Origin of the sequence: Glycomyces sp. NPDC048151, assembly GCF_043202775.1 — a bacterium.
Lineage (GTDB): Bacteria > Actinomycetota > Actinomycetes > Mycobacteriales > Micromonosporaceae > Glycomyces.
This window is the reverse complement of sequence record NZ_JBIDBB010000012.1, coordinates 1-56,119: the sequence shown is the minus strand read 5'-3', so window position 1 is coordinate 56,119 and position 56,119 is coordinate 1. Positions and strand designations below refer to the sequence as shown.

At 69.7% G+C, this 56,119-nt stretch carries 50 protein-coding genes, 2 tRNA genes and 2 pseudogenes (1 of these 54 cut by a window edge); 28 read left to right on the top strand and 26 right to left on the bottom strand.

The annotated features are described in order from the left end of the window. On the top strand, window positions 1-1,000 hold the 3' portion of the coding sequence (locus ACGGCP_RS25265; protein WP_392970905.1) for a hypothetical protein. Its footprint begins 287 nt before the window's first position; 1,000 of the gene's 1,287 nt are visible here — the last part of the coding sequence; the start codon falls outside the window, past its left edge; the stop codon is at window positions 998-1,000. Window positions 1,001-1,013: 13 nt separating this feature from the next. After that, window positions 1,014-1,778 (top strand): enoyl-CoA hydratase-related protein, encoded by a 765-nt coding sequence (locus tag ACGGCP_RS25260; protein WP_392970903.1) that lies wholly within the window; start codon window positions 1,014-1,016, stop codon window positions 1,776-1,778. 21 nt (window positions 1,779-1,799) lie between these two features. Here the strand turns inward: ACGGCP_RS25260 and idi are convergent, their stop codons facing one another. Further along, window positions 1,800-2,342 (bottom strand): isopentenyl-diphosphate Delta-isomerase, encoded by a 543-nt coding sequence (gene idi, locus ACGGCP_RS25255; RefSeq protein WP_392970900.1) that lies wholly within the window; start codon window positions 2,340-2,342, stop codon window positions 1,800-1,802. A 121-nt stretch (window positions 2,343-2,463) separates the two neighbouring features. Here idi and ACGGCP_RS25250 point away from each other — a divergent pair, with 121 nt between their 5' ends. Together ACGGCP_RS25250 and ACGGCP_RS25245 are read left to right on the top strand one after the other, a co-directional pair. Beyond that, window positions 2,464-2,976, top strand: coding sequence for a DUF4395 domain-containing protein (locus ACGGCP_RS25250; protein ID WP_392970897.1), 513 nt, complete (start codon window positions 2,464-2,466; stop codon window positions 2,974-2,976). Window positions 2,977-3,077: 101 nt separating this feature from the next. Further along, on the top strand, window positions 3,078-3,650 hold the full coding sequence (locus ACGGCP_RS25245) for a class I SAM-dependent methyltransferase (protein ID WP_392970894.1): 573 nt from the start codon (window positions 3,078-3,080) through the stop codon (window positions 3,648-3,650). A gap of 1 nt (window position 3,651) precedes the next feature. Here ACGGCP_RS25245 and ACGGCP_RS25240 read toward each other — a convergent pair whose 3' ends face one another. Both ACGGCP_RS25240 and ACGGCP_RS25235 read right to left on the bottom strand, forming a co-directional pair. Beyond that, window positions 3,652-4,326, bottom strand: a complete 675-nt coding sequence (locus ACGGCP_RS25240; protein ID WP_392970892.1) for a DUF6766 family protein — start codon at window positions 4,324-4,326, stop codon at window positions 3,652-3,654. A 62-nt stretch (window positions 4,327-4,388) separates the two neighbouring features. Beyond that, window positions 4,389-4,823, bottom strand: a complete 435-nt coding sequence (locus tag ACGGCP_RS25235; protein ID WP_392970889.1) for a hypothetical protein — start codon at window positions 4,821-4,823, stop codon at window positions 4,389-4,391. 123 nt (window positions 4,824-4,946) lie between these two features. Here ACGGCP_RS25235 and ACGGCP_RS25230 point away from each other — a divergent pair. The 5 genes and pseudogenes from ACGGCP_RS25230 to ACGGCP_RS25210 all read left to right on the top strand — a co-directional run. Then, a pseudogene (locus tag ACGGCP_RS25230) lies at window positions 4,947-5,345 on the top strand (cellulose binding domain-containing protein); the annotation flags it as partial. Between the two features lie 192 nt (window positions 5,346-5,537). Then, complete coding sequence (locus ACGGCP_RS25225) at window positions 5,538-6,341, top strand: glycoside hydrolase family 5 protein (protein ID WP_392971096.1); 804 nt, start codon at window positions 5,538-5,540, stop codon at window positions 6,339-6,341. A gap of 76 nt (window positions 6,342-6,417) precedes the next feature. Further along, window positions 6,418-9,741 carry a DUF4132 domain-containing protein gene (locus tag ACGGCP_RS25220; protein WP_392970886.1) on the top strand — a complete coding sequence of 1,108 codons (3,324 nt, stop codon included), beginning with the start codon at window positions 6,418-6,420 and terminating at the stop codon, window positions 9,739-9,741. Window positions 9,742-9,937: 196 nt separating this feature from the next. Next, entirely contained in the window at window positions 9,938-11,392 is a 1,455-nt protein-coding gene (locus tag ACGGCP_RS25215) for a hypothetical protein (RefSeq protein WP_392970883.1), read from the top strand. Continuing rightward, a complete protein-coding gene (locus tag ACGGCP_RS25210) occupies window positions 11,380-12,495 on the top strand; it encodes a hypothetical protein (RefSeq protein WP_392970880.1) in 1,116 nt (371 codons plus the stop codon). The genes ACGGCP_RS25215 and ACGGCP_RS25210 overlap by 13 nt, the downstream gene beginning before the upstream one ends. A 3-nt stretch (window positions 12,496-12,498) precedes the next feature. Here ACGGCP_RS25210 and ACGGCP_RS25205 read toward each other — a convergent pair whose 3' ends face one another. Then, on the bottom strand, window positions 12,499-13,575 hold the full coding sequence (locus tag ACGGCP_RS25205; protein ID WP_392970877.1) for an alpha/beta fold hydrolase: 1,077 nt from the start codon (window positions 13,573-13,575) through the stop codon (window positions 12,499-12,501). Window positions 13,576-13,654: 79 nt separating this feature from the next. Here ACGGCP_RS25205 and ACGGCP_RS25200 point away from each other — a divergent pair, with 79 nt between their 5' ends. After that, the gene (locus ACGGCP_RS25200; RefSeq protein ID WP_392970874.1) at window positions 13,655-14,008 is read left to right on the top strand and encodes an ADP-ribosylation/crystallin J1; all 354 of its coding nucleotides are present in this window, start codon (window positions 13,655-13,657) and stop codon (window positions 14,006-14,008) included. 40 nt (window positions 14,009-14,048) lie between these two features. Here the strand turns inward: ACGGCP_RS25200 and ACGGCP_RS25195 are convergent, their stop codons facing one another. Then, window positions 14,049-15,539 carry a non-reducing end alpha-L-arabinofuranosidase family hydrolase gene (locus ACGGCP_RS25195; RefSeq protein ID WP_392970871.1) on the bottom strand — a complete coding sequence of 497 codons (1,491 nt, stop codon included), beginning with the start codon at window positions 15,537-15,539 and terminating at the stop codon, window positions 14,049-14,051. Window positions 15,540-15,858: 319 nt separating this feature from the next. Between ACGGCP_RS25195 and ACGGCP_RS25190 the strand changes: the two genes are divergently transcribed. Beyond that, window positions 15,859-17,280: an endo-1,4-beta-xylanase gene (locus ACGGCP_RS25190; protein WP_392970868.1), complete on the top strand. Its 1,422-nt coding sequence runs from the start codon at window positions 15,859-15,861 to the stop codon at window positions 17,278-17,280. 127 nt (window positions 17,281-17,407) lie between these two features. Here the strand turns inward: ACGGCP_RS25190 and ACGGCP_RS25185 are convergent, their stop codons facing one another. After that, window positions 17,408-17,857, bottom strand: coding sequence for a DUF4383 domain-containing protein (locus ACGGCP_RS25185; RefSeq protein WP_392970865.1), 450 nt, complete (start codon window positions 17,855-17,857; stop codon window positions 17,408-17,410). 177 nt (window positions 17,858-18,034) lie between these two features. On the opposite strand from ACGGCP_RS25185, the gene ACGGCP_RS25180 reads away from it, so the two are divergent. Continuing rightward, the gene (locus ACGGCP_RS25180) at window positions 18,035-19,141 is read left to right on the top strand and encodes an epoxide hydrolase family protein (RefSeq protein WP_392970862.1); all 1,107 of its coding nucleotides are present in this window, start codon (window positions 18,035-18,037) and stop codon (window positions 19,139-19,141) included. A gap of 50 nt (window positions 19,142-19,191) precedes the next feature. Here the strand turns inward: ACGGCP_RS25180 and ACGGCP_RS25175 are convergent, their stop codons facing one another. The 6 genes and pseudogenes from ACGGCP_RS25175 to ACGGCP_RS25150 form a co-directional block, all read right to left on the bottom strand. Further along, window positions 19,192-20,751: an SDR family oxidoreductase gene (locus tag ACGGCP_RS25175; protein ID WP_392970859.1), complete on the bottom strand. Its 1,560-nt coding sequence runs from the start codon at window positions 20,749-20,751 to the stop codon at window positions 19,192-19,194. Window positions 20,752-20,840: 89 nt separating this feature from the next. After that, window positions 20,841-22,169 (bottom strand): hypothetical protein, encoded by a 1,329-nt coding sequence (locus ACGGCP_RS25170; protein WP_392970856.1) that lies wholly within the window; start codon window positions 22,167-22,169, stop codon window positions 20,841-20,843. Window positions 22,170-22,299: 130 nt separating this feature from the next. Then, window positions 22,300-22,372 (bottom strand) — tRNA-Trp (locus tag ACGGCP_RS25165). Between the two features lie 91 nt (window positions 22,373-22,463). Further along, complete coding sequence (locus ACGGCP_RS25160; RefSeq protein WP_392970853.1) at window positions 22,464-23,297, bottom strand: MetQ/NlpA family ABC transporter substrate-binding protein; 834 nt, start codon at window positions 23,295-23,297, stop codon at window positions 22,464-22,466. 33 nt (window positions 23,298-23,330) lie between these two features. Further along, window positions 23,331-23,984 (bottom strand): methionine ABC transporter permease, encoded by a 654-nt coding sequence (locus ACGGCP_RS25155; protein WP_392970850.1) that lies wholly within the window; start codon window positions 23,982-23,984, stop codon window positions 23,331-23,333. A 44-nt stretch (window positions 23,985-24,028) separates the two neighbouring features. Further along, a pseudogene (locus tag ACGGCP_RS25150) lies at window positions 24,029-24,748 on the bottom strand (methionine ABC transporter ATP-binding protein); the annotation flags it as partial. 238 nt (window positions 24,749-24,986) lie between these two features. Between ACGGCP_RS25150 and ACGGCP_RS25145 the strand changes: the two are divergent. The 3 genes from ACGGCP_RS25145 to nudC are packed head-to-tail and all read left to right on the top strand — an operon-like array spanning window position 24,987 to window position 28,509. Next, window positions 24,987-26,288, top strand: a complete 1,302-nt coding sequence (locus tag ACGGCP_RS25145) for a M16 family metallopeptidase (protein WP_392970847.1) — start codon at window positions 24,987-24,989, stop codon at window positions 26,286-26,288. Next, window positions 26,285-27,595 (top strand): M16 family metallopeptidase, encoded by a 1,311-nt coding sequence (locus tag ACGGCP_RS25140; RefSeq protein ID WP_392970844.1) that lies wholly within the window; start codon window positions 26,285-26,287, stop codon window positions 27,593-27,595. The genes ACGGCP_RS25145 and ACGGCP_RS25140 overlap by 4 nt, the downstream gene beginning before the upstream one ends. After that, window positions 27,592-28,509 (top strand): NAD(+) diphosphatase, encoded by a 918-nt coding sequence (nudC, locus tag ACGGCP_RS25135; RefSeq protein ID WP_392970841.1) that lies wholly within the window; start codon window positions 27,592-27,594, stop codon window positions 28,507-28,509. Before ACGGCP_RS25140 ends, nudC begins: the two co-directional genes overlap by 4 nt. A gap of 20 nt (window positions 28,510-28,529) precedes the next feature. Here the strand turns inward: nudC and ACGGCP_RS25130 are convergent, their stop codons facing one another. Together ACGGCP_RS25130 and ACGGCP_RS25125 are read right to left on the bottom strand one after the other, a co-directional pair. Next, the gene (locus ACGGCP_RS25130; protein ID WP_392970839.1) at window positions 28,530-29,489 is read right to left on the bottom strand and encodes a DMT family transporter; all 960 of its coding nucleotides are present in this window, start codon (window positions 29,487-29,489) and stop codon (window positions 28,530-28,532) included. A 176-nt stretch (window positions 29,490-29,665) separates the two neighbouring features. Beyond that, a complete protein-coding gene (locus ACGGCP_RS25125; RefSeq protein ID WP_392970836.1) occupies window positions 29,666-29,899 on the bottom strand; it encodes a mycoredoxin in 234 nt (77 codons plus the stop codon). 267 nt (window positions 29,900-30,166) lie between these two features. Here ACGGCP_RS25125 and ACGGCP_RS25120 point away from each other — a divergent pair, with 267 nt between their 5' ends. The 4 genes from ACGGCP_RS25120 to ACGGCP_RS25105 all read left to right on the top strand — a co-directional run bounded on the left by ACGGCP_RS25120 (window position 30,167) and on the right by ACGGCP_RS25105 (window position 33,584). Continuing rightward, window positions 30,167-32,317, top strand: a complete 2,151-nt coding sequence (locus ACGGCP_RS25120) for an ATP-dependent DNA helicase UvrD2 (protein WP_392970833.1) — start codon at window positions 30,167-30,169, stop codon at window positions 32,315-32,317. Between the two features lie 213 nt (window positions 32,318-32,530). After that, complete coding sequence (locus ACGGCP_RS25115; RefSeq protein WP_392970830.1) at window positions 32,531-32,833, top strand: hypothetical protein; 303 nt, start codon at window positions 32,531-32,533, stop codon at window positions 32,831-32,833. A gap of 197 nt (window positions 32,834-33,030) precedes the next feature. Beyond that, window positions 33,031-33,390: a WhiB family transcriptional regulator gene (locus ACGGCP_RS25110; protein ID WP_208499152.1), complete on the top strand. Its 360-nt coding sequence runs from the start codon at window positions 33,031-33,033 to the stop codon at window positions 33,388-33,390. Further along, window positions 33,387-33,584, top strand: a complete 198-nt coding sequence (locus ACGGCP_RS25105; protein ID WP_392970827.1) for a hypothetical protein — start codon at window positions 33,387-33,389, stop codon at window positions 33,582-33,584. The genes ACGGCP_RS25110 and ACGGCP_RS25105 overlap by 4 nt, the downstream gene beginning before the upstream one ends. Window positions 33,585-33,644: 60 nt before the next feature. Here the strand turns inward: ACGGCP_RS25105 and ACGGCP_RS25100 are convergent, their stop codons facing one another. Next, window positions 33,645-34,946: an ABC1 kinase family protein gene (locus ACGGCP_RS25100; protein ID WP_392971093.1), complete on the bottom strand. Its 1,302-nt coding sequence runs from the start codon at window positions 34,944-34,946 to the stop codon at window positions 33,645-33,647. A 350-nt stretch (window positions 34,947-35,296) separates the two neighbouring features. Here ACGGCP_RS25100 and ACGGCP_RS25095 point away from each other — a divergent pair, with 350 nt between their 5' ends. Together ACGGCP_RS25095 and ACGGCP_RS25090 are read left to right on the top strand one after the other, a co-directional pair. Further along, window positions 35,297-35,461 (top strand): DUF5679 domain-containing protein, encoded by a 165-nt coding sequence (locus tag ACGGCP_RS25095; RefSeq protein WP_205327395.1) that lies wholly within the window; start codon window positions 35,297-35,299, stop codon window positions 35,459-35,461. 145 nt (window positions 35,462-35,606) lie between these two features. Next, window positions 35,607-36,137 carry a YgjP-like metallopeptidase domain-containing protein gene (locus ACGGCP_RS25090; protein WP_392970823.1) on the top strand — a complete coding sequence of 177 codons (531 nt, stop codon included), beginning with the start codon at window positions 35,607-35,609 and terminating at the stop codon, window positions 36,135-36,137. A gap of 52 nt (window positions 36,138-36,189) precedes the next feature. Here the strand turns inward: ACGGCP_RS25090 and ACGGCP_RS25085 are convergent, their stop codons facing one another. Further along, window positions 36,190-37,458: a zinc-dependent metalloprotease gene (locus tag ACGGCP_RS25085; protein ID WP_392970820.1), complete on the bottom strand. Its 1,269-nt coding sequence runs from the start codon at window positions 37,456-37,458 to the stop codon at window positions 36,190-36,192. A 112-nt stretch (window positions 37,459-37,570) separates the two neighbouring features. Between ACGGCP_RS25085 and ACGGCP_RS25080 the strand changes: the two genes are divergently transcribed. Continuing rightward, window positions 37,571-38,542 carry a PDZ domain-containing protein gene (locus tag ACGGCP_RS25080; protein WP_392970817.1) on the top strand — a complete coding sequence of 324 codons (972 nt, stop codon included), beginning with the start codon at window positions 37,571-37,573 and terminating at the stop codon, window positions 38,540-38,542. 131 nt (window positions 38,543-38,673) lie between these two features. Next, the gene (locus ACGGCP_RS25075) at window positions 38,674-41,652 is read left to right on the top strand and encodes a UPF0182 family protein (protein WP_392970814.1); all 2,979 of its coding nucleotides are present in this window, start codon (window positions 38,674-38,676) and stop codon (window positions 41,650-41,652) included. 269 nt (window positions 41,653-41,921) lie between these two features. Here the strand turns inward: ACGGCP_RS25075 and ACGGCP_RS25070 are convergent, their stop codons facing one another. Together ACGGCP_RS25070 and ACGGCP_RS25065 are read right to left on the bottom strand one after the other, a co-directional pair. Further along, the gene (locus tag ACGGCP_RS25070) at window positions 41,922-43,751 is read right to left on the bottom strand and encodes a protein kinase (protein WP_392970811.1); all 1,830 of its coding nucleotides are present in this window, start codon (window positions 43,749-43,751) and stop codon (window positions 41,922-41,924) included. Window positions 43,752-43,952: 201 nt separating this feature from the next. Continuing rightward, window positions 43,953-44,261 carry a hypothetical protein gene (locus tag ACGGCP_RS25065; protein ID WP_392970808.1) on the bottom strand — a complete coding sequence of 103 codons (309 nt, stop codon included), beginning with the start codon at window positions 44,259-44,261 and terminating at the stop codon, window positions 43,953-43,955. Between the two features lie 364 nt (window positions 44,262-44,625). Between ACGGCP_RS25065 and ACGGCP_RS25060 the strand changes: the two genes are divergently transcribed. Then, window positions 44,626-45,567: a helix-turn-helix domain-containing protein gene (locus ACGGCP_RS25060; protein WP_392970805.1), complete on the top strand. Its 942-nt coding sequence runs from the start codon at window positions 44,626-44,628 to the stop codon at window positions 45,565-45,567. 62 nt (window positions 45,568-45,629) lie between these two features. Here ACGGCP_RS25060 and ACGGCP_RS25055 read toward each other — a convergent pair whose 3' ends face one another. Continuing rightward, entirely contained in the window at window positions 45,630-45,803 is a 174-nt protein-coding gene (locus tag ACGGCP_RS25055; RefSeq protein ID WP_392971090.1) for a DUF397 domain-containing protein, read from the bottom strand. Between the two features lie 122 nt (window positions 45,804-45,925). Then, a complete protein-coding gene (locus tag ACGGCP_RS25050) occupies window positions 45,926-46,837 on the bottom strand; it encodes a cation diffusion facilitator family transporter (protein WP_392970802.1) in 912 nt (303 codons plus the stop codon). Window positions 46,838-47,130: 293 nt separating this feature from the next. Between ACGGCP_RS25050 and ACGGCP_RS25045 the strand changes: the two genes are divergently transcribed. Next, the gene (locus ACGGCP_RS25045; protein WP_392970800.1) at window positions 47,131-47,604 is read left to right on the top strand and encodes a hypothetical protein; all 474 of its coding nucleotides are present in this window, start codon (window positions 47,131-47,133) and stop codon (window positions 47,602-47,604) included. Window positions 47,605-47,659: 55 nt separating this feature from the next. Here ACGGCP_RS25045 and ACGGCP_RS25040 read toward each other — a convergent pair whose 3' ends face one another. After that, a complete protein-coding gene (locus ACGGCP_RS25040; RefSeq protein ID WP_392970797.1) occupies window positions 47,660-48,046 on the bottom strand; it encodes a phage holin family protein in 387 nt (128 codons plus the stop codon). Between the two features lie 201 nt (window positions 48,047-48,247). On the opposite strand from ACGGCP_RS25040, the gene pstB reads away from it, so the two are divergent. Continuing rightward, the gene (pstB, locus tag ACGGCP_RS25035; RefSeq protein WP_392970794.1) at window positions 48,248-49,132 is read left to right on the top strand and encodes a phosphate ABC transporter ATP-binding protein PstB; all 885 of its coding nucleotides are present in this window, start codon (window positions 48,248-48,250) and stop codon (window positions 49,130-49,132) included. Between the two features lie 70 nt (window positions 49,133-49,202). On the opposite strand, the gene pstA is transcribed toward pstB, so the two are convergent. From pstA to phoU, 4 genes are all read right to left on the bottom strand, one after another. Then, a complete protein-coding gene (gene pstA / locus ACGGCP_RS25030; RefSeq protein WP_392970791.1) occupies window positions 49,203-50,102 on the bottom strand; it encodes a phosphate ABC transporter permease PstA in 900 nt (299 codons plus the stop codon). After that, complete coding sequence (gene pstC, locus ACGGCP_RS25025; protein WP_392970789.1) at window positions 50,099-51,082, bottom strand: phosphate ABC transporter permease subunit PstC; 984 nt, start codon at window positions 51,080-51,082, stop codon at window positions 50,099-50,101. The genes pstA and pstC overlap by 4 nt, the downstream gene beginning before the upstream one ends. An 85-nt stretch (window positions 51,083-51,167) precedes the next feature. Further along, the gene (gene pstS / locus ACGGCP_RS25020) at window positions 51,168-52,220 is read right to left on the bottom strand and encodes a phosphate ABC transporter substrate-binding protein PstS (RefSeq protein ID WP_392971087.1); all 1,053 of its coding nucleotides are present in this window, start codon (window positions 52,218-52,220) and stop codon (window positions 51,168-51,170) included. 218 nt (window positions 52,221-52,438) lie between these two features. Further along, window positions 52,439-53,068, bottom strand: coding sequence for a phosphate signaling complex protein PhoU (gene phoU, locus ACGGCP_RS25015; protein ID WP_392970787.1), 630 nt, complete (start codon window positions 53,066-53,068; stop codon window positions 52,439-52,441). 177 nt (window positions 53,069-53,245) lie between these two features. Here phoU and ACGGCP_RS25010 point away from each other — a divergent pair, with 177 nt between their 5' ends. Further along, window positions 53,246-53,998: a hypothetical protein gene (locus ACGGCP_RS25010; RefSeq protein ID WP_392970785.1), complete on the top strand. Its 753-nt coding sequence runs from the start codon at window positions 53,246-53,248 to the stop codon at window positions 53,996-53,998. Between the two features lie 94 nt (window positions 53,999-54,092). Here ACGGCP_RS25010 and ACGGCP_RS25005 read toward each other — a convergent pair. Continuing rightward, window positions 54,093-54,168 (bottom strand) — tRNA-Lys (locus ACGGCP_RS25005). 115 nt (window positions 54,169-54,283) lie between these two features. Here ACGGCP_RS25005 and obgE point away from each other — a divergent pair. After that, the gene (gene obgE, locus ACGGCP_RS25000; protein ID WP_392970783.1) at window positions 54,284-55,747 is read left to right on the top strand and encodes a GTPase ObgE; all 1,464 of its coding nucleotides are present in this window, start codon (window positions 54,284-54,286) and stop codon (window positions 55,745-55,747) included. The last annotated feature ends 372 nt before the right edge of the window (window positions 55,748-56,119 follow it).

Below are 56,119 nucleotides of genomic sequence, written 5' to 3'. Positions count from 1 at the left end.
GGTCCGCTGGACCTTGGCGAAGGTGTACCACTTCGGCGGCCTGCATGTAGGCGGGGCGCTCGCGGGCTCGCTGTGGTTCGGCGGCTTCGTCGTCCTGGCCACAGTGGAGCGAGTCGGTGCGGCAATCCTCGTCCCGGCCTATGCCCTGGTGGGGCTGTTCGGGGCGATGCTCGTGACCGCGGTCCCGAAGCTGCGGGCCGGGAACCACGACCGGTTCGAGCTGGTCCACCGCTTCGGCGGCTGGCTCTCACTCGTCCTGTTGTGGGCCATGACGATCGCGCAGATCCGGGGGAGTGGTGAGTCGGTCCTGGAGGTCCTGGAGTTCTGGGTCCTCACGGCCATCACGGTCGCGGTCGTCGCGCCGTGGACGCGCCTGCGCCGCGTCCCGGTCGACATCAAGCGGCCTTCGTCGCACGTGGCGATCGCGCGGTTCACGCACGGCCGCAAGCCGTTCGCGGGGTCCTCGACCGCGATCAGCCGGTCGCCGCTGCGCGAATGGCACTCGTTCGCGAACATCCCTTCGCCCACGGAGCACGGGTTCCGGCTGACCATCTCCCGGGCGGGGGACTGGACGGGCCGGTTCATCGACGACGAGCCCGGCCACGTGTGGGTCAAGGGCATCACGACCGCGGGCGTGGCGAACATCGAGGTCCTGTTCCGCAAGGTCGTCTACGTGGCGACGGGCAGCGGCATCGGCCCGTGCCTGCCGCACCTGCTCGCGCAGGAGGTCCCGGCGCTGCTGGTGTGGTCGACGCGGTCGCCGCGCGACACGTTCGGCGACGAGCTCGTGGACGAGATCCTCGCCGTGCAGCCGGACGCGCGGATCTGGGACACGGCCGAGCACGGCAAGCCCGACATGATCCGCCTCGCCGCCGCCGCCCACCGCGACTTCGACGCGGAGGCCGTCATCTGCATCTCGAACAAGAAGCTCACCTGGCAGGTCGTCCACGGCCTCGAACGCCGGGGCATCCCCGCGTACGGCGCGATCTGGGACTCCTAGGAAGGAAGCGAAAGTGCGACTGAAGATCGAACGCGAAGGCCGGGTCGTGCGGGTGCGCCTGCACCGGCCCGAGGTCCTGAACGCCCTCGACACCGAGCTCATGACCGAACTGGTCGCGGCCCTGACCCCGCTCGACGCCGACCCCGGCGTGGGCTGCTTCGTGATCACCGGCTCCGAGCGGGCGTTCGCCGCCGGCGCCGACATCACCGAGATGTCCGGGAAGACCGCGGCGGAGATGATCGCGGAGGACTACTTCGCGGGCTGGGAGTCGTTCGCGGCCTTGCGGACCCCGAAGCTCGCCGCGGTCGCCGGGTACGCGCTCGGCGGCGGCTGCGAGCTGGCGATGATGTGCGACATGATCATCGCCGCCGACGACGCGAAGTTCGGGCAGCCGGAGATCACGCTCGGCGTCATCCCCGGGATCGGCGGCACGCAGCGGCTCACGCGGGCGGTCGGGAAGGCGAAGGCGATGGACATGATCCTCACCGGCCGCCTCATCGACGCCCTTGAGGCCGAGCGGATCGGTCTGGTCTCCCGTGTCGTCCCGGCCGAAACCCTTGCGGCCGAGGCGAACGCGGTCGCCAAGCAGATCGCCTGGTACGGGAAGCTCGCGGCGATGGCCGCCCGCGACTGCGTCGACCAGGCGCTGGAGACGGGCCTGGCCGAGGGCATCCGCTACGAGCGGAAGGTCTTCCACGGCCTGTTCGCGACCGAGGACCAGAAGGAGGGCATGCGGGCGTTCAAGGAGAAGCGGAAGGCGGAGTTCACCGGCCGCTAGGTGCATGGACCTGGTCGGGCGTCACCCGTTGAGGAACCGCTCGACCAGGCCCCAGCGCTGCAACTGCGCGACCTGCAGCCGCGACCACGGCGAAAGATCGGAGTCCTCCCGCTCGGCCCGGGCGACGTACGCGTCCCAGTCCACCCAGCCGTACTCGCCGACCTCCTCGGCGTCGGGCTCGGGCTCGCCCGCGACCCAGCCGAGGAACACCGGGCAGATCTCGTGCTCGACGACCCCGTTCGACTCGGCGCGGTACCGGAACGTCGGCAGCGCGCACACCAGCCCGACCGCCCGGATGCCCAGCTCGGAGTCCAGCCGCCTCGCGACGGCGGCCTCCATGAACTCGCCGGGCGCGGGGTGCCCGCAGCACGTGTTCGTCCACACGCCGGGGAACGCCCGCTTCGACGCGGCGCGGCGCGTCACGAGCAGCCGCCCCTCCGCGTCGAACCCGTAGCAGGAGAACGCGAGGTGCAGCGGCGTGTCAGCGCCGTGCACCCGGTCCTTGCGCTCCGTCCCGACCGGCGTGCCGTCCTCGCCGAGCAGCACGACCATCTCTTCCGCCACAAACGCCCCCGTAGTCGATCGGGCACTGATGGTATCGCGCTGCCGCAGGAAGCGCCTCCACCATCATCGCGGCGCTACCATTGGCGGCCTTGCCCCGATTCGCACCTGCCTAAGGAACCCGATGCGCCGCCTGTTCAGCTTCCCGAACCCCGTGAACGAGGTCTCCGCCCGACTCGTCGCCGGGGGCGTGGTCGCCATGAGCGCGGCCGCGCTCGCGTTCCAGCTCGAATGGCTCGTCGCGGTCATCGCACTCGGCTTCCTCGCCCGCGTCGCCACGGGGCCGACCCTCAGCGTCCTCGGCCAGGTCGTCACCCGCGTGGTCACCCCGCGCCTGCCCGCCGCCGAGAAACCCGTCCCGGGCCCGCCCAAGCGCTTCGCCCAGGGCATCGGCGCGGTCTTCTCCGTGGCATCGCTCCTGCTGCTCGCCTTCGGCCTCGACCTCGCCGGATGGATCGTCCTGGCCGCCCTCATGACGGCCGCCGCGCTCGAGGCGTTCTTCGCGTTCTGCCTGGGCTGCAGGATCTTCGCCCTCCTCACCCGCCTCGGCCTCATCCCCGACAGCGTCTGCGAAGCCTGCAACGACATCAGGGCCCGCACCGACGCCGCCCTCGAACGCGCCGCCGCCTCCAGTTGACCGCATCGCGGCATTGAAAGCGCCGTTCCGGGGAACACCTCTTGAGCAGCGCGAACACGGCGGTGCGGACGAGGTCTGGGCCGCCACCATCGGAGGCAGTCATGCCACGCCACACACACGAGCACGAAGGCGCCATCGAAGGACGCGAAAGCGACCATTACGACACGATCGCCCGCCTGTTCGCGAAACCGTTCTACAGCCGGATGGCCAGGGAGATCGCCGCGTTCGCGCCCCGGGACGCCGCCGTCCTCGACGCGGGCACCGGCCCCGGCATCCTCCTCAGGAAGCTCAGCAGGGCCCGGCCCGACCTCGAGCTCACCGGCATCGACATCGCCGACGACATGATCGCCCACGCCAGGCACAACCTCGCCGGCCTTGCGACCGCGCCCGACCTGCGCGCCGCCGACGTCGCCGACCTGCCGTTCGACGACGACCGCTTCGACCTCGTCGTCTCCACCTTCAGCACCCACCACTGGGACGACCCGGAGGCCGGGGCCGCCGAGATCGCCCGCGTCCTGCGCAGCGGCGGCCGCCTGCGGATCTACGACTTCCGCGACGCGCCCTTCGACGCCGTGCTCGGCCAGCCGGGCCTCACGGACATCCGGACGACCCCGTTCCGCTCCGTCTGGAGCTGGTTCACGAAGGCCACCCGCCTCGACGCCACCGCGGCCTGAATCAGCCCGAGGTCTCGGTCGTCCCGTGCGAGGAGCCCACGGGCTTCGACTCGGGCGAGCCGCGCTGGCGGAGGTAGACGCTCAGGACCGCGAGCGACCCGACGGCCAGGAGCTCCGACTGCCAGTTCTGCAGTGTGCGGTTCCAGAACTCGCCGGATCCCAGGTACATCCCCCAGCTCACGGGGTCCTGCAGCTCGGCGAGCTGCTCGGCGTTGTAGACGCTGAGGCCGCTGACCGACTGGGCGAGCCACGACAGCACGAAGACCACGGCCATCGCGATGCCCAGCGACCGCGAGAACAGGGCCGTGCGCCAGCCGCCCGCGCGCGCCCACTCGGGGGAGTCCTCGGTCGCGTAGCGGCCGACCTTCTGCTGCTTGTCCGATTCGGTGCCGACCTCGTCCATCGGCTTGGACTCGGGCGAACCGCGCTGGACGAGCCAGACGGTCGCGAACACGTACAGGAAGAACTGCAGGTACTCCGACTGCCAGTTCTCCGCGACGTTCACCGCGAAGTCGCTCGACGTCACGTACTGGAGCAGCGTGAGCTCCCGGCCGCCCTGCGCGAGCTGCCGGTGGTTGAAATCGGACTGCCCGGCGAAGGCCTGGCCGACCAGCGCGGCGAGGAACATGAGCCCGAAGCCGACGCTGAGGCCGTTGTCCCACAGGAATCGCTTCATCTCCCCACCTCACAGCCGCAGCAGGCCGACGACGATGAAGTACGCGAGCCCGCCGAAGATGATCACCAGGTACGCGGCGAACATGATCCGCCTGTCCATAATCCGCCCACCTCGCACTGGTAGGGCCGCTCGCCCTGCGCGACGCAACCGGCGGCGGCGACCTTCCAGCCCTCCTCGAGCTCGACGAGGAACAGCACGTCGCCCGACGTGCTCACCTGCGCGCGGTCGCCCCAGACCTGGACCTCGCCGACCTCGCCGCCGGGCAGCTCCTCAGGTTTCAGGGACGCCTCGCACGCCTCGCCTTCGGAGACGACCAGCGCCGCCGCGGTCTCCGGTGCGAGCAGCGCGCACGCGGCGGCCGCGTCCCGTTCTTCGATCGCGGCCGAGAACGCCGCGGCCACGGCGGAAGCCCCGGATTCCCGCTCGCCCGCCCCGCAGGCTGCGGCTCCGCCGACTACCACCAGGCCACAGGCGGTGGCCAGCGTCTTCCGAAACATCCCCCAGAAGTTCCCTCCGGCCGTCTCCGGCAAACCAGGGCTTGACCGCGGCCGAATACATTGACAAACTCCGATGTAACCTTTGGGAGCGCTTCCCATTGGACCGGCAACGAAAGGCACACCATGCAAGCGAACCGAAGGCGAAAGCTGACGGCGATCATCGGCACGGCCGCGGCGGCGCTCAGCGCCGGCGCGATCACCATCGCCGCCTCACAGGGCGCGAACGCCGCGCCCGGCTGCGAAGTCGACTACAACGTCGTCAGCAGCTGGGGCTCCGGCTTCCAGGCCAACATCAGCATCACCACCGCCGAAGCGGTCGACGGCTGGACCGTCGAATGGGACTTCACCAGCGCTGTCTCCGGCATCAGCGCCTGGAACGTCACCGACACGACCCTCAACGGCTCCCACTTCACCGGCTCCGACGCCGGCTGGAACGGCACCATCGCCGCGGGCCAGACCCGTGAGGTCTTCGGCTTCACCGCCAGCGGCAGCCCCGGCGACATCGCGAACGCCGAACTCAACGGCGTCCTCTGCGGCGAAGGCGGCGGCGAGCAGACCACGGAACCCGAACCCACCACTGAGGAGCCCACCGAGGAGCCGACCGACCCGGCCCCCGCGGGCACCCCGGTCGAGGAGCACGGCAAGCTCAGCGTCTGCGGCACCAAGATGTGCGACGAGTCCGGGAACCCGGTGCAGCTCAAGGGCGTCTCGAGCATGTGGCTGCACTGGCAGACCCAGCCGTACGCGCAGAACCTCTCCGCGCTCGAATGGATGCGCGACAACTGGAACATCGAGGTCTTCCGCGTCGCCATGGGCGTCGAGCCCGAAGGCGCGTACCTCTCCGACCCCGAAGGCTGGAAGGCCGAAGTGGAGACGGTGATCAACAACGCGGCCGAAGCGGGCGTCTACGTCATCGTCGACTTCCACGCCCATGCCGCCCACCAGCACACGTCCGCGTCCGTCGCCTTCTTCAGCGACCTCGCCGAACGCTACGGCCACCTCCCCAACATCATCTGGGAGACCTACAACGAACCCGAGCAGGTGTCCTGGAGCGGCACCGTGAAGCCGTACCACCAGGCCGTCACCGCCGCCATCCGCGCCGAGGACCCCGACAACATCATCGTCCTCGGCACCCCGACCTGGTCCCAGGACGTCGACGTCGCCGCGAACGACCCCGTCGCCGGGACCAACCTCATGTACACGCTCCACTTCTACTCGTGCACCCACTCCCAGTGGAACCGCGACAAGGCCGACGCCGCCATCGACGCCGGGCTCGCCCTCTTCGTCACCGAATGGGGCGCCAGCCACGCCGACGGCGGCCTCGACGGCCGCGTCTGCCTCGACGAGGCCCAGCGCTGGGTCGACTGGATGGAGGCCAACGGCATCTCCTGGACCGCCTGGAAACTCGACGTCGGCAACGACTCCACCAACCTCCTCTCCACCGGGGCCCCGCTGACCGGAGGCTGGGACAACTACCTCCACGGCCACGCCCCCTTCGTCATCCAGAACCTCGACTAACTGAATAGGTAGCGGCCCAGACCAACCAAGGTCTGGGCCGCTTCCGATGTCACACCTGACCGCTAACGTTGCGATCGTGAACGAAGTGAACCCCCTACCGGACGAATCCCTCCTGGCCCTCCCCGCCGAATGGCAGGCCGACCTCCTGCCCCGGCGCGGCGTCCGCAACGGAGCGCCATTCGAGCTCGACGCCGAAGCCCCGGCATACTGGCGCAAGCGCCTCACCAAACAGGAAGAAGCACTGCGCACCGCACTCGCCGCGCACGCCCGCCCTGACGCCGTCGCGTACCTCGACGGGGAGCCGAACGCGTTGGGAGCCGGACTGATCGCCGCGCTGGCGGCCGTCGAAAGCCCCAGCCGCAACGACTCCAAGCTGCACCCCATGCTCGACGCGTGGATCGAGGAGCATGGCCTGCCGTTCGCGATCGCAGCGGCCGTCGCCTTCCTGTCTTACGAAAGCGTCAGGCTTGTAGGAGGGAACGGGACCGTCGGCACGCCCGTCGACTACGACGACCGGCGGGTCCGCGAGCGCCCCCTCGCGTCGATGAGCGGCGTCCTCTTCCTCAACCGCGACCTCCATGTGCTGCGAGGGCTGCTGGCCGATGCAACCGCGCCAGAATTCGAAGCCGCTGAGTCGACAGTGGACCTGATGCGGAACACGCCCGCCCGCAAGTACTTCGCAGCGCTCTTCTTCCCCGACCGCACCGGCTGGGTTGACGAAGCGGCCGTCGAAGTCGCGAAGGAATCCTGGAACGGACTCCCGATCGCGAGGCTCGCGCACTCGGTGTCCTCGCGCAGCCAGCTCGCGGCGATGGGCGTGCGGGCGATCGAGTCGCACGTCCAGCACTCCGGTCTCATCACCCCGCTCCTGGACAGCCTCGGTGCCGAGGTGCTGCCACTCCTCACCACGCCGACCCGCCACCCCCTCGAACCCGAATACGTCCACGAGCGCCTGCGGGCCATCGCGCTGCTCCCGCACGACGACGCCGCCGCGTACCTGGTCGAGCACATCGCGGACCCGTTCGTCTTCGACCAGGCCGCCGACGCGGCGGCGCGCTTCCCCGTCAGGACGCTGCGCGCCGTAGCCGCCCACACGCCCGTGGCGCAGCCGTCCCGCGTCCCGCTCCTCGCGTCACTCGTGGCGCGCATCGACCCGCGCGCACACGGCGAGCTCACCGAGGCCGAGCGCACCGCCGTCGACGGACTCGTGTCGCGGTGGCGTCCCGCTCCCGAAGCGCCCGAGGCGGACCTGCCCGAACTCCTCGTCAGGCCGCCCTGGACGGTGAAGCGGCCCAAGCGAAAGCCCGTCGTCGTCGAAGGCCTCGAACCGCTCGGCGAGGCGGCGGTGGTCTGGAACGACGGGGAAGCGGCGGAGTACCGGGAGAACGCCGAGCGCTACAGGGTCAGCTACAACTGGGAACGCTTCTTCGACAACGTGGCCGGGCAAAGCAGTTACGCCTGGCCCGAGCTGCTCATCTTCGCCCCCGTCGAGATCGCCGAGAAGCGGCTCAGCGGCTGGGACGGCGACTTCTGCACCAGCCACGACAACCGCGCCGCCGCACTCGCGCGAGGCCTGCTCGCCCGATTCGAGGTCGCCGTCACGGACGACGTGCTCAAGTTGCTCAATGCGAAGCCGAGGATCGGCGACCTCATGGGCCCGATACTCACCGCAGGGGCCGCCCGGCTGGCTGCGCACTGGTACGCCAACCTCAAGTCCGTCAAGGAACACGGCGCGGCCTGGCTCGACCGGCACGGCCCTGCCGCCGCTGAACTGCTGGTGCCGAACGCGCTCGGGGCCGCGAAGACCGACCGGCTCCCGGCCGAGATCGCGCTGCTGCGGATCGCCGAGGTCCACGGCGCTGACACTGTCCTCGACGCCGCGGCCGCATACGGCGACAAGGCGCGCGCCGCGATCGCGGTGCTACTGGAGACGGGAGCCGCCGGGACCCTCCCCAGCCGCATTCCGAATCCGGAGTGGTTCGACGCGGCACTGCTGCCGCAGATCCTCCTGCGCGACAGCGGAACCGCACTGCCGGAGGCCTCGATGCGCTTTGCCGCGGTCGTCATGGCGATCGCGGTCGACATCGACGACGACCCGCGCCTGGCCGAGGTCGCCGCGACCTACGACCGCGATTCGCTGCGCGAGTTCTCCTGGGCGGTGTTCGAGCAGTGGCTGGCGAGCGGAGCGCCGTCGGCCGACCGGTGGGCGCTCTCGGCGCTCAAGTTCTTCGGCGACGACACGACGGTCGCACGGCTCACCCCGATGATCAAGGCGTGGCCCGGCCAGAACCAGCACCACCGGGCCGTCACGGGCCTGCGCGTCCTCGGCGGCATCGGCTCGGAGGAAGGGCTCCGGGCCATGCAGCACATCTCGCAGCGCGCCAAGTTCAGGGCCATCAAAGCCGAAGCGGCGCAGCAGATCCAGGTCATCGCCAAGAGCCTCGGCCTCACCGGCGAGCAGCTCGCCGACCGGCTCCTGCCCGATTTCGGGCTCGGCGGCGACGGCGTCCTCGTCCTCGACTACGGGCCGCGGAAGTTCAAGATCGGGTTCGACGAACAGCTGCGGCCCTACGTCACCGACGAGGACGGCAAGCCCCGCAAGGCCCTCCCCAAGCCCGGTGCGAAGGACGACCCCGAGCTCGCGGGCGCCGCGTACCAGCGCTTCACCGCGCTCAAGAAGGAGCTGCGGACGGTCGCGGTCGACCAGGTCCGCCGCCTCGAAGCCGCGATGATCAACGCCCGCACGTGGAACCGCGACGAGTTCGAGGAGTACCTGCACGGCCACCCGCTCATGCGGTACCTGACCCGGCGCATGATCTGGCTCGCCCAGACCGCCGAGACCCGGGCCACGTTCCGCATCGCCGAGGACAACACGTACACCGACGCCGAAGACGACGCGGTCGAACTGCCCGAGGACGCCGTGATCCGCCTGGCGCACCCGATCGACATGACCGCCGACGAACGCGGCGCGTGGGCCCGCCTGCTCGCCGACTACGAGATCCTGCAGCCGTTCGAGCAGCTCTCGCGCCCGATCATGGCCTTCACCGAGACCGAGACCGCGACCGGCCGCCTCAGCCGCTTCGAGGGCGCCGTGGTCCCGCCCGGGGCCATCCTCGGCCTCACCAAACACGGCTGGGTCCGCGGCAAGCCCCAGGACAACGGCACCGAGTTCGGCTTCCACTTCCCGCTCCCCGCAGGCGGATACGTCGCCGTCGAACTCGACCCGGGCCTCCAGATCGGCATGGGCGCGGACGTCGAGGACCAGCGCCTCGAACGGATCTTCCTCACCGACACGCTCGACTACTACTACCGGCCCGGCGACGGCCTCACCGCCCCGATCGACCCGGTGATCGCCTCAGAGGTCCTCGCCGCCCTCGACCGCCTCACCGCGACCGAATAGCCCGCGAACGGCCCGGGCCGCCCGGCCCGGGCCGTCCTATTCGGTGGCGGTGCAAGCGAAGAGGACAGTAAGGTGAGCGGTGCCGACCGCGGGACTCTGGTGCGACTCCCGGATCCGTCTGTTCAACGCCAATTCGCCTTCGTGCCACTCATTCCCCGGTCGGCGCCCCCACCCCCTCGACACCCCGGACGCCCCAATGGAACCCGTCGCCGACCGCACCGCCGCCGAAGACGTGCTGCTGTTCGTCAACGCCGCCATCGCCTCGACCGGCCAGCGCGAGTTCCACTCCGACGCCGACGCCCAGCAGTGGTCCATGGAGTTCCTGCACGAGTACATGCTCGTCAACTACCGCGACCTCTACGCGGCCACGCTCACGCTCGGCGTCAACGACCGGAACGCCGCGGCGATCATCATGCGGCTCCTGCAGACCGGGCGGGACGCGAGCGACGACCAGCGCGCCGTCGAAGGCCGCCTCATCGCCAAGTCGCTCGCCCGCATGCCGACCAACCGCGTCTACCACCTGTTCACGGCGCTGCGCAGAGCCCGCGTCAACAACCGGCGCACCCGCGCGGTCATGCGCGAGTGGCTCACCGCCCGCCCCGACCCCGCGTTCGAGGCAGTCAAGTACCGGTCCGCGTTCCTGGGCGCAGTCCGCCACGCGCACTTGAAGGTCGACGACCTGCCGGGCGGGGAGCTCGACGCGTTCCTGTTCAAGTGGCATGCGGCGGGGCGGTTCAGCACGCCGCTATTCGAGTCCTGGCGTCGCGCCCACTTCGACCGCCGGGCGGTGTTCGAGCTGCCGTACACCGTGGCCGAGGGCTTCGCCGCCAAGCACCGGATCACCCGCGCCGAGTTCCTCGACAAGATCGCGCCGCAGCTCACGCGCGGCGAACGCCTTCGGCTCCAGCGCTCGGCCGCCCGGATCGGCGCGGACCACCTCGTCTCGGGCGTCGCCGACCTCTCACGGATGCCGCTCACCCGCCTCGCCGCGTACGTGCTCGCGCTCCCGGTCGACGAACGCGAGGAGCGGCGGCTCGAGCTCACCGACGCGCTCCGCGCGGCGGCCCTGCGCGTCGCGGGCCGACGCGCCGGGACCTTCGGCCGGGTCGCAGCCGTGCTCGACGACAGCTATTCAGCGAGCGGGTCGAGCGAGAAGCGCCGTCGGCCGCTCGTCGTGGCGCTCGCGGCGCACTTCCTGCTGCGGGAACTCGCCCGCGACTATCGTCCCTTGTGGCTTTCCGGGCACGATGACCCGCTGACGGCCCGCGCCCGCGGCGTCACCGCGCTGGGGGAGCGGATCCTCGACGGGCTCGAGACCGGCCCCGACCTGCTCGTCGTCGTGTCCGACGGCTGGGACAACGCGCCCGTCGGCATGGCCGCCGAAGTGCTGCGTGTGTGGGACGAGCGCCTCGACCCCGAGGGGAAGACCGCTGTGGCCCACCTGAACCCGGTGTTCGACGCCGCGGGCCTGGAAGTGCGCCGCCTCGCGCCCACCACCCCCACTGTCGGCATCCGCGACGCCGAGGACCTGCCCGAGCTCGTCGCGTTCGCCCGCTTCGCCACCGGCCGCACCGGGCTCGCCGAGCTGCGGGCGCACATCGAGACGCGGGTCGACACCTGGCTCGCCGAGGAGACCCCGTGCGGCGCTTGACCTTCGACGGCCTCCAGACCCGCCCCGGCCAGGTCTGGGGCGGCATCCGGCTCGTGCCGCTCGTCCGCGCCGAGTCGATCACCTCGCTGCGCCTGCACCCCAACGGGTTCTCCGAGGAACCGGCCCGCGCGTATGAACCGCGCTGCTGCTATTCGCCGCACGGCCTCGCCGCCGAGTGGACCGACGACGGCACCGCCGTCCCCGCCCTCGGCACCGCGCTGCGCATGCCGTCCCGGACGGTGCGCAAGTCGCTGCGGCCGAAGACGAAGCTCGAGCGGCGGACCCGCGTGCGCTTCGTCCCGCACCAGACCGCGCTGGAAGCCTTCCTGCCGCTCACGTTCAAGGGCCCGAACATCGCCTGGGACGAATGGTCCGCGCGGGCGTTCAGCCGCTCGCTCCCGCACCAGCCGGACAACCTGCACGCGGGCTACGACGTGGAAGGGCTCGCCGACGCGCTGCGCGTCTTCGAGATCCACCATGGACAGTGCGGGGTCCTGCTGTACGTGGCCGACGCGCTCGCCGCGGCCGTCGTCACCCCGCACCCGGACGACTACCGGGCCCTGCACCCGACCCTCGTCGAGGACGCGTTCGGCGAGCTCATCTGGCGGTACGCGCACCTCCACGCCGAGAGCCCGGACTTCCGCGCACGCCTCGACGCGGACGCTATCGAGTCTCTAGCCGACCTCCGCGCCGCGATCGGCGCCGCCCGCCGCGAGTGGGCCGAGTTCCACGACGGCGTCATGGCCGCCGGGCTGATGGACGCCGACTACGTCTTCACCGGCGAGTACCAGATGGAGCGGTTCACCCTCCAGCGGTTCCGCCCCCGCTTCGAACCCGGCCGCGAATCCCATGTGGGCGAAGCGATCACCGACGACGACGGCCGCCTGGCCTACCTCCGCACGTTCCGCCTCTCCGAAGCCCAGTCCCGGCGCGGCCGCCTGTTGCAGACCCTCGCGGAGCACTGGAACCTGGAAGACGCGGCCGCCGCGATGGGCATCGCGGTCCCGGCCCTGGCTGCGCGCCTCGACGCCGCCGGGTACGGCCTGCTCCTGCGCCGGGACCGCCTCGACCACTACCGGGCGGCGAACCGCAAGGGCCGCTGAGCATCACGCAGTCAGGAACGCCGAGAGCCTGCGGTGCAGGGTCGCGCCGGTGAGCATGGCGACGTGCCCGCCGGGGCAGTGGACCACCTGCGGCGGGCGGCTGAGGAGGTCGGCCAGGGCGAGGCTGGCCGAGGACGGCACGATGTGGTCGTCCGCGGTGACGGCGAGCATCACCGGCACCGTGAGGCGCTCCAAGCGGGCCGGGCGGCCGAGCACCGTCCACGTCCCGTCCCTGAGGGCGTTGCCGCGCACGTAGTCGACCAGGTCGAACATCAGCGCGCCGGGAATCGGCGTCTGCTCCCAGACCCACCGCGACAAGGGTCCGGCGACCGACCGCCACTGCGGCTTGCTCCTGCGCCGCCACGTCTGCCGCGCGGCGCGCAGCGCCACCGGCCGGAGCCAGTGGAAGGTCTCCCTGACCAGCGACGCGGGCACCAGGCCGCGGCCGTCGAGCGCGAACACCGGCATCAGCCGCCGCGAACGGAGGACGCGGCCCAGGCGGCCCGCGTCCGCGGTGTCGACGAGCTGGGCGATCGCCGTCAGCGACGCCAGCCCGGCATCGCCGAGCGCCGCGTGCGCGGCGACCGCCAGCGTCCCGCCCAGGCAGTAGCCGACCAGGTGGACCTCGGGGCGGCCGCTCTGCTCGCGGACCGCCTCCTCGGCGGCCATGAGCGTCGTGACGCACGCGTCGAACCCGCGATGCGCCTCCGCCCGGCCCGGAACGCCCCAGTCGAGCAGGTACACGTCGTGGCCGTCGGCGACCAGCGCTGCGATGAGGCTGCGGCCGCGAGCCAGGTCGAGGACCCAGGAACGGGTCACCAGCGAATGCACCACGAGGACAGGGGAACCGGACCCGCGCCCGTAATGCCGCAGCACCGCGGGCCCCGAACGCCAGACCACCGCCGAAGGGGTGAGCGGCACCGCCGCCCGGTGCAGACCGGCGGCGACCTCCACCACGTGGGACCAGCCCGACAGCGCCGCCAGCAGAAGGGCAAAGCCGATCCGGGCCCACCGCAGCGCGCGCGCGAACCGCCCGGCCCGGAGCAGCCGCCGGTCGGTCGAGGTGAAGCGGGGTCTCATGCCGCACAACATAATCCGGCCGCGCAGCGGCACCGGATGTGGCAGAGTCGGAGCGCCCCCTCCCGAACGGAAAAGCGCGATGACGGAACCGAAGACCCTGACACTGTGGCGCCCCTGCGGCCCCGCCGAGCTCGCGCTCGTCCGCGAGTCCGGTTGGACCGCATGGCCTCCGCGCCTGCCCGACCAGCCGATCTTCTACCCGGTCCTCAACGAGGCGTACGCGACGAAGATCGCCCGCGACTGGAACGCCCCGCGCGACGGTGTCGGCTACGTGACCCGCTTCCACCTCGACGGGGACTTCGCCGAGCGCTACCCCGTCCAGCAGGCCGGCGGCAGCACCATCCTCGAACTCTGGGTCCCCGCCGAGGAACTCGACGACTTCAACCGGCACCTGGTCGGCCCCATCGAACTCGTCGCCGAATTCAAGGCGTGACCGGGCGGCCCTCGCGGGCCGCCCGGTCGAGGCGATTCGGTTAGGTGAGGGTCCAGCGCTGGTTGGTCGCGCCGGTGCACGTCCAGAGCTGGACCTTGGTGGCGTTGGCGGTCGCCAGGCCCGCCACGTCGAGGCACAGCCCCGATGCCGCATTGGTGATGGAGCCGTTGGCGTTCAAGGTCCACTTCTGATTCGACCCGCCGTGGCACGTCCAGATGATCGCTGCGGTCCCGTTCGCGGTCCCGCCGCCTGACGCGTCGAGGCACTTCTTCGAGGATCCGCTGTAGACCGAGATCTCGCCGTTCGCGTAGGTCCACTGCTGGTTAGCGCCGCTCCAGCAGTCGTAGATCTGCAGCTGGGTACCGTTCTGGGTCGACTGGTTCGGCACGTCGAGGCAGCGGTTGGACCCGGTGCCGCGCAACTGGCCCGAGTCGCCTCCGCCGGGGTTGCCGCTGCCGCAGTCGGCGGTCGGGTTGGTGTGGTTCAGCAGGCCGAGCCGGTACGGCAGCTGCGAGTACTCCATGCCGTTGGAGTTCGGGTTCCTGCCCTGGTAGAGGTAGTCGATGTTGCAGGGGTCGATCTCCATGGTCTGGTTGCCGTCCACGCGGACCGCCTCGCCGTGGCTGATGTCCTGCGTCCAGGCCCCTCCCGGGAAGGAGACGTTGGCGGCTCCGGCGAACGGGTTGGACTGGGTGTCGGCCAGCGGGACCCACTGGCTGAAGTTCGCGTCGAGCCGGTTGGAGGTCCAGGACCGGAAGTAGCGGATGCCGCCCGAGCCGATGCCCTCGACGACGAGCAGGTACTGGCCGGTGTCGCCGAGCTTGTAGACGTTGGTGGCCTCGAACAGGCTCTGGTTGGGGGCCTCCATGAACAGCTCGACGTCGCCGAAGCCGTTCGGGAACTCGGCCACGGTCGTCTTGGCGCGGTAGAACTTCTGCTTGTCGTTGTTGAAGTACAGGTAGCAGTTCACCTCGTCGCAGGCGATCCAGTAGTCGAGGATGTACGACGAGCCGGCGTCGGCGATGCCGTGGTTGTTCATGAAGTTCTTCGGCGCCGAGGCGCTCGTCGGCTGCGACGGGTGCGACAGGGTCGAGAACGACGGCAGGCCGGTCTGGTAGATCAGGTACCACTGGTTGTCGGGTTCGAAGTAGAACACCTGCGGGGCGGCCCGGTAACCGCCGCCGATCGCGGTCGTGGAGAGGTGCGTCTGCCGCGCCTGCCCGGCCTGGGACCAGTCGGTGAACCCGCCGAAGGAGGTCAGGTTCCAGCCGCCGTTGGTGTCGGCGGTGGTGGCGTAGACGTAGTACTTGCCGTCCTCCTGGACCACGGACGGGTCCTTGATCGACACCAGGGTCTTGCCGGGCGCGGTCTGCTGGGGGGCGACGAGAGCGCCGGTCGAGGTCCATTGGAAGGACGAGGGGAGCGGGGCGGCCTGTGCCGGGGCTGCGCTCAAGGTCGCCGCGGCGAGGGTGCCCGCCAGCGTCGCCGCCAGCAGTGCGATCCACGATCGCCATCGAGTCGGATGTCTCATGGGTTGCCTCTCTGATCAGGACCCCTGGTGGTTATCGCTAACAAACCCAAGGGTCTTCGAAAGTTTCGGTCGTCGTACCGAACATTGGGCGTGCAAACAGGATAGAACCAAAGTTCGTCACATGTAAATAGTTCAATGTCATCTGGCTGTGCCCGGATCGACCCGCGGACGGCTTGACGGGATATCGAACTATATCTATAGTTCGAACCACTGAAGTTTCGGAGTTCATCCGGAAACTTTCGAAGCCTCGGAGGATGTGCGCGGCAGCCCCGGCATCGCCGACCGCACGCCCCCGGGCACCTGACCCACAGGGAGCACCATGACCAGCAACCCAACGAGGCGACGGCGCGTCTGGGCGACCGTCGCCGCAGTAGCGACCGCGAGCCTCGCGGCCACGACCGCGCTCGTGATGTCCTCCGGACCCGCCCACGCCGCGACCACCCTCGGCGCCTCGGCCGCCGAGAGCGGCCGCTACTTCGGCGCGGCCGTCGCGGGCAACCGCCTCAGCGAGGCGGCCTACGCGAACACGCTCGCGGCCGAGTTCAACTCCGTCGTCGCCGAGAACGCCATGAAGTGGGACGCGACCGAGCCGAACCCCGGCCAGTTCAACTTCTCCGGCGGCGACCAGATCGTCGACTGGGCGCAGGCCCGCGGCATGAAGGTCCGCGGCCACACCCTCGTCTGGCATGCGCAGCAACCGGGTTGGGCGCAGAACCTCACCGGCCAGAACCTGCGCAACGCGATGCTCAACCACATCGCGGGCGTCGCCAACCACTACGAAGGTGACGTCTTCGCCTGGGACGTGGTGAACGAGGCCTTCGAATGGGACGGCTCGCGCCGCCAGTCCAACCTCCAGCAGCAGCTCGGCAACGGCTGGATCGAGGAGGCCTTCCGCGCCGCCGACGCCGCCGACCCGAACGCCCGGCTCTGCTACAACGACTACGGCACCGACGCGATCAACGCCAAGAGCACCGCGATCTACAACATGGTCCGCGACTTCAAGGCCCGCGGCGTCCCGATCGACTGCGTCGGCTTCCAGTCCCACCTCGCGCACAACGAGAACCTGTCGAGCTACCAGGCCAACCTCCAGCGCTTCGCCGACCTCGGCGTCGCCGTCGAGATCACCGAGCTCGACGTCGGCCAGGGCACCGGCCAGGCCGCGACCTTCGAGACCGTCACCAAGGCCTGCATGGCGATCAGTCGCTGTACCGGCATCACCGTCTGGGGCGTCACCGACAAGTACTCCTGGCGCACCGACAACCCGCTGCTCTTCGACGGCAACTACCAGAAGAAGGCGGCCTACCACTCCGTGCTCGCCGCGCTGAACAACGGCACGCCCGGCGGCGGCGGCGACACCGGCCCCGTGGTCTCGGCCGCGTCCAACCGCTGCCTCGACGTCCCCAACCAGTCGACGACCAACGGCACCCAGCTGCAGATCTACGACTGCTGGAACGGCGCGAACCAGCAATGGACCTTCGCCAACGGCGAACTCTCCGTCTACACGGGCACCTCGAAGAAGTGCCTGGACGCCTCAGGCGGAGGCACCGCGAACGGAACCGCAGCGATCATCTGGACCTGCCACGGCGGTGCCAACCAGAAGTGGAACCTGAACTCCAACGGCACCATCACCAACGCCGCCTCGGGGCTCTGCCTCGACGTGGCCGGAGCCGCCACCGCCAACGCCACCAAAGTCCAGCTCTGGTCCTGCACCGGGGCGTCGAACCAGCGCTGGACCGTGTAAACCCGCATGACCTCGCCGCCCGGGCCCGACAGTCCCCGGGCGGCGATCCCCGGGGCCGGGCCTCGAAGTCGCACCCGCCGGTCCGCGACGACCAGGCCCGGCCCCGCCCGAGTCCTTGCGGCCGTTGTCAGGCCGCCCGCTTCGCCTGACGGGAGAAGACCGCGCCGAGGGCGAGCATGCCGACGGCCAAGGCCAGGTGGAGCCAGTTGTCGGCGTCGTTGACGGGCACGAAGTTCGCCGCCGAGTCGAGGTCGATCAGCAGCCCGTACAGCCACAGCACCAAGTAGATCGCCCCGCCGGTGAGCAGGTAGGTGACCGCGGCGCCCGCGGTGCGCATCATCATGAAGCCGACGACGCCGAACAGCAGGTGGACGACGTTGTGCAGGACCGACACCTCGAAGACGCCGAGCAGCAGCGCGTCCGAGTGGTGGCCGGCGAACGTCATCGAGTCGAAGCCGGTGGTGACGCCGGGTATGAACCCCAGCACCCCGACCAGCGTGAATACGAGCGCGATCACCAGCGTCACCGTCTGGACGGGTGCGCGCCGAGTGGTCGCCTGCGTGTAGGAGTAAGACATTTCGCGGCCTCCTTGCCGTGCTGGGAGTCGATACACCAGGTATTCGTCGCCGCGGCCGCAACGGATGGGCCCGCCCTGGAATTTCTTCGGCCAAATACTGGAATAGATCATTCCGTTCTGATAAGCTGGAGGCAGTCCAGGGACACCGGGTCCCGAAGGCGAACCAGGGAGACGACCATGACGCAGCACGAGGCGATCAAGCCCTTCACCATCGACATCCCGCAGTCCGAGCTGGACTACCTGCGCGACCGCCTGTCGCGCGCCCGCCGCGCCCAGGAGATCCCCGGCGCGGGCGACGCATACGGCGTCACCGTCGACCGGGTCGACCGCCTGACCGACTACTGGCTCAAGGAGTACGACTGGCGCGAGACCGAAGCGCGCCTCAACACCCACCCGCAGTTCGTCACCGAGATCGACGGCCAGCGCCTGCACTTCCTCCACATCGAGTCGCCCGACCCCGCGGCGGTGCCGTTGCTCCTGCTCCACGGCTGGCCCGGCACGATCATGGAGTTCGCCGACCTGATCGAACCGCTCACCCGGCCCGCCGAAGGGCCCGCGTTCCACCTGGTCATCCCCTCGCTGCCCGGGTTCGGCTTCTCGGGCCCGACCACTGACGCGGGCTGGGGTGCGGCCCGCACGGCGAAGGCGCTCGCGACGCTCATGGCGCGGCTCGGCTACGAGCGGTACGGCGCGCACGGCAACGACGGCGGCGCGTTCATCGCCCCCGAACTGGGCAGGATCGACGGCGAGCACGTCATCGGCGTCCACGTCGACCAGATCTTCTCGTTCCCCTCGGGCGACCCGTCCGAGATGGAGGGCATGACCGAGGAGGAGATGGGCGCGCTGCAGGTGCTGCAGTGGTTCTACGAGAACAAGAGCTCATACGACCAGGTCCACTCCCAGCAGCCGCAGACGCTCGCGCACGCACTGGCCGACTCGCCGCGGGGACTCCTCGCCTGGATGGACCAGCTGTTCGGCGACGCGGTCGCCGACCGGTTCGTCATCGACAACGTGATCGTCCACTGGCTCAACGACACCGCCGCGTCCTCGATGCGCTTCTACTTCGAGAACAAGCACAACCCGACCGACGCGACGCCCGCGGACTTCCCGATGGCGAACTCCAGCTTCGCCGGGGACTTCCAGTCGATCCGCCGTTTCGCCGAGCGCGACTACACCAACATCACGCAGTGGCGGACCCACGAGACCGGCGGCCACTACGCCGCGCACCAGGCCCCGGACCTCCTCGCGGGCGACCTCCGCGACTTCTTCACCACGTTGAACTAATTTGCCGCACAAGGAAGGCGCTGATCCTCGGATCAGCGCCTTCTCGCCACCTACTGCACGCGCGCGTCCTCGCTCTCGGCGATCGCCACGATTCTGCGGGCCATCCCCGAGAACACCAGACCGTGGAACGGCATCACGCCGAGCCAGTAGAGCCGGCCCGAGAGGCCGCGCGGGAAGAACACGGCCCGCTGCCGGTACCGGGTCCGGGTGCCCGCCTCGCAGGCGAGGTCCAGCCAGGCGAGCCCTGGCAGCCGCATCTCGGCCCGCAGCCGCAGCAGCCTGCCCGGCTCGCACACCTCGACCCGCCAGAAGTCGATCGCGTCGCCGACCCGCAGCGCCGTGCGGCTCCGGCGTCCGCGCTTGAGTCCCACTCCGCCGAACACGCGGTCGCTCCAGCCCCGGAGCGCCCACAGCAGCGGCGTCGAGTACCAGCCGTTCTCACCGCCGATACCGGCGATGACCCTCCACAGTGCCTCCGGGCTCGCGGTCGTCTCGACCGTGCGGACATCGGTGTACACCACCCGCCCGGCCCATTCGGGGTCGCTCGGCAGCGGGTCGCTCGGGGCGCGGGCCACCGTCGCGTCGGCCCAGCTCGTCTCCACCCGGTCGAACTCGATGCGCCCCAGCGCCAATCGCAGCGCGTCGTCGTAGGACGTGAGCCCTCCAGGCGGCGGCGGGATGAGCGCGTCAATTCGGCGGTCGTGCATGACGCAGTCGTGCTGCAGCGATTCGACGAGCGGCCGGGCGAGGCCGCTCGGCACCGGGGTCACGAGTCCGACCCAGTGCGAGGCAAGGCGGGGCGTGAGCACCGGCAGCGCCCAGATGCGGCGGCGCGGGAGCCCGGCGAGCCGCGCGTAGCGGTTCATCATCTGGTCGTAGCGCAGCACGTCGGGACCGCCGATGTCGAACGCGCCGCCCACGTCCTCGCCGACCTTCAACGCGCACAGCAGATAGTGCAGGACGTCGCGGATCGCGATGGGCTGGATGCGGTTGCGGACCCACCGCGGCGCGGTCATCACCGGCAGCACCTCGGTCAGGTGCCGGATCATCTCGAACGAGGCCGACCCCGACCCGATCACCACGCCCGCCTGGAACACCAGCGTCGGCACGCGGGACTTGCGAAGGATCTGACCCACCTCGCGCCGCGACGCCAGATGCGCGGAAAGCGGCCCCGACCTCGGGGACAGGCCACCGAGGTACACCAGGCGCCGCACGCCCGCCGCTCTAGCCGCGAGGGCGACGTTCCGCGCGATCGTGCGGTCCACCCGACGGAAGTCACGGCTGTCGGTCATCGAGTGGACCAAGTGGAAGACGTACGTGACGCCCTCCATCGCCCGCCGCACCGCGTCCCCATCCGCTGCGTCACCCGCGACCACCTCGACCGCATCGGACCTCGCGAAACCGCGCGCCCGCTCAGGCCTCCGGGAAAGCAGGCGGACCCGGTACCCGGCGTTCAAGAGGCGCGGCAGCAGCCGCCCGCCGACGTACCCGGTGCCGCCGAGCAGCAGCACGAGCGGCGCACTCGCCTCCGCACCGGCCGACGTCCAGCGGTACAGCGGCTCGCCCCCGCTCGGCGCCGTGATATCCGAATACGGCTCGCTCACTGCCATCTGGACTCCCAACCACGCGGTCCCCAAGCTTCCGAACGAGCCTCGCACGCAGAGATGGTGCACGAGCCGGAACCGGTGAGACTGGCGACTTAGCGGCTGAGGCCCCGATTGGGACGCGTCGGCTTGCCGTCGCTATCTCGCTCCTGCTCGGGGATCGTGGGCCAGCGCTGCATGAGGGCGTTGCGGAGCCCGCGGCCGCGAGCCCCGGCGATGCCGGTGCCGACGACGGCGGCGACGAAGAGGCCGACCGAGACGAACGTCGCGGCGAGCGCCTCGGTGCGGTACTCGGCGAAGACCTCGTGCGAGCCCAGGCCCATGCCCTCGCCGAGCATGTACGAAGAGAGGCTGAACACCAGGCCCGCGCCCGACATCATCGCGCCGACGCGCGCCAGAGGGTGCATGCGCCGCTCAGAGTGGAACGACAGGACGTCCTTGTCCGGACGGCTGGACCGCGGATCCTCCAGCGCTGCGAGCAAGTCCGCGCGCTCGGCGCGCCGCCGCGTCCAGTCCAGCAGCACCCCGATCAGCGCGAGCAGCGCCGCCAACGGCACGGCGACCGCGAAGATCCAGAACCCCCAGGAAAGAATCCGCTCGATGAACGACGAGTAGTAGACCTCGTCGCATTCGTTCGCCCCTCGCGAGGGGAGGCTCGCGCACCGCATCGTCAACGACGCCAACAGCGCGACGAAGCCCAGAACGCAGATCAGCCCTGCGACATAGATGAAAGCAGCGGCCTTCGGCGACCCTGAGACCAGCGGTTCAGCACCACCGCGCGCCTTCGCCCGCTTCCAGGCCCGCGCTTCGTCCTGCGCACTCCAGTGCGCGGCGATCAGCGCCCGCCGCTTGGCGTGCGGCCGCGGCAGCCACTGCTGACAGGCGTACCCGAGCAGGCTCATCACCAGCGCGTATCCGATGGAGGACAAGGTGATCACCCACCCCTCGCGGCTGCTGTCCACCAGCACCACGAAGAATCCGACGACCCCCAGCACCCCGGCCAGGACGGCGTTCCCCCACCCGAAGAACGCGAGCCGCGACGCCGGCGGGTTGATGACCGACGCGACCTGGTCAGGCGAAGGTACAGCGAGCCGGGACGCACCCCGGGCCGCAGCGCGGACCAGCGCCCTCGACACGGCCACCTCCCGGAGCGACCCCACCACCGCCCAAATGAGCGCCACGCCCAGCGCGAACACCATGAGGAATCCCACGCTGATACGCATCAGATGATCCACAGCGGTCTCCAGCCCCGGGTCCCCGAGCAGGTTCTCCTCAGCGAGGATCCCCCCACCCAAGATCAACGCGAACGCACCCGCCAGACCCACCAACACCGCCATCAACGACCGCGCGCAAGCCCCCACCACCTCGCCGACCACCCCGACCGGATACTCCCGCCAGCAAGCCTGACCGCCGTCCTCACCCACCGAACACCCCTCACCTCTCCCAAACCACCGCCGCATCCTACGAACAACCCACCACCGACCCGACCCCCAACCCCGCGCACACAACAAAAAGACCCGGACCTCACGGTCCGGGCCTTTCTCTATTTATCTGCAGGAGTGACAGGACTCGAACCTGCAACCCTCGGTTTTGGAGACCGATGCGCTACCAATTGCGCCACACTCCTTCGGCCGTTCCGGTTGCCCGGCCTGGCCGCAACTATCTTACGTGTTGCGGTTCGGCCGGTGCAACCGGGTAGCCAGCGGTGTTAGCGCTGGTTAGGAGGCCGGGATGACCGAGCCGTCGGTCCAGGTGTCGAGGATGTACTGCTTGACCTCGTCGGACTGCAGGAGCTCGCCGAGCTTCTTGATGTCCTCGTTGTCGGCGTTCGCGGCGGTGGTCACCAGGTAGTTCGCGTACGGGTTGCCCTCGGCGGACTCCGAGGCGATGGCGTCCTCGGCCGGGCTCAGGTCCGCTTCGAGGGCGTAGTTGCCGTTGATGACGGCGGCGTCCACGTCTTCGAGGGTGCGGGGGAGCTGGGCGGCTTCGACGGCCACGAACTCGAGGTTGCGCGGGTTGTCGGCGATGTCGTCCTCGGTGGCGGTGGTCACTTCGACGCCGTCGGCGAGGGTGATCAGGCCCGCGTCCTGGAGCAGCGCGAGGGCGCGGCCGCCGTTGGACGGGTCGGCCGGGATCGCGATCTGGGCGCCGTCAGGGAGCTCCTCGACCGAGGCGACGGAGTTGGCGTACAGGGCCAGCGGCTCGATGTGGACCGGAGCGATCTCGACCAGGTCGAAACCGTTCTTCGTGTTGTCCTCTTCCAGGTAAGGCAGGTGCTGGAAGTAGTTGGCGTCAGTCGAGCCGTCGGCGGTCGACGGGTTGATCTGGAGGTAGTCGCTGAACTCCTCGATCTCGATCGTCAGACCCGCTTCTTCGGCAAGGTTGTCCTGCACGAACTGCAGGATCTGCGCGTGCGGGACCGAGGTCGCGGCGACGGTCACGGTGCCGTTGGTCTCGGTGGCCTCCGAGCCGCCGTCATTGCCGCATGCGGCCAGGGTCAAAGCGGCTGCTGCCGCGACGGATGCGCCCACAAGGGTACGACGATTGAACATGGTGTTCTCCTAAAGGAAGGTAGGGAAATAACTTCAGCGGCGGTCGAGGGTGCGGGCGCACCGGTCGCCGAGAATCTGGAAGAGCTGCACGAGCACGACGAGGATGACCAGCGGCCAGATCATGTACTCGGTCTCGAAACGCTGGTAGCCGTAGCGGTAGGCGAGGTCGCCAAGGCCGCCGCCGCCTACGATCCCGGCCATCGCCGAGTACGAGACGATCGCGACCAGTGTCACGGTGAAGCCCCTGATGAGGCCGGGAGTCGCTTCCGGGAGCACGACCCGCCACACGAGCCCGGGAGTTCCCGCGCCCATCGAGCGGGCCGCCTCGATGAGGCCCGGCTGGACTTCGAGGAGCGCGCCCTCGACGAGGCGCGCGAAGAACGGGATCGACGCCACCGTGAGCGGCACGATCGCCGCCTCGGTGCCGATGCTCGTCCCCGTGATGAGCCGTGTCAAAGGCACGACCGCGACCATGAGCAGCACGAACGGCGCACTGCGGCCGATGTTCACGATGAGGCCCAGCGGCGCGTTCACCGCGGCGAGCGGCTTCGGGCCGCCCTTCGACGTGACGTAGAGGACCGTGCCGAGGACGAGGCCGCCCAAGAGCGTCCACAGACCCGCGACCGAGACGATGTGCAGGGTCTCCCAGAACGCTTCGGTCAGGAGTTCGATGAGTCGAGGGTTCACAGCGCCACCTCGTCACCGAGCAGGCGGGCCGCGAGACGCCGGGCCTGGCTGCCCAGACGCGAGTCCGGGTCGGCGAGCAGCTCGGGGACCGCGCCGGTCTCGACGAACCGCCCGGCCTCCATCACCGCGGCGCGGTGGCAGATGCGGGTGATCACCTCGAGCTCGTGCGTGATGAGCAGGATCGTCAGCCCCAGCTCGCGGTTGAGCCGCGCGAGCAGGTCGAGGATCTCGTCGGTCGTGTCCGTGTCGAGCGCGCTCGTGGCCTCGTCGGAGAGCAGCACCGCAGGGGACGCCGCGAGGGCGCGGGCGATCGCGAGGCGCTGGCGCTGCCCACCCGAGAGCTGCCCCGGGTAGGCCTTGGCCTTGTCCGAGAGGCCCACGAGGTCGAGCAATTCGAGCGCGCGCTCGCGGCGGGCCGCGCGGGGGACCCCGCGGAAGCGAAGGGGCAGGGCCACGTTCGACGCCGCGTTGCGGTTCGACAGGAGGTTGAAGTGCTGGAAGATCATCGCGGTCTTGGCGCGGGACGCACGCAGCTCGCGGCCGCGCAGCGCGGTGAGCTCGACGCCGTCGACCTCGACGGTGCCCTCATCAGGCCTGGTCAGGAGGTTGACGGTGCGCAGGAGCGTCGACTTGCCGGCACCGGAGCGGCCGAGGATGCCGAAGATCTCGCCGGGGGCGATGTCGAGGTCCACGCCGTCGAGCGCCACCAGGTCGCCGAAGCGCTTGGTCACGCCGGACAGGCGGATGCCAGGTCTTGGTTCCATGGGGAAGAAAGGTCGCTTTCGCTGTGGGAGATCGCCGCTTCGGGGCGCGGCGGTGCAGGAGCCCTCAGCAGGCGCACATTCGGCAGCGCGAAGCCGCGGCGCGCTGGGCGTCGCTGAGGCGTTCGAATCGCTGCGAGTTCATAGCCTAGAAGTCAAGCAGGATTTCGTGCCGATTCCAAGCGCCTGTGACGAACGCCGCGCACTCGGAAGATCACCGAGCTGAGATAGGGTTCCGACCATGACTGTTGCGACGATTCCCGCCCCGGCGTTCGCGATCGAGCGGTTCAAGCTCGCCAACGGGCTGCGGGTGGTCCTCGCGCCGGACCCCGGGGCTCCGGTGGTCGGCGTCGCCGTTGTGTACGACGTGGGGATGCGATCCGAGCCCGAGGGCCGCACCGGCTTCGCCCACCTGTTCGAGCACATGATGTTCCAGGGCTCCCACAACGTCGGCAAGGCCGAGCACATGCGGCACGTCCAGTCGGCGGGCGGCACCTTCAACGGCTCGACCCACATCGACTACACCGACTACTTCAACCTCCTCCCGTCGAACGGCCTCGAACTCGCGCTGTTCCTGGAGGCCGACCGCATGCGCGGCCCGGCGATCACCGAGGAGAACCTGGCCAACCAGGTCTCCGTGGTGAAGGAGGAGATCCGGGTCAACGTCCTCAACCGCCCCTACGGCGGCTTCCCGTGGATCAAGCTCCCGCCGGTCATGTTCGACACCTTCGCGAACTCGCACGACGGCTACGGCTCGTTCGTCGACCTCGACGCCGCGACCGTGGACGACGCGAAGTCGTTCTTCAACGCCTACTACCCGGCCTCGAACGCGGTCCTGTCGGTCGCGGGCGACTTCGACCTCGCGCAGGCCCGTGAACTGGTCGAACGCCACTTCGGGAACGTCGAGGCGCGACCCGCGCCCGTCCACCCGTCCTTCGACGAACCGGATCTCAGCGCCGAACGCCGCGTCTCCTACACCGACGAGCGCGCGACGCTCCCGGCCGTCGCGGTCGCCTGGCGCGTGCCCGACCCGGTCACCGAGCTGGACGCCTTCCTGCCGTACGTGGTCCTCGGCGAGCTCCTCACCGACGGCGACGCGTCGCGCCTGGTCGAGCGGCTCATCCACACCGACCAGACCGCCACCGCGGTCGCCGCGCACACCACGTTCATGGCCGAGCCGTTCGCCTCCAGGGGCCCGACGGTGATGCTCGTCCAGGCGTTCCTGCCGCCGGGCAACGCCGTCGACACCGTGCTCGGCACGGTCCAAGAGGAGCTCGCCCGCATCGCCGAAGGCGTCGACGAAGCCGAGCTCGACCGGGTCAAGGCCCGCGTCGCGGCCCAGCTGCTGCGCGGCGACGACTCCGTGATGGGACGCTCGCGCCGCTTCGCGACCGCCGAGCTGTTCCACGGCGACGCCGCCATGTCGACCCGGTTCCCGGCCCTGCTCGGCGAGGTCACCGCCGAGGCCGTCGCGCAGGCCGCCGCGGCCCTGACGCCGAACCGGCGCGCCGTTCTCGAAGTCATTCCCGGAGGAGCGAAGTGAGCAACGTCATTCCCGGTCTCGCGCCGGAAGTCCCGCTGTCCCTTCCGGTCCCGGTCGAGCGGACCCTCCCGAACGGACTCCGGGTGCTGCTCACGCGCCGTCCCGGCGTCCCGCTCGCCGAGGTGCGCCTGTCGATCCCGGCCGCGCACGCCGACCTCGCCGCGGCCGACCTGCTCTCGGCCGCGCTGTTCTCCGGCACCGAGACGTCCTCGATGACCGAGATCGCCCAGCGCCTCCAGGGCGTCGGCGGCGCGCTCGGCGCCGGGGCCGACCCGGACCGGATCGCCGTGTCCGGCAACAGCCTCGCGACCGGCCTGCCCGAGCTCCTCGAGGTCCTCGGCGACCTCCTCAAGTCCGCCGAGTACCCGGAGGGCCCGCTCGGGGTCGAGCGCTCGCGCATCATCGACGGCCTCTCGGTCGCCGAGCAGCAGCCGGACTTCCAGGTCAACCGCGTCCTCGACGCGCGCCTGTGGGGCGGCCACCCGTACGGCCACCAGCAGCCCACCGCCGCCGAGGTCGCCGCCGTCGAACGCGACGCGGTCCTCGCCCTGCACGCCTCGCGCGTGCACCCGGCGGGCGCCCGCCTGATCATCGTGGGGGACATCGACACCGACGCGGCCTTCGCCGCCGTCGAGAAGGCCCTCGGCGACTGGAACGGCGCGGGCGAGCCGCGCGTCATGGAGCCGCTGCCGGTGCTCGTGCCGGGCCCGCTGGTCCTGGTCGACCGGCCCGCCTCGGTCCAGTCCGCGATCCGCGTCGCTTACCCGGCGGTCGAGCGCACCCACCCCGACAACGCCGCGCAGCACCTCGCGAACCTGGTCTTCGGCGGCTACTTCTCCTCGCGACTGGTCATGAACCTGCGCGAGACCAAGGGTTACGGCTACTCGCCGCGCTCCCGTGTGGACCACTCGCCGGCCGGTTCGATCCAGCTCGCCGCCGTCGACGTCGCCACCGAGGTCACCGGTCCCGCGCTGGAGGAGCTGCGGAGCGAGCTGCGCGGCATGGCCGAGCGTCCGCCCGCCGCCGACGAGCTCGACCTGGCCCGCCGCTACGCGCTCGGCTCGGTCAAGCTCGCCACCGCCACCCAGGCCGGGGTCGCCAACTACATCTCCGTGCTCGCCGCCGCGGGCCTGCCGCTGGCCTGGCTCGCCGAGCACTCCGAGCGGATCCGCGAGGTCACGCCCGCCGACATCCGGCGGGTCGCGGCCGAACGGCTCGACCCCGACCGCGCGGTCACCGTGGTCCTGGGCGACGGCGCCGAGATCCGCGAACCGCTGGCCGCGTTCGGGGAGATCGAGGCCGCATGAGCCACCCGCCCTTGGCGATCGACGTGCTCGACCGGTTCGGCGAGCACCGCGGCGACGACGAATGGCTCACGGCCGCTTGGGAACAGGCGCAGATCGTCGCCTGCGACCCGGCGAACGAGCGCATCGCCGCCGACGAGGACGGCCTGCACTACTTCGACGCGGACACCGCGCCCGAAGGCCAGCGCGTCTACCTCGGCGGCGACAGCCCGCCCGTGTTCACCGTCCTCACCGACCTGCCCGACGGCCTCCCAGGCCGCTGGATCAGGCCCGACTGGGACCGCCGCGACCTCGCGATCGCCGTGCAGGCCATCGCGATCGGCCACTGGCACGCGACGTACCGGTTCCACCCCACGACGGGCGAGCCGCTCCAGGCACGCCAGGCGGGCTGGGAGCTCGGGGGCGATTCGGGCCGCCCGGTGTTCCCGCGCACGGACCCGGCCGTGATCGTCCTCATCGACGACGGCGCCGACCGGGTGCTGCTCGCCCAGCACCGCCGCTACTCGGGCGCGCCGAAGACCGGCCCTGCCGCGGTGCAGAGCAAATTTACGTCTCCGCAAGCGTCGACGAGGAAGGGCGGCCGGTACGCGTGCATCGCGGGCTTCGTCGAGCCCGGCGAGTCGGCCGAGGCCGCCGTGCACCGCGAGGTGGGCGAGGAGATCGGCATCAAGATCGACCACCTGCGGTACGTGTCGAGCCAGCCGTGGCCCTTCCCTCGTTCGCTCATGCTCGCCTACCGGGCGAGCGCCGACCCGGCCCAGCAGCTGGTGCTGCAGGACGAGGAGATCTCGGACGCGCGGTGGTTCACGCGCGACGAGGTGCGGCAGATGTGGGTCGACACGCAGGACTCGACGCCGAGCGCCGTGCGGATCTCCATCGCGCGCTTCCTCATCGACGGCTGGCTGGCTGAGGGGTAAGACCGGCCTCGGCGTCGCCGTCAGTTCAGTCGGGCGACGGCCGCTTCGGGGGTCTCGTCCGGCAGCGCCGTCTTGACGGCGACGGCCCGCTGCGCGGTGAACACGCCCGCGATGACGACGAGGCCGCCGATGATCTGCGGCACCGTCAGCGCCTCGCCGAGCAGCGCCCAGGCGGCGAGCGAGGCGACCACGACCTCGGCGTAGCCGATGCCGCCCGCCACGGGCGCGGTGATGAACCGGAGCCCGCTGAGGCCGAGCCCGTACGCGAGCGCGGTGCAGCCGATGAGCAGCGCGACGCTGACGATGCCGGTGGTCTCGATCCCGCCGAGCGCGACCTCCGAGGAGAGCGCGGCCCAGTCGAGGGCCCACGGGGCCGCGAAGGGCGCCAACGCGACCGCGCCGACCGCGAAACCGACGGCGAGCAGCACCCGCACGTCCACCTTCGCGGTCAACCGTTCACCTGACAGAAAATAGGTGGCCTGGCAGGCGGCCGCGGCCGAACCGGCGACGAGGCCGACCGCGTCGAGCCGCAGGCCCGACCAGACCTCGACGACGATGCACAGGCCCGCGATGCTCAGGAGCGTGCCGACGACGGCGGCACGCGGCAGCACGGTGCGGCGCACGAACCGCACCCAGGCGACGACCACGATGGGGCCCATGAACTCCAGCAGGAGCGCGATGCCGACGGGCAGCCGCTCGACCGCGATGAAGTAGAAGGCCTGCACCGCGGCGATCGCGGTGAGGCCGAAGAGGACCAGACCGCCCCACGGCAGGCGCTCGTCCCGGCCGCGCAGCCGCAGCAGCGGCACGACGGCGGCGGCGAGCGCGATGAGACAGACGCCGCAGATGCGCAGCCAGGTGACCTGGATCGGGGTGAGTCCGGCCTGGATCACGACTTTGCCGAAGGGGCCGCAGACGCCGAAGAAGAGCGCGGCGGCGAGGACGAGGGTGACGCCGAGGGCGGCGCGGGGTGTCGACATACGGGGCTCCATTGCTCTGGCAGTGCACGAAAAAAGGCCCGGGACGGATCCATCCCGGGCCTGAATGCTTAGCGACCACCCCTCGAAGTCGCTAAGCAAGCTTGACGAGTCAACTATAGGGCATCGTACCGGCTTTGTGTCCTAAACGTGACCATAGTCTCGGTATGTGGCACAGGTCAAGCGGCGAGTTTCGCCTTCACCTGCGCGAGAGAGGGATTCGTGATGGCGGAGCCGTCCTCGAAGAGCACCGTGGGGACGGTCATGTTGCCGCCGTTGACCCCCATGACGAACTCGGCGGCCTCGGGGTCCTCCTCGATGTTGACCTCCTTGAAGAGCACGCCCTCGCGGTCGAGCGCCGACTTCAGCCGCTTGCAGTAACCGCACCAGGTGGTGCTGTACATGGTGATCATCGAACCTCCTTCTCCAACGAGCGTAACGCGATACCGCCCAGGGGCATTCCCCCAGAACCGACATCACCGTGTCGGTGCTCACACCGCATCGCGAGGCCGGATTGTCGTACCCCTCAGGCACTCTCGAAACCGGGGGCCCGATCCCCGGGGCCAGGCGGCTCGACCGCTGCCCGCCGAGCGGCCCCCGCCCGTGGCAGTGCTCACGTCCTCCGCTTCCGGGCGAACGTCTCCTGAGTTCTTGTCGGAGGCCTCTGGGACACTGGTCGGATGACCGCACGCGATCAGGCCATCGAACAGCTCCTCTCCGGACTCGACCCTGAACAGCGCGAGGCGGTGACCGCCCCGCCCGGGCCGGTCTGCATCCTCGCCGGCGCCGGCACCGGCAAGACCCGCGCCGTGACCCACCGCATCGCCTGGCGGGTCCTGCGCGGCGACATGCGCGGCCAGCACGTCACCGCCGTCACCTTCACCGCCCGCGCGGCGGGGGAGATGCGCGACCGCCTCCGCGGCCTCGGCGTCTCCGGAGTGAACGCCCGCACCTTCCACTCCGCGGCGCTGCGCCAGCTCCGCTACTTCGGCACCCGCCGCTTCGGCGGCCAGCTCCCCGAGCTCGTCGACTCCACGCTGAAGTTCACGGCCATCGCCGCCGCCCGCGCGGGCCTGCAGACCTCCCGCGCCAAGAACTTCGACCTCACCACCGAGATCGAATGGGCCGCATCGTCCCTCATCGGCCCCGACGACTACGTGAGCGCCATCGCCGCCCTCGGCCGCGACGCGCCCGCCGCCCCGGAGGACGTCGCGAAGGTCTACGCCGCCTACATCGAGGCCAAGCGCCGCGCCGGGGTCATGGACTTCGCCGACGTCCTCGCCTACACCGCCGACCTCATCACCGACCACGCCGCCACCGCCGACCAGATCCGCAGCCAGTACCGGTTCTTCGTCGTCGACGAGTACCAGGACGTCACCCCGCTCCAGCAGCGCCTGCTCGACGCCTGGCTCGGCGACCGCGACGACATCACCGTCGTGGGCGACGCCAGCCAGACCATCTACTCCTTCACCGGCGCCACCTCCCGGAACCTCCTCGACTTCACCCGCAAGCACCGGAACGCCTCGCTCGTGCGGCTCGTGCGCGACTACCGCTCCACCCCGCAGGTCGTGGGCCTGGCGAACCAGATCATCGGCGAGTCCAAAGGCCGCGAAGCGAAGATGCGCCTCGAACTCATCGGCCAGCGCCCGAACGGCCCCGCCGTCACCGCCGAGGTCTTCGCCGACGAAGCGGAGGAGGCCGACATGATCGCCCGCCGCTGCTCAAAGCTCATCGCCGACGGCACCAGCGCCTCGGAGATCGCGGTCCTCTACCGCACCAACGCCCAGTCGCAGGCCTATGAAGAGGCGCTGGCCTCCTACGGCGTTCCCACGGTGGTCACCGGCGCCGCGCGCTTCTTCGACCGGCCCGAGGTGCGCCAAGCGGTGGTCGCCCTCCGCTCGGCCGCGAAGACCGAGATCGGGACGATGCCGCTGCTGGAGGCGGTGCCCACCGCGCTCGAAGCGGTCGGCTGGCGTCCTGATGCTGCGCCTTCCGGTGGGGCGCAACGCGAAGCGTACGAGGCCGTGGCGGCGGTCGCGGGCCTCGCGGAGCAGTTCCTGGAGCATCACCGCGCCGATCCCGACAAGGACGGCCAGCCGGACCCGGACCTCGACGCGTTCTGCGCCGAGCTCACGCGCCGGGCCGCCGAGCAGCACGCCCCGGCCGTCGAGGGCGTCACGCTCGCGAGCCTCCACGCCGCCAAGGGCCTGGAGTGGGATGCGGTGTTCCTGGTCGGCCTGGCCGACGGCACCCTCCCGACCACGTTCGCGCGCACCGAGACCGCCCTCGAAGAGGAGCGGCGGCTCCTCTACGTCGGCATCACCCGCGCCCGCGAGATCCTGCAGCTCTCCTACGGGCTCGCCCGCAACTCGGGCGGGCGCGAGCGGCGGCTGTGCCGGTTCCTCGCGCCGCTCGGCCTCGGCGGCTTCCCGCGTCCGACCGATCCCGGTGCCGCCGTGTCGAAGCCGCGTGAGCGCAAGAAGGCGAAGGTCCTCGACTGCTCCGGCTGCGGCAAGCCGCTCACCGACGCGCGCGACCGCAAGCTGGGCCATTGCGAGGATTGTCCCGCCACTATGGATGAAGCCCTGTTCGAGCGGCTGCGCGAGTGGCGCGTCAGCGTCGCCAAACAGGACGGCAAACCGGCCTTCACCGTCTTCACGGATGTGACCTTGATCGCTATCGCGGAGCAATGTCCGGGATCCGACAGCGAGCTCGCGCAGCTCCACGGCATCGGGAAGTCCAAACTGGACAAGTATGGCCTGGCGGTGTTGCACCTGGTCAACGGCGGAGAAGTGACGGAGGCCATCGATATGTGCAAGCACGAGTCCTGACCGGTACTTGAACGGTAAAGCGAACGGCAAAAACTTTCTCGCGAGACTCGCAGAAAAAGACGTTGCGCTCGCGAGCGAGACGGGCGTAGCGTTGCTCAAGCCGGGTGAGGTGTGCGCCTCAAGGCAGTCTGGGCTCGCAAGCCCGGGCATGTACCCGGCAAGAGGAGATGAAGACCAATGTTGACCACGGAACCCGAAGGGAGGGGACAGACGATGAAGCTGCTCAGTGAAACCCAGAGCACGACGCCGCTCGGCGTGGCATTCGAGACAGCCGCCGTCTATCGGCACATCGCGCCCGTCTCCGCTCCGGTCCGTGGCACCACTCTGCCCGGCGCCGTCCAGATCACGACGCTGCGCACCGTGAAGACCATTGAAACCACCGATATGGGCGCCAATGCCGTCCTCGGACGTGGCCGCGACGAGTTCGCAGGCCTCGGTTGGCAGCCGGTTACCGGCTCCGAGAAGCGTCACGGCGTCACCCGCGGGAAACCGCCTCGAGATCATCGAATGGGCTGAATCAGCAGCCCACTCGGAACTCTCGAGGCCGCGAATCCCGCAGACGGGATCGCGGCCTTTTTGTTTGGCTAAACAGCCAGGTCGCGGCCCTCCAGTTGAAGACAACGAGACAGATTGCGAAGCAATTGAGTCCGCAAACAGCACTGATGCGACCGAACGCTGACAAGACCAACGACATGCGAGAGGAGACCGAGTTCATGACCGACACCCTCATCGGGCCCGAGCTGCGAGACCAGGCCCGCGAGACCGGCGGCGACCTGGCCTGCCGCGAATACGACGCGGACCTGTGGTTCTCGGAGCAGCCCACCGAACTGGAGTTCGCCAAGTCCCTGTGCGCCGACTGCCCGGTGCGCCTGGCCTGCCTGGCCGGGGCGCTCGAGCGCCACGAGCCCTGGGGCGTCTGGGGCGGCGAGATCTTCGAGAAGGGGAACGTCGTGGCCCGCAAGCGGCCCCGCGGCCGGCCCCGCAAGGACGCCGCCCTCATCGAGCGGGCTGCCCAGGAGGAGCTCGCCGAGCGGACCCGGGAACTCGCGCTCGCGGGGGTGACGGTGTCATGACGGTCGAATATCTGAGCCGCCATCTCAAGAACGATGTCGGCATCGAAGATCTCGGACCCGTGTTCGCCGCGGAGGCCGAGACGATCCGCCCGATTGAGCTGACCCTGGCCGGCAGCGTCGGACGGCTGCGCATGCGGAGCCTGTGGAAGGAAGCCGGATACACGGGGCGTCACCGCCGCCGGGGCCGACTTTGACACCGCACTAACCGCGTTGGCTGAAGGGGTCCATCCCTGAGAGGGGATGGGCCCCTTCTGTTATGCCCGATTCGGGTCGGTGCCCTCGGGGTCGGCGAAGCCCGGGAGCCACTCCTCGAGGATCGAGCGCCATTTCGCCGTCGCGCCGAGCTGGCACAGGACGCCGATCGAGCCCATCGTGACGCGGTGGATCAAGAGGTACGCCGGCGGGAAGCTCAACTGCTTGTTCAGCCTCGCGGCCTCGGAGCCCTGCCCGGTCAGGCGGGTGCTCTCCTTGCGCAGCCACTCGCGCGTGAACTGGAACTCCTCGCCCGCGATCGGCTCGAGCATCGGCTGGAGCAGGTCGAGCATCGACTTCGCGTCGATCTGGAGCCCCGGCGGCACGAAGCCCTCGCCGCGCAGGCCCGCGACCACGTCGTCGGCCTTCCCGTCGAGCGTCAGCCGCGTCAGGCGGCCCACCTGCACCGGCATCCCGCCGGGCATGCGCGCGGCCGCGCCGAAGTCGTAGACCACGAGCCGCCCGTCCTCGCCGATCGCGAAGTTCCCCGGGTGCGGGTCGGCGTGCAGGAGCCCGGCGCGCCTGGGCGCCGAGAAGTGCAGGGTCGCCAGGCGCAACCCGGCCGCGTCCCGCTCCTCCTGCGTGCCCTCGGTGATGACCTCGGCGAGCGGCCGCCCCGCGATCCACTCGGTGACCAGCACTTCGCTGCTGGCGTGCACCACCTCGGGCACCACGATGAGCGGGTCTCCCGCGAACGCCTCGGCGAACTGCCGCTGCGTCGCGGCCTCCAGCTCGTAGTCGAGCTCTTCGAGCAGGCGCTCGCGCAGTTCCACGGTGATCTTCTTGACGTCGAAGTTCGGCTGCAGGACCTTGAACATCGGGGCCATGCGCGAGAGGTGCCGCAGGTCCGAGCGGAGCGCGTCGCCCGCGCCCGGGTACTGGATCTTGACGGCGACCCGCCGCCCGTCGCTCCACACCGCCTGGTGGACCTGCCCGATGCTCGCGGCCGCCGACGGGGCGTCGTCGAACTCGAGGAACCGTTCGCGCCAGTCGGCGCCCATCTGCCGCTCGAGCACCCCGTGGACACTCGCCACCGGCAGCGGGGGAGCGGCGTTCTGGAGCTTCGTCAGCGCCTGCCGGTAGGGCGCGGCCAGGTGCTCGGGAAGCGCGGCCTCGAAGATCGACAGGGCCTGGCCGAGCTTCATCGCCCCGCCCTTGAGCTGCCCGAGCACGCTGAAGACGTGCTCGGCGGTGCGCCGCTGCGCCTGCTCGCTCAGAATCTCGTCGGCCAGCCCGGTGACCCGCTTGCCCAGGCCAACCGTGGCCCGGCCCGCCAGCCCCAGGGGCAGGGACGCGAGTTTCATGCCCCGGACGATCGCCCGGCGCGGGAGGTCGTCACCTGAATGGGCGGGTCCATGCCTGTCGCTCACGTTCCCAATGCTCTCACGGCGAAGCGGCAGTTGGCGACGGCACGGGCACGCCGTGTCCGCCCGTCTCCCGTCCCGTCCGGCGTCCCCGCGAGGACCTGTCGGGTACTGGAAATCCCTTACGCCTGGTGCCACCTGATGCCACGCCTGGCTCACCCACTCGAGTGAAGCGGCGCGGCGGGGCTTACACGCGTGAAATCTGTGGCATTCTGGGGCCGGACGGTCGCACAGAGTGACCGCCGCAACAGGGTCCGCACGAGGGGCCCGCGCACAACAGGGGGAAACCAGTGGCTCAAGCGACGAAGACCTACACCGGCTACTGCGTCAAGTGCCGCGAGAAGCGCGACTTCGAGGGCACCGTGGTCGTTTCGGACTCGGGCCGCCGGATGGCGAAGGGGACGTGCCCGGTCTGCGGCACGAAGATGAACCGGATTCTCGGCAAGGAATCGTGACCTCGGGGCCGGACGGCCCCAGCCCCTCGCTTGATCCCACTCTACGGGAAATCGGCGAGGGGATTTTCTTGGCATTTCACTGCTCTCACCGCAATCGCGACATCCGCGTTATGCGATTGTCACCCCCCGGGTTTAGTGTGCGTTCATGGCGCGCAAAGTGCATCCCCCCGTTGAAGTGCGGCGCTCTCCCCGACGCCGGGCAACCGTAGCGGCCTATGAAGAACGAGGTCGCGTGGTCGTCATGATCCCTGACGCCTTCTCGGAGACCGAGGAGCAGGAGTGGATCGACCACATGCTCGCGAGACTGCAGAAGCGCGAGGCCAGAGACGGCCGAGCGTCCGACGCGGCCCTGCGGGACCGAGCCGTCAGGCTCGCCACCCGTTATTATCCCGAACACCCCGAATGCGCCACCCCCAGAAGCGTCCGCTGGGTCGACAACCAGCAGCGCCGATGGGGCTCGTGCACCCCCGCCGACGGCACGATCCGGATCTCCCGCCGGATCATGATGATGCCCTCATGGGTGATCGACTACGTCCTGCTCCACGAACTCGCGCACCTGGTCCACCCCGACCACTCGCGCCCGTTCTGGGACATGGTCGGCCGCTACTCCAAGGCCGAACGGGCCCGCGGCTACCTCGAGGGCATCGCCGACGCCGAGGCCAGCGAGCGGCAGTAGGCACGCCCGCGCACGGCCGAGGGCCGGAGCGGCACTGCACCCTGCCCTGGGGCTACTTCTCCCCGGGCTCCTCGTCGTCCTCGTCCTTCGGGTCGTTGACCGCGAGCTGGTCGAACATCGACATGTCGAGGTCCTCGAGCGCCTCGGAGACGGACGCGAACCCCTCGGGGTGCTCCAGGTCGCCCGCGCTCGGCATGAGGTCCGGGTGCGCCCAGACCGCCTCGCGGCCCTCGACGCCCCGCGCCTCGGTGAGCGACTGCCACAGCCGCGTCGCCGCCCGCACCTTCGCCGGGTCGAGCTCGAGCCCGACGAGCGCCTCGAACGTCTGCTCGGCCGGGCCGCCGGTCGCACGGCGGCGCCGCGCGGCCTCCATGAGCCGGTCGATCGTCGGCAGCCGGTCGCCCACGGCCTCGGCCACCACCGTGTTCACCCATCCCGCGATGAGCGCCAGCGTCGTGCCCAGGCGCGACAGCGCCGCCTTCTGCTGCTCGGTGTCCTCGGTCTTGAAGACCTCGCTCAGGTCCAGGGTCGCCGCGGCCTCGGGGTCCATCGGGTCCATGCCCGACATGGCCTCCTCGATCGCGGACTCGTCGATGCTGATCTCCCGCGCGTACGCCTCCAGCGCGCCCAGCAGGTGCGCGCGCAGCCACGTGGCGTGCGTGAACAGCCGGTGCGTCGCCGCCTCGCGCAGCGCGACGTACAGCCGCACCTCCTCGACCGGCAGCTCCAGGCCCTCCGCGTACTCGGCGATGTTCCCCGGCAGCAGCGCGGCCACGCCCGTCTTGCCAAGGGGCAGACCGACTTCGGACGAGGACAGCACTTCACCGGCGAGCTTCGCGAGCGCCTGGCCCATCTGCGCCCCGAACAGCGCCGAGCCGACGCCCTTCATGACGTCGGCCATCGGGCCGAGCATCCCGGCCATCTCCTCGGGCACGAGCGTCTGCATCGCCTCGCCCATCTGGGCGGCGAGCGGCTCGGCCAGCTGCTTCCAGGAGTTCTCGGTCTGCGCGATCCACTGCTTGCGGGTCCACGCGTCAGTGGCCGTGACGCCCGAAGGCCAGTTCACGGCGGAGTCGAGCCACAGGTCGGCGAGGCGCACGGCCTCGGAGACCTGCGCCTGCTCGGCGGGGCCGACGGTGTTCTCGGCCTTCAGCTCGGACTCGGCGAGCTGCTTGGCCAGCTGCCAGTTGACCGGACCGGACGACAGCGACTGCGCCATCATCTGCTGCAGCTGCTGCATCATCTGCTGCACCCGCGGATCGTTCGGGTCGGGCAGGTCGCCGCCCAGATTGCCGAAGCCGAATGGAATGTCGGAGCCCATGGGCCAACCGTACGTCAGAGTAGGGGTCCCGGGCCACGGCCCGCCGAACTGAGACGCCCTGTTCGCTGCGGGCCGAACCAGCCTGTGGGCTAGGGCATGTAGGCTTCCGCGCATGCGAAGGCGAGGAATCACCGTCCTGTTGGGTGCGGTCCTGGTGGCGCTGCTGACCTGGCAGGCGCTCTCGATGGACGTCGCCTACGTGGTCTTCAGCCCCGGCCCGACCGAGGACGTCCTCGGCGCCGAGGAGGTCGACGGTGTCGAGCACCAGATCATCACCGCCGACACCGAGTACCCCTCGGAAGGGGAGCTGCGCCTGACCACCGTGCGCGTCAAGCAGTCGGTGACCCTCGTCCAGGCCCTGCGCTACTGGCTGTCCAATGAGTACGCCATCGTGCCCCGCGACCTGGTCTACCCGCCCGGCGAGTCCGAGGAGGAGATCGCCGAGGAGCAGCAGGCCGACTGGGCCGAGTCCCAGTCGAACGCCGAGCAGGCCGCCCTCGGCTACCTCGGCGAACCCGCCGTCATCGAGGTCGTCGCCGACTCCGGCGGCCTCCTCGAGGGCGACGTCGTCACCGCGGTGGACGGCATCGCCGTCACCTCGCTCCAAGACCTCGCCGATTACGCCGAGAGCGAAACCACCGTGACCGTCACCCGCGACGGCGCGCCCGTCGAAGTCCCGGGCGTGCAGCTCGGCGAAGCCGACCTCTCCTCCACCCACGACGACCCCTACGGCATCAAGATCGACACCGAGGCCCTCGACATCGGCGGCCCCTCCGCCGGCCTGATCTTCGCGCTCGGCATCGTCGACCGGGTCACCGAGGGCGACCTCACCGACGGGAAGGTCGTGGCCGGGACCGGCGAGATCGACCCCGAAGGCAACGTCGGCGGCATCGGCGGCATCCAGCAGAAGGTCACCGCCTCCGTCGAACTCGGCGCCGAAGTCTTCCTCTCCCCGGCTTCGAACTGTTCGGACGCCGTCACCGTTCCGCACGACGGCATGACTATTGTCAGAGTCGAGACGCTCGCAGACGCGGTCTCGGCGCTCGAGTCCCTAGCGGCAGGCGGGGAAGTCACGACCTGCTAGACCTTGAAAATCTACGGCTCGCACAAGCACCGCAGAGCGGGCCGACCCACGGCTCGCAACCTGGCCGAGCCTGAGCCGCAAGACCCGAAGGAGTTGCTGCTGTGGCGAACCGGACGCCCACCCCACCACGGATGAGCCGACGAGGACGCTACGTCCTGATACTCCTGGTGGGCGCCATCGTCCTCCTCTCGGTGCTCGGATGGCTCGTCGGCCTGCGCACCGACTACCTCTGGTACGACTCGGTCGGCTTCACCGCCGTCTTCTCGACCATGATGTGGACCCGCCTCGGCCTGTTCGGGGTCTTCACCCTGGCCATGGCCGCCTGGACCGGGCTCAACCTCTACCTCGCCTACCGCTTCCGCCCCGACACCTGGCCCGCGACCAGCGAGCAGGAGGGCCTCGAGCGCTACCGCGAACTCATCTCCCCCAAGGCGGGCTGGTGGATCGGCGGCGTCGCGGTCATCGTCGGCATCTTCGCCGGCATGTCCGCCCAGTCCCGCTGGGAGACCTGGCTGCTGTTCCGCCAGAGCGGCACCTTCGACCACGCCGACCCCGTCCTCCACATGGACGCCGGGTTCTACGTCTTCCGACTCCCCTTCTGGCAGTTCCTCATCGGCTTCGGCTTCGCCGCCGTCGTCGTCGGCATCCTCGCCTCCCTCAGCGCCTACTACCTCTACGGCGCACTGCGCTTCTCCGGCCAGGGCGACCGCATGACCAACGTCGCCCGCATCCACCTCTCGGTGCTCGTGGCGCTCTTCCTCGGACTCAAAGCCGTCGCCTACTACTTCGACCGCTTCGACTTCACCACCCAGGACAACCCGGTCACCGGCATCGTCGGCGGCGGCTACACCGAGATGACCGCCCTCATGAACGCCAAGAACGCGCTCATCTGGGTCTCCGTCATCGCCGCCGTCGTCATCCTCGTCTTCTCCTGGGGCTTCACAAGGTCGCTCGCCCTGCCCGCCGCTGCCCTCGGCCTCGTCGTGGTCACCGCGATCGCCGCCGGCGGCATCTACCCCGCCGTCGTCCGCAACTTCCAGGTCGAGCCCAACCGCCCCCAGCGCGAAGGCCCCTACGCCCAGCACACCATCGACGGCACCCGCTACGCCTACGGCATGGAGGACCTGGAGACCACCACCTACCCGGTCGCCTCCCAGCCCAACGCCGAGACCATGGCCGCCGACCAGTCCACCGTCCCGTTCGTGCGCCTCATCGACCCGTTCGTCGTCTCCGACGCCTTCACCCAGGCGCAGCAGCCGCGCAGCTTCTACGACTTCAACGAGAAGCTCGACATCGACCGCTACACCTACACCGACGAGAACGGCCAGGAGATCACCCAGGACTTCGTCGTCGGCCTGCGCGAACTCAACCCCGGCCAGCTCACCGACGAGCAGCAGGACTGGACCGTCGCCCACACCGTGTACACCCACGGCTGGGGCTTCGTCTCCGCCTCCACCACCGAGAGCGACTCCGGCGCCCCCTGCTTCACCTCCGGCGTCCTCTCCGACGACCCCGGCAACTGCCAGATCGGCAACGACATCATCGACGTCGAGAAGCCCCAGATCTACTACGGCCTCTTGAACAACGAGTACGCGATCGTCGGCGTCCCCGAGGGCGACACGCCCCGCGAGTACGACCGGCCCACCGACGTCGCCGTCAGCGACGAGGACTCCGCCGAAGGCGACGCCGAGGAGATCGGCGGCGACCGCTACACCACCTACGAAGGCGACGGCGGCATCGACATCGGCTCCATCGGCAGCCGGCTCCTCTACGCGTGGGAGTTCCAGGAGCCCCGCTTCCTGCTCTCCGACCAGATCAACGACGAGTCGCAGCTGCTCTACAACCGCAACGTGCGCGAACGCGTCCAGAAGGTCGCCCCGTTCCTCACCGTCGAGGCCGACCCGTACCCGGCCGTCGTCGACGGCGAGATCGTCTGGATCGTCGACGGCTACACCACGACCAACGACTTCCCCTACTCCGACCGGGTCAACCTCGCCGACGCGACGAACGACACCTACTCCGGCCAGGGCGTCGCCAACCAGCCCTCCGAGGAGATCAACTACATCCGCTCCTCGGTCAAGGCCGTCGTGAACGCCTACGACGGCTCCGTCAAGCTCTACGAGTTCGACGAAGAGGACCCGATCCTCAAGGCCTGGAACGAGATCTACGGCGGCGACCTCATCACGCCGAAGGAGGAGACCCCCGAGGCCCTCGAAGCCCACTTCCGCTACCCGCAGGACCTGTTCAAGATCCAGCGCAACCTGCTCCAGCGCTACCACGTCGACGAGGCCCGCACCTTCATCGAGGGCAGCGAGGCCTGGGCCACCCCCGAGGACCCGTCACAGCAGACGCCGGTCATCCAGCCCGCCTACTACGTGTACGCGACCTACCCGGAGCAGACCCAGCCGTACTTCCAGCTCACCAGCACCTTCACGCCCAGAAACCGCGAGAACGCGCTGGCGAGCCTCATGTCGGGCTACTACGACGAGAACGGCGACCCGCGCCTGCAGATCTACGACGTGGTGGGCGGCGACGACCAGTCGGTGCGCCAGATACACCAGATCATCACGTCCACATCGGAAGTGGTGACGACGCTCCGCGACGCCACCCAGGCCGGCACCACCGTGGAGTGGGGCAACCTGCTCGCGCTGCCGGTGGGCGACGGCATCCTCTACCTCGAGCCGATGTACCTGCGACGGCAGGCGGGCGGCCAGGGCGAGGACCTGCCGAGGCTCCAGAACGTCGCGATCAGCTACGGCGGCTACGTCGGCTTCGCGCCGACGTTCGAGGAGGCCGTGGCGATGGTGGTCGAGAAGTACGTCTCGGGCGCGCCGAGCGAGGCCGAGCAGAACGAGGGCGAGACCGACGGGGAGACCCCGACCGAGACGCCTTCCGAGACGCCGAGCGAGACGCCGAGCGAGACGCCCACGACCGAGGCCCCGGCGGATCCGCCGGAGGTCGAGGCCGCGATCACCAAGGTCCTCGAGGCGCAGGCCGCCTACGAGGAGGCGCAGGCCTCCGGCTCCAACGAGCAGGAGGGCGCGGCGCTGGACGCCCTGCTCGCGGCGCTCGACGAGCTCGAAGCCGCACGGCAGGCGGCGGGCCAGTGACGGCCCTGCCCCGCAAGTGAACTGAAAAAGCGCCCGGCGGCCTCTCGGCCGCCGGGCGCTTCATGTTCCGTCCCTCGTCCGGGCGACATTCGCCCCCGCGGACCCGGTTTTCGCCGGTTTCTTGTCGGACCCGGGCGGGAGGATTGCGGCTACGGTCCCCGGGGTGGGTGGGGGTTAGGGATGGTAGTGGCCGCAACTCGGCCGGGCCGTGAAGGCAGCATGGCAGGCCCTAGGGCGGCACCGCATCCGGTGCCGCCCTGCGGTTTCCGCTACTGCTCGTCGCCGTCCGGGGTCGGCGTCTCGCCCGTCTCGGGCTTGCAGGCCTCCGCGTCGGCCGCGCGCCGCACCGTCAGCTGCACCGTCGAACCCTCGTCGACTTCGCTTCCGGCGCTGGGGGACTGGCGCACCACGCCGCAGCGGGCCTCCCCCTCGCCCTCGTAGTCCACCGCCGGAGTGAGGCCCGACTCCTCGATCCGCGCCTTCGCGTCGGACTCGGACTGCGTGACCACGTTCGGCACCGACGTCTTCGCGGGCGGCGGAGGCGACTCGCTCTCCGAAGCGCTCGGCGATCCGCTCGGCGTCAGCGACGGCCCGGCCGAGGCCGTGCCCGCCGGAGCCTCTGACGCCGCCGCGTCCGAGGCGGTCTCGCTCGGGTCGGCCGACGTGGCCTCACCCCCGTCGTCGCCGCCGTCGTCCCACAGGCCGCCGTCGCCGTCCTGGCCCTGCACTTCCGCGCCGTCGACCCCGGTCTCACCCGTGGGCAGCGTCCCGTTGTCGTCCTTCTCGTTCCACGGCAAGGTGATCGCGATCGCGCTGATCGCCGCCACCGCCGCGAGCGTCGCCGCCAGCGAGAGCCACAGGCCCCGCTTGCGCGACCTCGGCGCCTCCCCTGCGGGCACCGGCGCCGCGCCGGTCGGGCCGGTCGGCGGCGCGGCCGCGTGCGCCCCGGTGTGCGAACCGGTGAGCGGCGGCAGCGTGTGGCCGTCGGTGTGGTGCGGCGGCGCGGAAGGGTGCGGTTCGCGCGGCGGCGACTGCGGCTCGCGCGAGACCGGCTGCGGCCCGGTCTGGTACGCGGCGGGCTGCCCGGGACGCAGGCCCGTGTCGCCCTCGTGCCGCCGGTGCGCGCCAGAAGGCGGACCGACCGTGCCGACCGCCCCGGCCACGGGAGCCCCGAGCCCGGCCCCGCTGTGCGCGACAGCGGCCGGACGAACGGGCTGCACCCGCGTCCGGCTCATCGCCGGAGCGCGCCCGGCGAGCAGCGCCGCGCGGGTCTCGTTGCAGGCCTCGGCCAGCGCCGCCGCGTCCGCCCAGCGCGCCGAGGGCTCCTTCTGGAGCGAGCGGCGCACGATCTCGGCGACCTCGTACGGGATCTCGGTCGGCAGCGGCGGCGGGGCGTTGCGCAGGTGGGCCGAGAGCACCCCCAGCGGGGTGTCGGCCTTGAACGGCGGCGACCCGGCCAGGCACTGGTGCGCGACGACGCCGAGCGAGTACAGATCTGAAGCGGGCGTGAGGTTCTCGCCCGCGGCCTGCTCGGGGGACATGTACGTGACGGTGCCGAGCACGACGCCGGTGGTCGTGAGGGTCAGGTTGTGGCTGACGCGCGCGATCCCGAAGTCCACCAGGACGACCGAGCCGTCGGCGCGCACGAGGATGTTGCCGGGCTTGATGTCCCGGTGGACGATCCCGGCCGTGTGGGCCACGTGCAGCGCTTCGGCCACGCCGCCGACCACGCGCAGTGAGTCGGCCGGACTGAGCTTGCCCCACAGGCCGAGCAGCCGCGAGAGCGGCTTGCCGTCCACGTACTCCATGATCAGGTACGCGAGCTGGGCGTCCTCGTCCTCGATCTCGCCGTAGTCGTACACCTCGACGACCCCGGGACCCTGCATGACGGCGATGGCGCGAGCCTCGCGGCGGAAGCGCTCGCGGAAGCCCCGGTCGTCGACGAGGTCGGCGAGGAGGACCTTGATCGCCACCGTGCGCCAGAGGATGGTGTCGACGCCCTCCCAGACATCGCCCATGCCGCCGCCGCCGATGCGGCGTTCGAGCCGGTACCGCCCGTCCAGGACGACGCCCGGCTTGAGGTTGCGAGTGCTCAGCATCCGGCGGCTTTCCCCTTCTCGGCGAAGCCCGCAGCTGTGCATTCGCGGCCGTGGCGAAGCTTGCGAGCCATCACTCGGCCCTGTGTCGGGCCAGTACTGAGGGTCTAACGAACGGAGGCGGGTGAGGCTACGCGCTGGATCGAGCGAACTTCGGCCCGATCGAAGGATTTTCGGCGCCGCCACCGCGAGCGGCGCCGCTTGCTACGACTTCGCGGCGGCGACGACGGTGCCGAGCGGGCGCACGGGGGTCGAGGGGCCGGGCTCGGGGAGCGCGCGGGGCGGGGTCGGGCCGCCGACGGCCTGGCCGAGCTGGCCGTCCCAGCACGCCCACGAGTGGCAGGGCCACGACTGTCCGCAGTGCCCGCACACGGGGTGCTTGGCGCCGCGCTGGTCCAGGGCGGGGGTGTGGCGCTTCCACCAGCGGGCCTGCACGCGCCAGAGGCTCGGCACCAGCACTTCGCTGGGCGGTTCGTCCGGCGGGGGGTTGTCGAGTGTGTACGGACTTCGCAACGCGGGCTGCCTTTCCGGTCTTTCGATGGGTTGGAATCGCTTGTGGCCCTTGGTATCTGGGCCACGCGGTCGGGTATGACCTGGTCGATGCCGAGTCGCGGTGTCGAATCGGTACAGTCGAGGGGAGGCGGATAGCCCCTCCGTACAGTAGAATTGCACATGCAGAATTTGGATGCAAGAGGTATAACCGGATCGGGTGGCGATTCCTCCCGCCCCGCGGCCGCGCAGGCGAGACTCGGACGATCGGTCTCGGCGACGCCGGCGGGCCGCACTTGAGAACAGCTGACGTTACCGGGTGAGCGGCCCAGAAGTCCTCCACCTCATCGGTGCGTCCTCACCGAATCCGGAGAGATCAGGGTGTCAAATGGGTACATCGAACGACAACGCTGAGAGCGATCTGCCGAAGAAGTTGGGAGGCAAGGCGATGCCTTCGACCGGCAGCCCCACCGTCCGCCGCCGCCGCGCCGGGAAGATCCTCCGGGACCTGCGCGAGAAGTCCGGCAAGGACGCCAACGACGCCGCCGCGGCCCTCGAGGTCACCAGCTCCACGATCTACCGCATGGAGCTCGGCCGGGTCGGGATCAAGCCGCGCGACGTCCAGGCCCTCGTCGAGGTCTACGGGGTCGAGGACTCCGACCTGGTCGACGAGCTGGTGCGCCTGGCGCGCGACGGCCGCAAGCGCGGCTGGTGGGCCCGTTATTCCGACACCATCTCCCCGCCGTACGCGACGTACATCGGCCTGGAGCAGGACGCCTCCAGCCTGAACGTGTACGACGGCCTGATCATCAACGGGCTCTTGCAGACCCGCGAGTACGCCGAGGCCACCTTCGGGATGGTCCCGGAGCAGTCGCAGCGGTTCATGAAGGAGCGCATCGACCTGCGCATGGAGCGCCAGCAGCGGCTGCGCGGGGACCTGAAGATCTGGAACGTCATCGACGAGGCCGCCATCCGCCGCGTCCTCGGCGGCCCGAAGGTCATGATCGCCCAGCTGCAGAACCTCATCGACCTCGGCTCGCTCCCGAACGTGCACCTCCAGGTGCTGCCCTTCGCGGGCGGCGCGTACCCCGGGATGCTGTCCTCCTTCACGATCCTCGGCTTCGGCCCGCTCGAAGGCGAGGTCGACCCCGGCTACCGCCACCCCGACGTGGTCTACATCGAGGGCCACAACGGCGACGTCTACGAGGAGGGCGCCGACGTGCAGCCCTTCCACGAGATCTTCGGGTACCTCCGCTCGGCCGCGCTCGACCCGGGCCGGAGCCTGGAGTTCATCGAGCAGCAGGCGCAGAACCTCAAGGCCGAGCTCTAGCGGCGAGACGCAAGGGGGCGGACACGGCATGGCTTCCGTGTCCGCCCCCTCGCCCGTCCTTCTTACCTGCCGGATGTCCGCAGCAGAGAGTGCCAGTCGGCTCGGCTGGCGCGCAGAATCGGGCTCACCGTCAGCTTGGTGTCCCTGATCTCCACGCCCGTTTCCGCGAGCCTGGCCTCAACACAGGCCCCGTTGGGGCCTGACCTGCTGCTCTTCCTCCATGTGTGGGTCAACATGGATCTCCTCCTTCCAAGGAGCATTCGAGTCCCCAGGACGGTGTCGAGCTTAACCATTGCGCAACAAGGCGAACGTCGACTATCCGTCAATATCAGGTTCCGGACAGAACGACTGCCGCGCTTCACCAATGCGGTGTGCCGCAGGCCGCCTCCGCGCTCCCGGGCTCGATTTGGACCGTCGCGTGCGCGATGTCGAATTGTTCTGCCAGCGTCCGCTGCGCGGCGCCGAGGGCCTTTGCGGGGTCGGCGTCCGAGTCGAGGGCGAGATGGACCGTGGCGACGTCCATGCCCGAAGTCAAAGTCCACAGATGGAGGTCGTGGACTTCTTTCACCCCATCGAGTGCAGCGAGCGCGCGTTCGACCGCTTTCGGGTCGACTCCGGCGGGGGCGTGCTGGAGGAGGATGCGCAGCGCGTCGCGGCCGAGGCGGAACGCCCTGGGCAGGATGAACAGGCCGACGCCGACGGCGATGAGGCTGTCGGCCGCGTACCAGCCGGTGAGGGCGATGACCGCGGCGGCGGCGATGACGCCGATCGAGGCGATCGCGTCGCCGAGGACCTCGGTGTACGCGCCGCGCACGTTGATCGACTCGGCGGCGGCCGAGCGCAGCAGGAGCAGGGAGGCCACGTTCGCGGCGAGGCCGAAGACGGCGACGGCGAGCATGGGGCCGGACTGCACCTCGGGCTGCTCGCCGAGGCGGCGCACGGCCTGGACGACGACGAAACCGGCGACGCCGAACAGCAGCACCGTGTTCGCCAGGGCCGCCAGCACTTCGAGCCGGTACATCCCGTAGGTGCGCCGGGGCCGCCCGCCCGCGCGCCGGACGGCGACGATCGCGGCGAGGGCCATCGCGATGCCGAGGGCGTCGCCGAGGACGTGCCCGGCGTCGGAGAGCAGCGCGAGGGAGTGGGTGCGCCAGGAGGCGACCGCCTCGACGGCTGCGACCGCGAGGGCGAGGCCGAGCGCGAGCCAGAGCTTGCCCCGGTGCTGTGCGCCGAGCGAGGCGGCTCCTGCGTGCGAGTGGTCGTGGCCCATGGACCGCGGCCTCCTTCTGGTCGGTGCGGGCGCGGCGCGCCCTCGGCGGTGGAGTCCCCGCCGCCATCGAATGCTAACATGCGCACTATTGCATATGTGTGGCCCGGGGGTGATTCGCCTCCGCCTTCTCCGGGTATTTCCCTCCCGGACACCCGCCCGTGCAGCGCCCGTTCCGTGGCATTTGCGTGCGGCGCACATGGAAACGCCGGAACCAGGGGGACTTTCACAAATGCGGGGCAGGAATGGAATAATATTCGTACGAACATCATCAGCACTGGTCACGGGGGGTGACGATGAAAGACGCCATTGAAACCTCTACCATCGCGTTCATCGCAATCGTTGCGATCGTCCTCGTCTTCGCAGCCGTCCTCGGTCTGCGATCCGTCATCGAGACCAAGCGCCGCCGAAAAGCCAGGGCCAAAGCCGATGCCGAAGCCTGGACCGAGCTCCTCGGGAACCAGCTCCACATCGCACCGGCCTCCGTCGGCGACACCGAAGCCGCCGCGGCCCTCGACCGCGCCAGGAAGCTCCACCACAAGGCGGTCGAGAACCTCAAGACCGCCAAGAAGGCCAAGCAGTTCGCGCGGATCCGCACCTACGCGCTCGCCGGGCTGCACAACCTGAACATCATGCGCCGCCGCCTCGGCAAGGCACCCGGACCGCAGGGCCCCATGCCCTTCAACGCCGCGGGTCCGGCCAAGGCGTCCAAGCGAGACAAGAACGTCCGCGACGTCCCCACAGGACCGTCGACCGGGCTGCCCTTCTAGGGCCCGGGCAAGCGAGACGGGGGCGGCCTCAGGCCGCCCCCGTTCCTCGTCCCCGCTACTGCTGCTCGACGGGCTTGCGCGGCGACAGGAGGTCCATCACCCACATCGTCAGCGACACGATGATCGCGCCCCAGAACGCCGCCCAGAAACCGTCCACGTAGAACCCCAGCGACAGCTGCTCCGAGAGCCAGCCCGTCAGCCAGAACATCAACGCGTTCACCACCAGCCCGAACAGGCCCAGCGTCAACACGTACAGCGCGCAGCCGATCGCCATGATCAGCGGCTTCACGAACGTGTTCACCAGCGTGAACACCAAGGCCACCAGCACGAGCGAGAAGAACCGCTCCAGCACCGAGTCGCCGTACAGATGGATGCCGCCCACGATCGCCGTGGCCAGCCACAGCGCGAGCGCCGTCAGGACCAAGCGCACCAGAAATCTCATCCGGCCAGTATCGCCGCCGCGCCGACCCCGCGTCCAGTTTCCGCCGAGACGGGCCGTGATCGACCGGCACGGGCGAAACCGAGCCGGGCCCGCGGATTCACCCCCGGTTCACCCTGGATCGAGCCCGCCGCCACCCGCCGCGCCTACAGTCGCCCCAGCCCCGCTTCGCTTCCACACCTGCCTCGCGCAGAAGGAGAAACCATGAGCGACCCGACGCAGCCGGTGCTCGGCCGCACCGTCGATCCCCGCCGGATCGGTGCGAACACCGCTCCCGCACCCCAGCACGCCCCCGTCGGCCACGGCGCCCCCACCGTCTTCGACATCCGCGGCGTCAACGTCTTCTACGGCGCCTACAACGCCGTCAAGGACGTCAACTTCACCGTCGCCAAGAACGAGATCACCGCGCTCATCGGCCCCTCGGGCTGCGGCAAGTCCACCCTGCTGCGCTCCCTCAACCGCATGAACGACCTCATCCCCGGCGCCCGCGTCGAGGGCACCGTCGCCTACCACGGCCAGGACGTGTACGCCCCCGGCGTCGACCCCGTCGAGGTCCGCCGCCGCATCGGCATGGTCTTCCAGAAGGCCAACCCGTTCCCCAAGTCCATCTTCGACAACGTCGCCTACGGCCCGAGGATCCACGGAGTCCCCCGCGCCGAGCGCGAGGCCATCGTCGAGGACTCCCTCAAGAAAGCCGCCCTCTGGGACGAGGTCAAGGACAAGCTCAAGCAGAGCGCCCTCGCCCTCTCCGGCGGCCAGCAGCAGCGCCTGTGCATCGCCCGCACCATCGCGCTGTCGCCCGAAGTGGTCCTCATGGACGAGCCGTGCTCGGCCCTCGACCCGATCGCCACCGCCCGCATCGAAGAGCTCATGGTCGACCTCGCCAAGCAGTTCACGATCGTCATCGTCACCCACAACATGCAGCAGGCCGCCCGCGTCTCCGACAAGACCGCGTTCTTCTCCACCGAGGTGAACGAGCTGAGCGACACCCGCACCGGCGTCCTCGTCGAGTTCGACGACACGCAGCGGATCTTCACCACCCCGTCCGACGAGCGCACCGAGAACTACGTCACCGGCCGCTTCGGCTAGACCCGGACACACGCGAAGGGCCCCACCGATCCGGTGGGGCCCTTCGCGCTTGGAGTGAGACCGTGGAGTACTAGCGCTTGTCGATCGCGAACCGCGCCGCGATGACGCGCGACACGATCGTGAACAGGAAGACGATCGCGATCAGCGTCAGCGCCGCGCCCCAGGCCCGGTCCTGCGAAGCCGCGAACGGCTGGCTCGCGTTCCGGAAGATCTGCGCCGCCAGCGTCGTGTTCGCGCCGTCGAACAGGTCGGGCTTGTAGATGTACGTCAGGCCCACCGTGACGATGATCGGCGCGGTCTCGCCGGCCGCGCGCGCGACCGCCAGGAGCGAACCCGAGGTGATGCCCGACGACGCCGCCGGGAGGACCACGCCCATGACCGTGCGCCACTTGCGCGCGCCCAGCCCGGCCGAGGCCTGCCGCAGCTCGTCCGGCACCAGCCGCAGCATCTCCTCAGTGGAGCGGATCACGATCGGCAGCATCAGGCACGCCAGGGCCAGTGCCCCCGCGAACCCGGTGCGGTCGTCGATCACGGTCACGTACCCGACGTAGATGAACAGGCCCATCATGATCGAGGGCACACCCGTCATGACGTCCGCCATCGTCCGGATGAACTTCGCCAGCGGCTTGTTCTTGCCGTACTCGTTCAAGTACACCGCGCCGAGCACCCCGATCGGGATCGAGATGAGCGCCGCCATCCCGGTGATCAGCAGCGTCCCGACGATCGCCGGGCCCATGCCCGGACCCGCGGTGCGGTAGTTCCGCGGGATCTCGTCGATGAACCACGCGAGGCTCCACGACGAAGCGCCGCGCGCGATGACCTCGTACGCGACCAGCGCCAGCGGCAGGGCCGCGACCAGGACGCACAACGCGATCGCGAGCGTCGCCCCCTTGTCGGCGAAGGACCGCCGCAGCGACAGGTTGCGCCCCGACAGGTCAGGAGGCGTCGAGCCGTTCGTCAGCGTCGTCATGAGTGGGCACCCTTCATTTTGATCTCGGCACGCCGGACCACGACGCGGGCCAGGAAGTTGATCAGGACGGTGATGGCGAACAGCAGCACGCCGATCCCGATGAGCGCATCGGTGTGGAGACCGCCCGACTCGCCCCACTGCTGGGCGATGACCGCCGCCATCGTGTTGCCCGGCGCGAACAGGTTCGCGTTCACGCCGATCGCGCCGCCGATGACCAGCGCCACGGCGATCGTCTCGCCCATGGCCCGGCCCAGGCCGAGCATCGAGGCGCCGACGAGCCCGCCGAACGAGTGGGGGAGGATCGCGCCCTTGATCATCTCCCAGCGGGTCGCGCCGAGCGCGTACGCGCCCTGCTTGTCGATGTCGGGCACGGTCGCGAACACCTCCCGCGAGATCGAGGTGATGATCGGGATGCACATGACCGCGAGGATCAGGCCCGCGGTGAAGTAGTTGCGGCCCGTGTTCGTCTCGTCGAAGATCGCGTTCAGCCCCGGCACCGGGGCCACGACCCCCGCCCACCACTGGTAGATCGGGGTGACCCACGGGATCAGGACGATACTGCCGACCAGGCCGAACACCACCGACGGGACGGTGGCGAGCAGGTCGACGACGGTCACGATGTACTTGCGGCTGCGGCGGTGCGCCACCTCCGTGATGAACAGCGCGATGCCGATCGACACCGGCACCGCCACGACCATCGCGATGATCGAGGTCACCAGGGTGCCGTACAGGAACCCGAGCGTGCCGAACACCTCGTCGCTGGGCGACCAGCGGGTGCCCGTGAGGAACTCGATCGGGTCGAGGGCGATGGCGGGCCAGGCCTGGAACGAGGTCGTGATGAGGATCAGGCCCAGCACGATCAGGACCATGAGGCCGGCGAGGGTCACCAGGCCGGTGAATCCCCGGTCGGTGCGGCGGGAGCGGGCTTCGCCTCCGAGGTCGACCTCGGGGGGCGCTTCGGGGGTTGCCGTAGCGGTCACGTTCGTCTCTCCGGTTTCGTCGTCGGAACGGCCGAAAACCCCATCGGCGTCGCGGCCGTTGGGGTCATCGGTGTCTCCGGTGTGCTTAGGCAATCGTCTCGTTGAGCTTCTCGACGGCCTTGGCCCGCAGCTCCTCGGGCAGGGCCGCGAAGTGGGCGTCGGCCGCGATGTCCTGGCCGTCGGTGAGCAGGTAGTTCACGAACTCCTTGACGCCCGCCGCGACGTTCTCGTCCGCGTACTCGGTGCGGATGAGGATGTAGGTCGGGGCCACGATCGGGTAGGACTCGGCGCCGGCCGCGTTCAGCGGGTTGTACGACAGGTCCTCGGCGACCTCGGCGCCCTCGAGGGCGGCCGTGGAGGCCTCCAGGCTCGGCTGGACGAACGCGCCTTCGGCGTTCTCGATCGCAGCGGTCACCAGGTTGGTCTCGATGGCGTCGGAGAGGTCGACGTAGCCGATCGCGCCTTCGGTCTGGGTGATGACGGTGGCGACGCCGGTGTTCTTCTCGCCGCCGATGGAGCCCTCGGGCCACTCGATCTCGTCGGAGGCGCCCAGCGTCCAGGTGTCGGTAGCGTCGTCGAGGAAGGTCGAGAAGTTCTTGGTGGTGCCCGAGCCGTCCGAACGGTGCGCGATGGTGATCGCGGTGTCGGGGAGGGTCAGGTCCGGGTTGGTCGCCACCAGCGCGGGGTCGTTCCAGGTCTTGATGTCGCCCTGGAAGATCCCGGCGAGGGTCTCCTGGTCGATCTGGACGCCTTCGACACCGGGCAGGTTGTACGACACGGTGATCGGGGCCGCAACGGTCGGGATGTACTGGAACGAGCCGGCCTCGGGGCCGTCGCCCTCCTTGACGAGGGAGTCGGTGCCCGCGAAGTCGTTCAGGTCCTGGCCGAACGCCTCTTTGCCGGCGCTGGAGCCCTCGGCGCTGTAGGTGACGACAAGCTCGGGGTTCACTTCGGCGTAAGCCTCGATCGCGGCGGCGTAGAACGCGTCGGGGAAGCTCGCGCCGGAGCCGAGGATCTCGCCGGAGGCCAGGTCGCCGGACCCGCCCTCGTCGTCGCTTCCACCACCGCAGGCCGCCAGGCCGAAAGCGAGGGTGCCGGCGGTGATGCCGCCGATGATGGCTCTGCGGTTCAGTCTCATGTTCACAGCTGGTCTCTACTCCGTCTCCCGGCGCTCGGCCGGGCTACTGCTTCACTGTCCGCAACCATCAAAGCCAGACCCGGTGTTCACCCGCTGACTTGGAGTTGAACTCAAGGTGAACGACTGAGCGCGATTCGCAACAGTGCTGTGAGACCTGCCGGAGGCACCCCTCTGAACAGGCGGTTTAACCGGGCCTCGGCCCGGTCGTGACCGGACCGTTATGAACGGTCCAGGTGAACATCCCCTGTCACGAGGTACACGACCTGATGCGAGATGCGCACCGCGTGGTCGCCGAACCGCTCGAAGAACCGCGCCAGGAGCGCCGCGTCCACCGCCGTCTGCGGCCCATACCCCAGGCTCGGCAGCTGCGCGTGGATCCGCTGCTGGATCGCGTCCAGCTCGTCGTCGTCCAGCCCCATCTGCGACGCGATCAGCTGGTCGTGCTCCTCCAGCACCGTCACCAGCTTCTGCGACAGGTGCACCGCAGCCGCCCCCATCGCCGCGAAGTCCGCCCGCAGCGAATCGGGGATCACCGGCACCGGCGCGCGCAGCAGCACCGACTTCGCCACGTGCTTCGCCAGGTCGCCCATCCGCTCCAGGTCCACCGAGATCCGCACGGCGCCCAGCACGAACCGCAGATCCGTCGCCACCGGGTCGTACTGCGTCATCAGCTCCACGATCCGGTCGTCCACCTGGAACTGCAGCGCGTTCACCTGGTCGTCCGCGGCCACCACCGCCTCGGCCGCCTCGGTGTCGGACTCCAGGAGCGCCGCGCTGGCCTGCTCGATCGCCTCGCCGACGCGGCGGGCCATCTCGACCAGCAGCTCGTTCAACTCGTCGAGATGCACGTGGAGGACATTCGCCATAGTGGACCAATCGAGGTAGGAAGGGCCGGATACGGGCCAAGTGTAGGCATCGGCGGCTGCCTCGAGGTTCCCCCGGCTGGCAAACTCCGGGCGAACACGCATGGACGCGCGGCGTTAGAGTGAGCACGACGCACGAACGATCCCCATGGAGCGGACCAGATGACCTACCCCTCGCAGCCGGGCTACCCGACGCCGCAGTACGGCGGCCAGTCCCCGCAGCCGCAGCAGCAGAACAACCTGTGGCTCATCGGCGGTGCGGTACTGACGGTCCTCATCGTCATCATGACGGTGATCCTCCTCGTGGTGCAGCGCACCCAGGGATCCGACAGCGACAACAGCGGCGGCGGCGACGGCTCGAGCGAAGGCACCGACGGCGGCGGCGAGAGCAGCGAGGACACCGGCGGCGGCGACGACGGCGGCGATGACAACGGCGGCGACCAGGCGGCCATCGAGCTCACCTCGGAGGCCTGCGACGCGTTCGACATGTCCGTCTTCGAGGAGGCCTTCGGACCGGTCGACCCGAACCAGACCTCCCGCTCCGAATCCAGCACCAACGGTCTGGGCACGCTGAGCTGCTCCTTCTACAACGAGGACGTCAGCGGGGTCAACCTGCGGGTCTCCGACTACGAGACCGTCGACGAAGTCGTGGACTGGGTCGAGTACGACGCCGAGTACTACACCGCGGCGGACGGCTACGAGTTCAGCGAGTACACCGAGTACGGCGACGCGGGCAGCCTCTACTCGACCACCGAAGGCTCGAAGACCATCACCCTGCACGTCGCCGTCGGCAGCCTTGACGTCTCCGTCTTCACGACGCTCTGGGACGGCGAGGGCCTCGACGAGGCCGCCGCCACCGCGGCACTGGAGGACATGGTCGTCCAGTGCGGCGACCTGTTCGCCGACTACACGTAGAGCAGCGAAGGGCCCGGCCGCCGAACGGCGGCCGGGCCCTTTTCCATGCTTCCCGGGAAGCCAAAAAGAGGCCCTGTGACCAGGACCTCTTGTGTGGTGCGCCGCCAGGGACTCGAACCCCGAACCCGCTGATTAAGAGTCAGCTGCTCTGCCAGTTGAGCTAGCGGCGCATGATGTTTGAGTATCTGCCGGGCTTTCGCGCCGGTGTCTCTCGCACGAGGAGAAACTTTAGCATGTGCCGCGGGCTCCGTCTCCGGGGGTCCCCGAGGTGGCTACGCTTGGGCGGTGACAAGTTTCGTAGACCGCGTGAATCTCCAGGTCATTGCCGGTAAGGGTGGCAACGGCTGTGTGTCGGTCCACCGTGAGAAGTTCAAGCCGCTCGGCGGACCCGACGGCGGCAACGGCGGCCACGGAGGTGATGTGGTCTTCGTCGTAGACCCGAACGTGCACACCCTGCTCGACTTCCACTTCCAGACCCGCCTCCAGGGCGGCAACGGCAAGCAGGGCGCCGGCTCGAACCGGGACGGCGCCAACGGCGAGTCCATCCGGGTCTCCGTGCCCAACGGCACCGTCATCTACTCCGAGGGCGAGGTCCTCGCCGACCTCACCGGCATCGGCACCGAGGTGACCGTCGCGCACGGCGGCCGAGGGGGACGCGGCAACCGCGCCCTCGTCAGCTCCAAGCGGAAGGTCCCCGGTTTCGCCGAACTCGGCGAGAAGGGCGACGAACTCTCCGTCGTCCTCGAACTCAAGAGCGTCGCCGATGTCGGCCTCGTCGGCTTCCCCTCCGCGGGGAAGTCCTCCCTCATCGCCGCGATGTCGGCCGCCCGACCGAAGATCGCCGACTACCCGTTCACGACGCTCGCCCCGAACCTCGGAGTCGTGTCCGCGGGCGAGACGACCTACACGATCGCCGACGTCCCCGGCCTCATCCCGGGCGCCGCGGCCGGCAAGGGCCTCGGCCTCCAGTTCCTCCGGCACATCGAGCGCTGCGCGGTCCTCGCGCACGTCGTCGACTGCGCCAGCCTCGAGTCCGACCGCGACCCGGTCTCCGACATCGACGCCCTGGAGCACGAGCTCGCCGAGTACGGCGGCCTCACCGACCGGCCCCGCATCATCGTCCTCAACAAGATCGACATCCCGGACGGCCGCGAACTCGCCGACTACGTCCGCGGCGATCTCGAGAAGTACGGGTGGCCGGTCTACGCCGTCAGCGCCGTCAGCCGTGAAGGGCTGAAGGAGCTCAACTTCGCCTTCGCCAAGGAAGTGGTCGAGTTCCGCGAGGCGCAGCCGCCGATCGAGGCGACCCGCGCGGTCATCCGCCCGATCGCGATCGACGACTCCGGCTTCAAGGTCAAGAAGGTGAAGCCCGCATTCGAGGGCGACGTCGAATTCATCGTCACCGGCGCCAAGCCCGAGCGGTGGATCAGCCAGACGAACTTCGAGAACGAGGAAGCGGTCGGCTACCTCGCCGACCGACTCGCGAACCTCGGCGTCGAAGACGCACTCGTGAAGGAAGGCGCGGTGCCCGGCTCGTTCGTCCGCATCGCCGACCACGAATTCGAGTGGCAGCCGACCGACCCGAACATCGTCGCCACTGTCGGCCCCCGCGGTACTGACGCCCGATTCGAAGTCAGCGACCGCAAGGGCGCGGACGAACGGCTCGCCGAGCGCAAGGAACGCCGCGCCGAGCTCCTCGAAAGGGTCGCGAAAGAGGACGAAGCCCGGGGCAAACGCCGCAAGCGGTAGTCGCATTTGCGGACTGACCTGCAAAAACATGGGGTTTGCAAGGGTGTGGCGCCGAGCACGTACCCCCCTTGCAAACCCCGGTTCAAGGTCGCGTAAATTTGTCTTTGCCCGCGGGGGAAACGGACAGGAAAGCCGAAAGGCCCTGGCCCAGAACCAAAAGGGTAAAGCTCCAAACGAATAGATCGGGGGCCCGAAACGGGCCAAAAACCGGTCTGGTAAGTTAACGGAGTCGCTCCGATCGGAGAGAAACTTTCAATGAGTTTCAGACCTGATTAGTGCGTGTTGTTTGAGAACTCAACAGGGTGTTTGGATGGTCAGCGTGCGGGCTGATCGAGGTCACTGGACAAGGTTTCGGTGAGTCTTGGTTGGTAC

Coding starts and splice junctions, on each gene's coding strand:
- ACGGCP_RS25055 (WP_392971090.1), bottom strand. CDS start 45,803: ATGTTGACCCACACATGGAGGAAGAGCAGCAGGTCAGGCCCCAACGGG.
- ACGGCP_RS25120 (WP_392970833.1), top strand. CDS start 30,167: ATGACCGCACGCGATCAGGCCATCGAACAGCTCCTCTCCGGACTCGAC.
- ACGGCP_RS25105 (WP_392970827.1), top strand. CDS start 33,387: ATGACGGTCGAATATCTGAGCCGCCATCTCAAGAACGATGTCGGCATC.
- ACGGCP_RS25185 (WP_392970865.1), bottom strand. CDS start 17,857: ATGTCTTACTCCTACACGCAGGCGACCACTCGGCGCGCACCCGTCCAG.
- ACGGCP_RS25050 (WP_392970802.1), bottom strand. CDS start 46,837: ATGGGCCACGACCACTCGCACGCAGGAGCCGCCTCGCTCGGCGCACAG.
- ACGGCP_RS25175 (WP_392970859.1), bottom strand. CDS start 20,751: ATGGCAGTGAGCGAGCCGTATTCGGATATCACGGCGCCGAGCGGGGGC.
- pstB (WP_392970794.1), top strand. CDS start 48,248: ATGAGCGACCCGACGCAGCCGGTGCTCGGCCGCACCGTCGATCCCCGC.
- ACGGCP_RS25190 (WP_392970868.1), top strand. CDS start 15,859: ATGACCAGCAACCCAACGAGGCGACGGCGCGTCTGGGCGACCGTCGCC.
- ACGGCP_RS25010 (WP_392970785.1), top strand. CDS start 53,246: ATGACCTACCCCTCGCAGCCGGGCTACCCGACGCCGCAGTACGGCGGC.
- ACGGCP_RS25125 (WP_392970836.1), bottom strand. CDS start 29,899: ATGATCACCATGTACAGCACCACCTGGTGCGGTTACTGCAAGCGGCTG.
- nudC (WP_392970841.1), top strand. CDS start 27,592: ATGAGCCACCCGCCCTTGGCGATCGACGTGCTCGACCGGTTCGGCGAG.
- ACGGCP_RS25180 (WP_392970862.1), top strand. CDS start 18,035: ATGACGCAGCACGAGGCGATCAAGCCCTTCACCATCGACATCCCGCAG.
- ACGGCP_RS25215 (WP_392970883.1), top strand. CDS start 9,938: ATGGAACCCGTCGCCGACCGCACCGCCGCCGAAGACGTGCTGCTGTTC.
- ACGGCP_RS25110 (WP_208499152.1), top strand. CDS start 33,031: ATGACCGACACCCTCATCGGGCCCGAGCTGCGAGACCAGGCCCGCGAG.
- ACGGCP_RS25240 (WP_392970892.1), bottom strand. CDS start 4,326: ATGAAGCGATTCCTGTGGGACAACGGCCTCAGCGTCGGCTTCGGGCTC.
- ACGGCP_RS25235 (WP_392970889.1), bottom strand. CDS start 4,823: ATGTTTCGGAAGACGCTGGCCACCGCCTGTGGCCTGGTGGTAGTCGGC.
- ACGGCP_RS25145 (WP_392970847.1), top strand. CDS start 24,987: ATGACTGTTGCGACGATTCCCGCCCCGGCGTTCGCGATCGAGCGGTTC.
- ACGGCP_RS25225 (WP_392971096.1), top strand. CDS start 5,538: ATGTGGCTGCACTGGCAGACCCAGCCGTACGCGCAGAACCTCTCCGCG.
- ACGGCP_RS25115 (WP_392970830.1), top strand. CDS start 32,531: ATGAAGCTGCTCAGTGAAACCCAGAGCACGACGCCGCTCGGCGTGGCA.
- ACGGCP_RS25060 (WP_392970805.1), top strand. CDS start 44,626: ATGGGTACATCGAACGACAACGCTGAGAGCGATCTGCCGAAGAAGTTG.
- pstA (WP_392970791.1), bottom strand. CDS start 50,102: ATGACGACGCTGACGAACGGCTCGACGCCTCCTGACCTGTCGGGGCGC.
- ACGGCP_RS25100 (WP_392971093.1), bottom strand. CDS start 34,946: ATGAAACTCGCGTCCCTGCCCCTGGGGCTGGCGGGCCGGGCCACGGTT.
- ACGGCP_RS25080 (WP_392970817.1), top strand. CDS start 37,571: ATGCGAAGGCGAGGAATCACCGTCCTGTTGGGTGCGGTCCTGGTGGCG.
- ACGGCP_RS25250 (WP_392970897.1), top strand. CDS start 2,464: ATGCGCCGCCTGTTCAGCTTCCCGAACCCCGTGAACGAGGTCTCCGCC.
- ACGGCP_RS25045 (WP_392970800.1), top strand. CDS start 47,131: ATGAAAGACGCCATTGAAACCTCTACCATCGCGTTCATCGCAATCGTT.
- ACGGCP_RS25130 (WP_392970839.1), bottom strand. CDS start 29,489: ATGTCGACACCCCGCGCCGCCCTCGGCGTCACCCTCGTCCTCGCCGCC.
- ACGGCP_RS25200 (WP_392970874.1), top strand. CDS start 13,655: ATGACGGAACCGAAGACCCTGACACTGTGGCGCCCCTGCGGCCCCGCC.
- ACGGCP_RS25205 (WP_392970877.1), bottom strand. CDS start 13,575: ATGAGACCCCGCTTCACCTCGACCGACCGGCGGCTGCTCCGGGCCGGG.
- pstS (WP_392971087.1), bottom strand. CDS start 52,220: ATGAGACTGAACCGCAGAGCCATCATCGGCGGCATCACCGCCGGCACC.
- ACGGCP_RS25040 (WP_392970797.1), bottom strand. CDS start 48,046: ATGAGATTTCTGGTGCGCTTGGTCCTGACGGCGCTCGCGCTGTGGCTG.
- ACGGCP_RS25075 (WP_392970814.1), top strand. CDS start 38,674: ATGAGCCGACGAGGACGCTACGTCCTGATACTCCTGGTGGGCGCCATC.
- ACGGCP_RS25070 (WP_392970811.1), bottom strand. CDS start 43,751: ATGCTGAGCACTCGCAACCTCAAGCCGGGCGTCGTCCTGGACGGGCGG.
- ACGGCP_RS25245 (WP_392970894.1), top strand. CDS start 3,078: ATGCCACGCCACACACACGAGCACGAAGGCGCCATCGAAGGACGCGAA.
- ACGGCP_RS25090 (WP_392970823.1), top strand. CDS start 35,607: ATGGCGCGCAAAGTGCATCCCCCCGTTGAAGTGCGGCGCTCTCCCCGA.
- ACGGCP_RS25195 (WP_392970871.1), bottom strand. CDS start 15,539: ATGAGACATCCGACTCGATGGCGATCGTGGATCGCACTGCTGGCGGCG.
- ACGGCP_RS25160 (WP_392970853.1), bottom strand. CDS start 23,297: ATGTTCAATCGTCGTACCCTTGTGGGCGCATCCGTCGCGGCAGCAGCC.
- ACGGCP_RS25085 (WP_392970820.1), bottom strand. CDS start 37,458: ATGGGCTCCGACATTCCATTCGGCTTCGGCAATCTGGGCGGCGACCTG.